This window comes from Hoylesella loescheii DSM 19665 = JCM 12249 = ATCC 15930 (assembly GCF_000378085.1).
GTDB classification, from domain to species: domain Bacteria; phylum Bacteroidota; class Bacteroidia; order Bacteroidales; family Bacteroidaceae; genus Prevotella; species Prevotella loescheii.
Map to the genome: position 1 here is coordinate 225,933 of NZ_KB899214.1, position 52,706 is coordinate 278,638.

38 protein-coding genes, 2 tRNA genes and 1 pseudogene are annotated in these 52,706 nt (G+C 44.6%); 23 read left to right on the forward strand and 18 right to left on the reverse strand.

Annotated elements, in window-relative coordinates; translation table 11 throughout:
• The first annotated feature begins 190 nt into the window (after positions 1-190).
• From ubiE to lpxA, 9 genes are all read left to right on the forward strand, one after another.
• A complete protein-coding gene (gene ubiE / locus F453_RS0107340; RefSeq protein WP_018967441.1) occupies positions 191-925 on the forward strand; it encodes a bifunctional demethylmenaquinone methyltransferase/2-methoxy-6-polyprenyl-1,4-benzoquinol methylase UbiE in 735 nt (244 codons plus the stop codon).
• 83 nt (positions 926-1,008) lie between these two features.
• Positions 1,009-1,758 (forward strand): shikimate dehydrogenase family protein, encoded by a 750-nt coding sequence (locus tag F453_RS0107345; protein WP_018967442.1) that lies wholly within the window; start codon positions 1,009-1,011, stop codon positions 1,756-1,758.
• Between the two features lie 104 nt (positions 1,759-1,862).
• Entirely contained in the window at positions 1,863-3,029 is a 1,167-nt protein-coding gene (locus F453_RS0107350) for an AIR synthase-related protein (protein WP_018967443.1), read from the forward strand.
• Between the two features lie 25 nt (positions 3,030-3,054).
• The gene (prfA, locus tag F453_RS0107355) at positions 3,055-4,167 is read left to right on the forward strand and encodes a peptide chain release factor 1 (RefSeq protein ID WP_018967444.1); all 1,113 of its coding nucleotides are present in this window, start codon (positions 3,055-3,057) and stop codon (positions 4,165-4,167) included.
• A 22-nt stretch (positions 4,168-4,189) separates the two neighbouring features.
• A complete protein-coding gene (pyrF, locus tag F453_RS0107360) occupies positions 4,190-5,023 on the forward strand; it encodes an orotidine-5'-phosphate decarboxylase (protein ID WP_018967445.1) in 834 nt (277 codons plus the stop codon).
• Between the two features lie 27 nt (positions 5,024-5,050).
• On the forward strand, positions 5,051-6,271 hold the full coding sequence (locus F453_RS0107365) for an HD domain-containing protein (RefSeq protein WP_025790064.1): 1,221 nt from the start codon (positions 5,051-5,053) through the stop codon (positions 6,269-6,271).
• A gap of 46 nt (positions 6,272-6,317) precedes the next feature.
• On the forward strand, positions 6,318-7,358 hold the full coding sequence (gene lpxD / locus F453_RS0107370) for a UDP-3-O-(3-hydroxymyristoyl)glucosamine N-acyltransferase (protein ID WP_018967447.1): 1,041 nt from the start codon (positions 6,318-6,320) through the stop codon (positions 7,356-7,358).
• Between the two features lie 4 nt (positions 7,359-7,362).
• The gene (locus F453_RS0107375; protein ID WP_018967448.1) at positions 7,363-8,748 is read left to right on the forward strand and encodes a bifunctional UDP-3-O-[3-hydroxymyristoyl] N-acetylglucosamine deacetylase/3-hydroxyacyl-ACP dehydratase; all 1,386 of its coding nucleotides are present in this window, start codon (positions 7,363-7,365) and stop codon (positions 8,746-8,748) included.
• Between the two features lie 17 nt (positions 8,749-8,765).
• Positions 8,766-9,536 carry an acyl-ACP--UDP-N-acetylglucosamine O-acyltransferase gene (gene lpxA / locus F453_RS0107380; protein WP_018967449.1) on the forward strand — a complete coding sequence of 257 codons (771 nt, stop codon included), beginning with the start codon at positions 8,766-8,768 and terminating at the stop codon, positions 9,534-9,536.
• A gap of 316 nt (positions 9,537-9,852) precedes the next feature.
• Here lpxA and susR read toward each other — a convergent pair whose 3' ends face one another.
• From susR to F453_RS0107410, 6 genes are all read right to left on the reverse strand, one after another.
• Positions 9,853-11,517 (reverse strand): SusR family glycan utilization regulator, encoded by a 1,665-nt coding sequence (susR, locus tag F453_RS0107385; RefSeq protein WP_018967450.1) that lies wholly within the window; start codon positions 11,515-11,517, stop codon positions 9,853-9,855.
• Between the two features lie 156 nt (positions 11,518-11,673).
• Positions 11,674-13,932: a beta-glucosidase BglX gene (bglX, locus tag F453_RS0107390; RefSeq protein WP_026292503.1), complete on the reverse strand. Its 2,259-nt coding sequence runs from the start codon at positions 13,930-13,932 to the stop codon at positions 11,674-11,676.
• A gap of 13 nt (positions 13,933-13,945) precedes the next feature.
• Positions 13,946-15,055: a family 16 glycosylhydrolase gene (locus F453_RS0107395; RefSeq protein WP_234398529.1), complete on the reverse strand. Its 1,110-nt coding sequence runs from the start codon at positions 15,053-15,055 to the stop codon at positions 13,946-13,948.
• Between the two features lie 317 nt (positions 15,056-15,372).
• Positions 15,373-16,770: a hypothetical protein gene (locus F453_RS0107400; RefSeq protein WP_018967453.1), complete on the reverse strand. Its 1,398-nt coding sequence runs from the start codon at positions 16,768-16,770 to the stop codon at positions 15,373-15,375.
• 23 nt (positions 16,771-16,793) lie between these two features.
• Positions 16,794-18,323, reverse strand: coding sequence for a RagB/SusD family nutrient uptake outer membrane protein (locus F453_RS0107405; protein WP_018967454.1), 1,530 nt, complete (start codon positions 18,321-18,323; stop codon positions 16,794-16,796).
• A 44-nt stretch (positions 18,324-18,367) separates the two neighbouring features.
• Positions 18,368-21,559, reverse strand: coding sequence for a SusC/RagA family TonB-linked outer membrane protein (locus tag F453_RS0107410; protein ID WP_026292504.1), 3,192 nt, complete (start codon positions 21,557-21,559; stop codon positions 18,368-18,370).
• 900 nt (positions 21,560-22,459) lie between these two features.
• Between F453_RS0107410 and F453_RS0107415 the strand changes: the two genes are divergently transcribed.
• Complete coding sequence (locus tag F453_RS0107415; protein WP_018967456.1) at positions 22,460-27,082, forward strand: translocation/assembly module TamB domain-containing protein; 4,623 nt, start codon at positions 22,460-22,462, stop codon at positions 27,080-27,082.
• Entirely contained in the window at positions 27,072-29,378 is a 2,307-nt protein-coding gene (tamL, locus tag F453_RS0107420) for a translocation and assembly module lipoprotein TamL (protein ID WP_018967457.1), read from the forward strand. The genes F453_RS0107415 and tamL overlap by 11 nt, the downstream gene beginning before the upstream one ends.
• 1,522 nt (positions 29,379-30,900) lie before the next feature.
• On the opposite strand, the gene F453_RS15665 is transcribed toward tamL, so the two are convergent.
• Both F453_RS15665 and F453_RS0107435 read right to left on the reverse strand, forming a co-directional pair.
• Positions 30,901-30,971: transfer RNA gene (locus F453_RS15665), tRNA-Cys, on the reverse strand.
• Positions 30,972-31,027: 56 nt separating this feature from the next.
• The gene (locus tag F453_RS0107435) at positions 31,028-31,219 is read right to left on the reverse strand and encodes a FeoB-associated Cys-rich membrane protein (protein ID WP_009235676.1); all 192 of its coding nucleotides are present in this window, start codon (positions 31,217-31,219) and stop codon (positions 31,028-31,030) included.
• A 352-nt stretch (positions 31,220-31,571) separates the two neighbouring features.
• On the opposite strand from F453_RS0107435, the gene yihA reads away from it, so the two are divergent.
• From yihA to F453_RS0107450, 3 genes are read left to right on the forward strand one after another with little or no spacing between them, the layout of a single operon-like run.
• Entirely contained in the window at positions 31,572-32,177 is a 606-nt protein-coding gene (gene yihA, locus F453_RS0107440; RefSeq protein ID WP_009235675.1) for a ribosome biogenesis GTP-binding protein YihA/YsxC, read from the forward strand.
• Positions 32,178-32,183: 6 nt separating this feature from the next.
• On the forward strand, positions 32,184-33,959 hold the full coding sequence (locus F453_RS0107445) for an ABC-F family ATP-binding cassette domain-containing protein (protein WP_018967460.1): 1,776 nt from the start codon (positions 32,184-32,186) through the stop codon (positions 33,957-33,959).
• 46 nt (positions 33,960-34,005) lie between these two features.
• Positions 34,006-34,515, forward strand: coding sequence for a PH domain-containing protein (locus F453_RS0107450; protein ID WP_018967461.1), 510 nt, complete (start codon positions 34,006-34,008; stop codon positions 34,513-34,515).
• Between the two features lie 357 nt (positions 34,516-34,872).
• Here F453_RS0107450 and F453_RS0107455 read toward each other — a convergent pair whose 3' ends face one another.
• A complete protein-coding gene (locus F453_RS0107455) occupies positions 34,873-35,895 on the reverse strand; it encodes a helix-turn-helix domain-containing protein (RefSeq protein WP_018967462.1) in 1,023 nt (340 codons plus the stop codon).
• 607 nt (positions 35,896-36,502) lie between these two features.
• On the opposite strand from F453_RS0107455, the gene F453_RS0107460 reads away from it, so the two are divergent.
• Positions 36,503-39,700: a hypothetical protein gene (locus F453_RS0107460; RefSeq protein WP_018967463.1), complete on the forward strand. Its 3,198-nt coding sequence runs from the start codon at positions 36,503-36,505 to the stop codon at positions 39,698-39,700.
• A gap of 15 nt (positions 39,701-39,715) precedes the next feature.
• On the forward strand, positions 39,716-39,886 hold the full coding sequence (locus F453_RS15855; protein ID WP_169333983.1) for a hypothetical protein: 171 nt from the start codon (positions 39,716-39,718) through the stop codon (positions 39,884-39,886).
• A 481-nt stretch (positions 39,887-40,367) separates the two neighbouring features.
• On the opposite strand, the gene F453_RS0107470 is transcribed toward F453_RS15855, so the two are convergent.
• Positions 40,368-41,834 (reverse strand): Do family serine endopeptidase, encoded by a 1,467-nt coding sequence (locus F453_RS0107470; protein ID WP_018967465.1) that lies wholly within the window; start codon positions 41,832-41,834, stop codon positions 40,368-40,370.
• A gap of 401 nt (positions 41,835-42,235) precedes the next feature.
• On the opposite strand from F453_RS0107470, the gene F453_RS0107475 reads away from it, so the two are divergent.
• From F453_RS0107475 to F453_RS0107495, 5 genes and pseudogenes are all read left to right on the forward strand, one after another.
• Positions 42,236-42,323: transfer RNA gene (locus tag F453_RS0107475), tRNA-Ser, on the forward strand.
• Between the two features lie 311 nt (positions 42,324-42,634).
• Positions 42,635-43,868 (forward strand): annotated as a pseudogene (locus tag F453_RS14575) (site-specific integrase).
• A gap of 25 nt (positions 43,869-43,893) precedes the next feature.
• Entirely contained in the window at positions 43,894-44,361 is a 468-nt protein-coding gene (locus tag F453_RS0107485) for a DUF1896 domain-containing protein (RefSeq protein ID WP_018919998.1), read from the forward strand.
• A gap of 165 nt (positions 44,362-44,526) precedes the next feature.
• Entirely contained in the window at positions 44,527-44,874 is a 348-nt protein-coding gene (locus F453_RS0107490) for a hypothetical protein (protein ID WP_018967466.1), read from the forward strand.
• Between the two features lie 380 nt (positions 44,875-45,254).
• Complete coding sequence (locus tag F453_RS0107495) at positions 45,255-45,647, forward strand: hypothetical protein (protein ID WP_026292505.1); 393 nt, start codon at positions 45,255-45,257, stop codon at positions 45,645-45,647.
• Positions 45,648-45,662: 15 nt separating this feature from the next.
• On the opposite strand, the gene F453_RS0107500 is transcribed toward F453_RS0107495, so the two are convergent.
• Entirely contained in the window at positions 45,663-46,217 is a 555-nt protein-coding gene (locus tag F453_RS0107500) for a DUF4468 domain-containing protein (RefSeq protein WP_018967468.1), read from the reverse strand.
• Positions 46,218-46,220: 3 nt separating this feature from the next.
• A complete protein-coding gene (locus F453_RS0107505; protein WP_018967469.1) occupies positions 46,221-47,168 on the reverse strand; it encodes a bacteriophage abortive infection AbiH family protein in 948 nt (315 codons plus the stop codon).
• A gap of 182 nt (positions 47,169-47,350) precedes the next feature.
• Between F453_RS0107505 and F453_RS0107510 the strand changes: the two genes are divergently transcribed.
• Positions 47,351-48,268, forward strand: coding sequence for an IS982 family transposase (locus F453_RS0107510; protein ID WP_018967470.1), 918 nt, complete (start codon positions 47,351-47,353; stop codon positions 48,266-48,268).
• A gap of 458 nt (positions 48,269-48,726) precedes the next feature.
• Positions 48,727-49,188, forward strand: a complete 462-nt coding sequence (locus F453_RS0107515; protein WP_004384181.1) for an HU family DNA-binding protein — start codon at positions 48,727-48,729, stop codon at positions 49,186-49,188.
• Between the two features lie 88 nt (positions 49,189-49,276).
• Here the strand turns inward: F453_RS0107515 and F453_RS0107520 are convergent, their stop codons facing one another.
• The 6 genes from F453_RS0107520 to traM all read right to left on the reverse strand — a co-directional run.
• Positions 49,277-49,879 carry a type 1 glutamine amidotransferase family protein gene (locus tag F453_RS0107520; RefSeq protein ID WP_006045095.1) on the reverse strand — a complete coding sequence of 201 codons (603 nt, stop codon included), beginning with the start codon at positions 49,877-49,879 and terminating at the stop codon, positions 49,277-49,279.
• Between the two features lie 88 nt (positions 49,880-49,967).
• Positions 49,968-50,474, reverse strand: coding sequence for a glycoside hydrolase family protein (locus F453_RS0107525; protein ID WP_026292506.1), 507 nt, complete (start codon positions 50,472-50,474; stop codon positions 49,968-49,970).
• Positions 50,475-50,485: 11 nt separating this feature from the next.
• Positions 50,486-50,944, reverse strand: coding sequence for a DUF3872 domain-containing protein (locus tag F453_RS0107530; protein WP_018967472.1), 459 nt, complete (start codon positions 50,942-50,944; stop codon positions 50,486-50,488).
• A 12-nt stretch (positions 50,945-50,956) separates the two neighbouring features.
• Positions 50,957-51,550, reverse strand: a complete 594-nt coding sequence (locus F453_RS0107535) for a conjugal transfer protein TraO (protein WP_018967473.1) — start codon at positions 51,548-51,550, stop codon at positions 50,957-50,959.
• Positions 51,544-52,494, reverse strand: coding sequence for a conjugative transposon protein TraN (gene traN / locus F453_RS0107540; protein ID WP_026292507.1), 951 nt, complete (start codon positions 52,492-52,494; stop codon positions 51,544-51,546). Before traN ends, F453_RS0107535 begins: the two co-directional genes overlap by 7 nt.
• A gap of 49 nt (positions 52,495-52,543) precedes the next feature.
• Positions 52,544-52,706, reverse strand: a 163-nt coding sequence (traM, locus tag F453_RS15215) for a conjugative transposon protein TraM (RefSeq protein ID WP_154650694.1), incomplete at its 5' end; no start/stop codon positions are given.

Here is a 52,706-nt window from a genome sequence, read left to right on the forward strand (position 1 = left end):
CAGCATGACGCATCCTTACGGAGTGGAACGAGCTGGCGTGAAAGAACTGTTTCGTTTTATTCGTTCAGACCTTTCGAATTAATTAACGTTACAATTCAGGATAACAGTGTGGGTGACAGTGTGAGCGAACGCCTAACAAAGCCATCCTTTGTGTTATCTATAACCCCCTATTTAATGGCACATATCCTCCATGTATAAACAAGAAGAGATAAAACCCTATGGTGAACAAGGCGATAAGGGCGAGTTGGTAGAAAAGATGTTCGACAACATTGCTCCTACCTACGACGTGCTGAACCATCGCCTTTCTTGGGACATTGACAAGCGTTGGCGACGTAAGGCCATCGGGCAGCTTGTGCAGTTTAGACCACAACAGATGCTCGACATTGCCACAGGAACGGGCGATTTCGCAATCTTGGCTGCCCAGATGCTTAATCCCAGCCACCTTATAGGGGCTGATATCTCCGAAGGAATGATGGATATTGGGCGCAAGAAGGTGGAGAAGGCTGGATTGGGAAGTGTGGTCTCGTTTATGAAAGAAGACTGTATGAACCTCTCTTTCCCTGCGGAAAGTTTCGATGCGGTAACCGCTGCGTTTGGCATTCGCAACTTCAAGGACCTTGACAACTGCTTGCGCGAACTGCATCGCGTGTTGCGCACGGGGGGACATTTAAGCATAGTGGAGCTTTCTGCCCCTAAACGCTTCCCCATGTCGTGGCTCTTTAAAATATATTCGCACACCATACTTCCACTTTATGCACGCCTAGTATCGAAGGATAAGGGTGCCTATCGCTATCTCATCAGTACTGTCGAAGCCTTTCCGCAAGGCGAAACGATGGTCGGAATTCTCAAAAAAGCAGGTTTCGAAGAGGTTAAATTCAAACGTCTCACGTTCGGAATCTGCACCATGTACCTAGCAACCAAGTAGTAAACATCTTTGTTAAAACTCCAATTGCCGGTACTGCGTTGTATTTAGAAAAGGCAAGTTGAATACGAACATTCAGGAACATTATGGACAAATACGGACTTATAGGATTTCCCTTAGGGCATAGTTTCTCGATAAGTTACTTCAATGAGAAGTTCCACAACGAGGGTATCGACGCCGAATATGAGAATTATGAAATTGCAAGCATCGACAGTTTGGCCGAGATACTCGACACGACGCCCAACTTGCGTGGATTGAATGTAACCATTCCTTATAAGGAAGAGGTGATAAAATACCTTGACGCACTATCGCCCGAGGCTCGTTCAATAGGGGCGGTGAACGCTATTAGGGTGAGTTATAAAGGCTCGAAACCCTATCTGAAAGGCTTTAATAGCGACGTTATTGGCTTTACGCGTAGCATAGAGTCGATGCTCGAACCAGGCCATCACAAGGCTTTGATACTAGGAACGGGCGGTGCAGCCAAGGCCATAGACTACGGATTGAAAAGTCTTGGTCTGGAAACGCGCTTCGTAAGTAGGTCGGCACGTAAGGGCAATGTTATCACTTACGATGAGGTTACGCCCCAAATGATTGCTGAGTACAATGTAATCGTTAATTGCACACCACTGGGTATGTATCCACGAACCGAAGAATGCCCAAAGCTTCCCTACGAAGCGATGGACCAGCACACCCTGCTCTACGACCTGATATACAATCCCGACGAAACCCTGTTTATGAAAAAGGGTAGGGAACGGGGTGCGATTACCAAGAACGGACTCGAGATGCTGCTGCTTCAAGCTTTTGCCAGCTGGGAGTTTTGGCATGGAAGAGAATAGCGTAGACGGCCTTGATGGCGCATCCTTGCACGAGAAAAGAAGTCATATTGCAGATAATCCAACCAAATTTTACAATATATTATCACCCAAATAAACTCAAATAGATGAACAACCGTTACATGATGCGTGGCGTTAGTGCTGCAAAAGAAGACGTGCACAATGCCATTAAGAATATCGATAAGGGCGTTTTTCCGCAGGCTTTCTGTAAGATCATACCCGATATTTTAGGTGGCGACGATGCATATTGTAACATCATGCATGCCGATGGGGCAGGAACGAAGTCGTCGTTGGCCTATGCTTATTGGAAAGAAACAGGCGACCTGAACGTTTGGCGAGGTATTGCCCAAGATGCGGTGGTGATGAACACCGACGATTTGCTCTGTGTGGGAGCGGTTGATAATATTCTTGTGTCGAGTACCATTGGACGTAATAAGATGCTCGTTCCTGGTGAAGTGATTTCGGCCATTATCAATGGCACCGACGAATTGTTGGCCGAGCTGAGGCAAATGGGTGTTGGAATTTATGCCACGGGTGGTGAAACGGCCGACGTGGGTGACCTTGTTCGTACCATCATCGTAGACTCTACCGTTACCTGTCGTATGAAACGGAGCGACGTTATTGATAATGCGAATATCCGACCAGGTGATGTTATCGTGGGATTATCTTCGTGCGGACAGGCTACATACGAGAAGACGTACAATGGTGGAATGGGTAGTAACGGACTGACAAGTGCTCGTCATGATGTGTTTGACAAGTATCTGGCTGAGAAATATCCCGAAACATTCGACCACGCTGTACCAAACGAACTAGTGTATAGTGGTACAAAGCGATTAACGGATGTTATCGAAGGCTTGGGCGTTGATGTTGGTCAGCTGGTATTGTCACCCACCCGAACCTATGCCCCCGTAATTCGCAAGGTGCTAGATGAAATGCGTAGCCATGTTCATGGCATGGTGCATTGCACGGGTGGTGCACAAACAAAGGTGCTACATTTTGTTAGCGATGATTGCCGAGTGATAAAAGATAACATGTTTGATGTGCCACCGCTGTTTAAACTCATTCAAGCGGAAAGCGGAACAGATTGGAAAGAGATGTATAAGGTGTTCAATATGGGACACCGCATGGAGATATATGTGTGCCCCGAACATGCTGAACGCATAATCGCCATCAGTAAGAGTTTCAATATCGAGGCGCAAGTTGTGGGACGTATAGAGGAAGGTAAGAAGTCGCTAACCATTCGTTCGGAGTTTGGCGAATTCCTCTACGATTAACATTCCTATATATAATAAAGAGATTATGTCAGAACAAAATAGCATATTAGCAAAACTAGACGGGTTGGAAAGCCGTTACGAGGAGGTGTCAACGCTGATAACCGACCCTGCCGTTATTGCCGACCAAGAACGTTATGTCAAGTTGACAAGGGAGTATAAAGACCTTGGCGACATTATGAATGCACGCAAGCGCTATGTGGCTTGCCTTAATTCCATTGCCGAAGCCAAAGATATCCTGGCCAACGAAACGGATGCCGAGATGAAGGAAATGGCGCGCGAGGAACTGTCTGCCAACGAAGCTGAACGTCCGAAATTGGAAGAAGAGATAAAGTTGCTGCTTGTACCCAAAGATCCAGAAGACGCCAAGAACGTCCAAATGGAAATTAGGGCGGGCACAGGTGGTGACGAAGCTGCACTTTTTGCTGGCGACCTTTTTGGCATGTACAAGCGTTATTGCGATTCTAAAGGCTGGAATCTCTCCGTTACCGCTTCAAGCGAAGGCGCTGTTGGTGGTTTCAAGGAGATTGATTTTGCTGTGAGTGGCGACAACGTTTATGGCATCTTAAAATATGAGTCGGGTGTACATCGTGTGCAACGTGTACCCGCCACCGAAACGCAAGGTCGTATGCATACCTCAGCTGCAACGGTAGCCGTGCTTCCCGAAGCCGATAAGTTTGAAGTGAACATTAATGAAGGTGACATTAAATGGGATACATTCAGAAGCTCGGGTGCAGGTGGACAGAACGTTAATAAGGTGGAGTCAGGTGTGCGTTTGCGTTATCCGTGGAAAAATCCCAATACAGGCGAGACCGAAGAAATTCTCATCGAGTGTACCGAAACGCGTGATCAGCCTAAGAATAAGGAACGTGCCTTATCGCGACTCCGTACCTTTATATATGACCGCGAGCACCAAAAATATGTGGACGATATTGCTAATCGCCGCAAAAGCTTGGTGTCTACGGGCGACCGTTCTGCAAAAATCAGGACCTATAATTATCCCCAAGGACGCGTAACGGATCATCGTATAGGTTATACCACACACGACCTTCAAGGTTTTATCGGTGGTGATATTCAGGCAATGATAGATGCCTTGTCGGTTGCCGAGAACACCGAACGAATGAGAGAAGCCGAATTGTAATCCTTATTCACATCGTTTCCTTATGACAAGAGAAGAATTAATAAAGCAGATACGTACCAAACAATCGTTTCTTTGTGTGGGTCTAGACACCGACATTAAGAAGATACCCCAACAATTGTTGCAGGCCGATGATCCCATTTTCGAGTTTAACAAGGCCATCATCGATGCCACCGCGCCATATAGCGTGGCCTATAAACCCAACCTTGCTTTCTACGAATCGTTGGGCGTAAAGGGTTTGTTGGCATTCGAACGCACTGTGGCTTATCTCAATGAGAATTATCCAGAGCAGTTTATTATTGCCGATGCCAAGCGTGGAGACATTGGTAATACCTCGCAGATGTATGCACGTACCTTCTTCGAAACCTACAATCTCGATGCGCTTACTGTTGCGCCCTATATGGGCGAAGACAGTGTGAAGCCTTTCTTAGCCTACGAAGGAAAGTGGGTGATATTGCTGGCGCTCACCAGCAACAAGGGGTCGCACGACTTCCAGCTTATGGGAGACGCTCAAGGCACGCGTCTTTTCGAACACGTGCTTACCAAGTCGCAAACGTGGGGCAATGCAGATAACATGATGTACGTGGTAGGTGCCACGCAAGGCGAGGCCTTTAAGGATATTCGTCGCCATGCACCCAACCATTTCTTACTCGTTCCTGGCATTGGCGCTCAAGGTGGAAGCCTTCACGATGTGTGCCAATATGGCATGAATAAGGATTGTGGCCTGTTGGTAAATAGCTCACGAGGCATAATCTACGCAAGCAACGGAGTCGACTTTGCACAAGTGGCAGCCGAGAAAGCACGTGAGATCCAGGAAGAGATGGCTCGCGAGCTGAAAGCCATCTTGCCCGCGTTCTAGTCTTCATCGTCCACCGAACAGTAATCAATGAGTGAAATAAAGATCATCAATGACCCCGTTTTTGGGTTCATTAAGATACCACGCGGGTTAATTCTCGATGTTATTTGCCATCCCTTGATGCAACGCCTCACGCGTATTCGCCAATTGGGAATGGCCTCTGTGGTTTATCCAGGTGCGCAGCACACGCGTTTCTTGCATTCCATTGGAGCTTTCCATTTGGTAAGCGAGGCCGTATTGTCGCTTCAACAAAAGGGCGTTTTCATCTTCGATAGTGAGGTTGAGGCCGTGCAGATAGCCATACTGCTTCACGATATTGGGCATGGCCCGTTCTCGCATGTTCTCGAAAACTCCCTTATATCCGGCATTTCGCACGAAGATATTTCGTTGCAGATGATGGAAAAGATGAACTGCGAGATGGGGGGAGCACTCACGCTGGCTATCAAAATCTTCAAGAACGAATACCCCAAGCGCTTTCTACATCAGCTCATCAGCAGTCAGCTAGATATGGATAGGCTCGACTATCTTCGTCGCGACAGCTTTTTTACGGGTGTTACTGAAGGAAATATCGGTTCGGCGCGTATCATCAAGATGCTTGATGTAGAGAACGATGCTCTCGTGGTAGATCAAAAAGGCATCTATTCTATCGAAAACTACCTTATCTCGCGTAGATTGATGTATTGGCAGGTGTATCTGCACAAAACCGCTGTGGCATGTGAAACTATTTTGGTTAACCTCCTTAAGCGAGCTAAGTTTCTCGTACGCAGTGGACACTCGCTATTTGCTACGCCAGCCTTGGCATACTTTTTAGCCAATGATGTAGACCGTGTATTTTTCGATACACATGAAGAGGCTCTGCAAAACTACTGTTCGTTGGATGATAATGACATTTGGAGCACTGTAAAGATGTGGATGAACGATGCCGACCCCGTATTGGCTATGTTGGCCACCGACCTTGTAAACCGAAAGCTCTTTAAAGTGGAAGTTTACGACGAGCCTATTCCCGAGAGTGTTATCGAAGAACGACTGGCCACCTTATGCCAGCAAACGGGCCTTTCGGCTGACGATGCTGCCTACCTGATGAGTGCCAACACTGTGAACAAAAACATGTATAACATGGAAGACGACCATATCACCATCAAGTGTAAAGACGGGACCTGCAAAGACATTTCACAGGCCTCTGAACTCTTCGATGTAACCCGCCTTTCCATGAAAAACAGCAAATATTACCTATGTTATCAAAGAATCTGAATAATAATTGCTATATTTGCAGAATTATTCAACAGCACTGAAACCAATGGAATTTACAGCAAAGCAAATTGCACAAGTCGTCAATGGTGAAATTGTTGGAGATGAGAACGCTGCCGTACGCTCCTTTGCGAAGATAGAAGAGGGGCAGGCAGGTGCTATTTCGTTTCTTTCAAACCCGAAATATACACATTATATATATGATACAAAGGCTAGCGTGGTGCTCATTAACAAAGACACCAAGCTCGAAAAGCCAGTCAAGGCCACGCTCATCAAGGTAGACAATGCCTATGAATGTGTGGCCAAGCTATTGCAGATGTACGAGGCAGCCAAGCCGAAGAAGAAGGGTATCGACCCCTTGGCATTCGTTTCGCCCGACGCTACCGTTGGCGAAGACTGCTATATAGGTGCCTTTGCCTATGTTGGTAGTGGCGTTGTGATCGGCAATGGCACGCAAGTTTATCCCCATGCAACGCTTTGCGACAATGTGCGGATTGGCTCTAATTGCATCGTTTACCCCCAAGTGTGTGTGTATCACGATGTGGTGGTGGGCGATAGGGTTATCCTACACTCGGGTAGTGTTATCGGATCAGATGGATTCGGTTTTGCTCCATCGGCCAATGGGTACGATAAGATACCCCAAATTGGTAACGTTACAATCGAAGACGATGTTGAGATTGGGGCTAACACCTGCGTTGACCGTTCAACGATGGGTAGTACCTACGTGCGTAAAGGTGTGAAACTAGATAATCTTGTGCAGATTGCGCACAACACCGATATTGGCGAAAACACCGTGATGTCTGCCCAAGTAGGCGTGGCTGGTTCCACAAAGGTGGGACAGTGGTGCATGTTCGGCGGGCAGGTAGGCGTGTCGGGGCATATCACCATTGGTAACAAGGTGTTCTTAGGAGCGCAATCGGGCGTGCCTGGAAATATTAAGGATGGTCAGCAACTTATCGGAACGCCCCCTATGGAGTTAAAACCGTACTTCAAGTCGCATGCCATATTGAAGCGTTTGCCCGAGATGTACAAGCATCTGAGTGAACTGCAAAAGGAAATAGACGAATTAAAAAAGCAAATAAAACCATAACGCAATGTTAAAACAGACAACATTGAAAGGCAGCTTTTCCTTGTGTGGCAAAGGCTTGCATACAGGATTGAGCCTTACGGTTACCTTCAATCCCGCACCCGAAAACACTGGCTATAAGATACAACGAATTGATTTGGAAGGCCAGCCCATCATCGATGCGTTGGCCGAAAGAGTGGTCGACACGCAACGAGGTACTGTGCTTGCCAATGGCGACGTGCGTGTTTCTACTGTAGAACACGGTCTTTCGGCCCTCTATGCTATGGGTATCGATAACTGCCTTATACAGGTTAACGGTCCTGAGTTTCCCATTCTCGATGGCTCGGCCATCATGTATGTGGAGCAAATAAAGCGTGTAGGTATTGAAGAGCAGAGTGTACCTAAAGATTATTATATCATTCGCCACAAGATTGAGGTAAAGGACGAGAAAACAGGTTCGTGCATTACCATCCTTCCCGACGACCAATTTAGCGTTACGGCGATGTGTTCTTTCGACTCGAAGTTTATCAATAGCCAGTTTGCTACGCTCGACACGCTTGATAATTTTGAAAAGGAGATCGCCCCCGCGCGTACCTTCGTGTTTGTGCGCGATATCGAACCACTGCTTAAAGCCAATCTCATCAAGGGTGGCGACATGGACAATGCCATCGTCATCTACGAGAAAATGATAGACCAACAGCAGCTAGATCAGTTGGCCGACTTGTTGAAAGTTCCCCGTTTGGATGCATCTAAGCCTGGATATATACAGCACAAACCCTTGGTTTGGGAGAACGAGTGCACCCGCCACAAACTGCTGGATGTGATTGGCGATATGGCGCTCTTGGGTAAACCCATTAAGGGACGCATTATCGCTACTCGTCCTGGCCACACCATCAACAACATGTTTGCCCGCCATTTGCGCAAAGACATTCGTAAACACGAGGTTCAGGCTCCCATTTACGACCCCAACGAAGAGCCAGTGATGGATAATAAGCGCATACGAGAATTGCTTCCGCATCGCTATCCCATGCAGTTGATTGACAAAATCATATCGCTAGGCCCAACCAGCATTGTGGGTGTAAAGAATGTAACCAGCAACGAACCTTTCTTTGTGGGTCACTTCCCACAAGAACCCGTTATGCCAGGCGTGTTGCAAGTGGAAGCTATGGCACAGTGTGGCGGCCTGTTGGTGCTTAACCAGCTAGAAGAACCCGAACGTTGGTCTACCTATTTCATGAAAATCGACGAGGTGAAATTCCGTCAGAAGGTTGTCCCTGGCGACACGCTGCTCTTCCGTGTCGAACTGCTTCATCCTGTTAGGCATGGTGTAAGCTCGATGAAGGGCTATATGTTTGTTGGCGACCAAATAGTGTCGGAAGCCACTTTCACCGCACAAATCGTAAAAAACAAGTAAAAGACACGCACTGAGTTATGAACCAAATAAGCCCTTTGGCCTTTGTACATCCCGAGGCGAAGCTAGGAAAAGACAACATTATTGGTCCATTTTGTTACATAGACCGTAACACAGTTATCGGCGATGGAAACAATTTGCAGAACAGTGTGACCATCAATTATGGTGCTCGCATTGGTAATGGAAACGAAATACTGGCAGGAGCGAGTATCTCTACTAAACCACAAGACTTGAAGTTTGTGGGCGAAGACACCTTATGTGAGATTGGCGACAACAATAGCATTCGCGAAAACGTTACCATCTCGCGTGGTACGGCGTCTAAGGGAGTTACGAAAGTGGGAAGCAACAACCTACTGATGGAGAACATGCACATTGCTCACGATTGTGTTATTGGCTCACACACCATTATCGGTAACTCAACCAAGTTTGCCGGTGAGGTGACTGTAGACGACTACGCCATCGTTAGTGCGGCCGTTTTATGTCATCAGTTCTGCCACATTGGCGGCTACGTAATGGTGCAAGGAGGTAGTCGTTTCAGTCAAGATATCCCCCCTTACGTCATCGTGGGCAAAGAGCCAGTTCGCTTTGCTGGCGTGAACCTTGTGGGTTTGCGTAGGCGTGGTTTCTCAAACGAGTTGATAGACCTTATTCACAATGCCTATCGCCTGCTCTATTCAAAGGGCTTAATGGCCGAAGGTATACAGGAGATAAAGAACAACCTGCAAGTAACGAAGGAGATTCAATATATCATCGACTTTGTTGAAAGCTCCAACCGCGGTATTGTTCGATAGACAATCAGTGGTGAAACATATACAAAAAGACTCGCAAGTGCAATTGGCCTTGCGAGTCTTTTGCGTTTTGGCCCTTACTTTCCATCAGCGTATAATGCTTAGTTGGGTATCAGGGCCTATCAACTTGTGAAGTACAAAGGCCTCTGTACGGCGGCTACAAACGAGTTGTAGCCACCCTACAAGTGCTTTGTAGTGCCGCTACAACTGCTTTGTAGTGACACTACAGACCTTTTGTAGCCACACTACAAGCTAGCTTGTAGCACAACGACCAACCGTAAAACGCACCGCAGGATGATTGTAGCCTTCACTTCGATGCTCAAGTATTCTTGTTTTGAGCGCCGAGTTTCTTCACCGTTCGCTCAAAATTATCGCGGTCGGCAATGACGCCATTCTTCACGCGTGCCCTGTAATTGTAGATTGTGTTCACAGAATAGTGTAGGAATTCGGCTATCTTTGAGCTGTCTTCTATGCCAATTCGAATTAAAGCGAAGATGCGTAAAGAGACTGGCATGTGACCATCTTCTGTCAATTCGATACGTTCGGCAGGTTGGAGTAGGGCATTAAATTCTTCGACAAAGGTAGGAAAGAGATGCAGGAAGGCATCGTCGAAGTTGTTATAAAGTTCGTCTAGTTCGCGTTCTTTCAGTGAAGTAGACCGCGTTTCCCTGAAAAGTTCCTCGTATTGTCTGTTCTTTACCTTCTTGTTCACTTGTTTTCTGAACGACTCAATTTTGTCTACATAGAGCGAACAAAGGCTCAGGAACCTACCAATATACTCTTCTTTAACGCGGTTTGACTCGCCGAGTTTCATATTGCTAGAACTTAACTGGCGATTCAATTCAGACAGTTGGGCATTGATTTGTGAGAGTTGTCTGTTATAATGTTTTTGTTTCTTACTCGCTAATGCCAGTCGCTTGCGCTGTCGATTTACGAAAATAACCGAGGCTAAAAGCAGCAATGCCAGTACACCGCACGACAGGGCTGCAATTTGGATGAGCTCTGTTTTGTGTTCATTCTCCATTTTATATTGTTTGGCAATTACTGCCAAGAGAGGCGAAATTTGCCAACTGCGCTGGCGCGAACCAAAGCGATTGGCACAATCACTGGTAAAAGAGATATAGCGATAGCTTCGGTCTACATCACCTTGCAACATCAGTTGGTTTGCCATTTCCCACAGCGAACCTTGGTCCATAATACCATTTCGCACGTCGGCCAGCGCAGATTCTGCCAGCCAATACATCATTCGGGTAGTGTCGTTGACAGCTTTATACTCCAAATAACGGTAGAGCGCCACGAGTGCATAACGATGGCTGCCTTTCTTAACTATGCGTAACCATTCTGTGTTTAGCTTCATTGATGCCTCGAGTTGTTTACTGTTCAGCAATCGAAGCTCACGTATCTGATAGCTTAAATCGCAGTTTCGGGGAATGAAGCGCTGCATCAGCTGCTCATACTCATCGGCTTTTTGCTGATAGCCGGCTTTCAAGTCGGTCACCGAAGTATAATAAGCTAACTCGCTGTTGCGCTTATAACAGGCGTGATAATAGTCTCCCAGATTTTTTGGTGAAAGCTGTTTGACATCGACAAGGGCAAGGTATTTCTCGGCTTCATCATATAAACCTGTTTTTGAACAGCAAATAGAAAGCAGAATATGGCAACGGTCTGCACGAACAGGATCGCCCAACTGGTGAGCTAAACGCACGCAAGCCCGCAGATAGTTCATGGCGGTGTGGTTCTCAAAAGCACGATATTCCTCATAAAGTTGAAAGCAAAATGCATACTTCAATTCAGGCTCTTGTGCATTTCTCAACTGCCGTTTCAGGAGGTTGATGCCAGCTTCTTTCTTCGCCACATAGGTTGCGTAACGCTCGATTTCCATATCAAGGCAATGATAGATTGAGTCGAGATCGTGCAGAGGTTCAGCAGCCTTTACAAATAGGGCTGCCCACAGCATGAGGAAAGAAAGCATGAGTCGGTTCATGATTGTAGTTTCAACAGGTTTAATACATATACAAAGGTAGAATTTTTCTCGACAACGGCAAAGCAATGTAACAACAATTCTCCATGCCAAAAAGGGTTTTGACATGGAGAATTGTTTACTTACACCATAAGGGGAAGCCTTACGGCTGGCCAAATATTACTTAACTATGAAAGATGTTGTTTTTACTTCTCGGCTATTTGGGCCAATCATCAAGTCGAATTCACCTGGTTCGAGCACTTCTTCCAGGTTGTAATCGTAGAACTTGAGCATATCGGGTGTGATGTCGAACGTCACTTTCTTGCTTTCTCCTGCTGCCAAATGAACGCGTTGGAAGCCTTTCAGTTCTTTTACGGGACGTGAAAGCGATGCCACTTTGTCGTGGATATAGAGTTGAACAACCTCATCTCCTTCACGCTTTCCGGTGTTTGTCACCATGACGGTGGCTGTAAGTCTGCCGTCTTTAGTCATCTCTTTACCGCTCAACATAATGTCACCATAGGCATAGGTTGTGTAACTAAAGCCATAACCAAAGGGATAGAGAGGTTCGTTACGCACATCAATATAATTGCTGGAATACTTAACAAAGTGATTGGTTCCCTCAGCTACGGGTCTACCCGTAGGCAGGTGGTTATAGTAAATGGGCACTTGTCCGAGCGCCTTGGGCATCGTTACTGTGAGTTTTCCGGTAGGAACTTTGTCGCCAAAAACCACATCTGGAATGGCATCTGCAAGCTCAGAACCACCAAACCACACATTCATAATGGCAGGAATATGCTCACTTTCCCACTTCATTATTGTGGGACGACCAGAGAAATTCAATAATACTAGTGGCTTGTTTAATGCCACCAATGCCTGTAACAGTTCCATTTGGGCATCTGGAAGACAGAGGTTAGCACGCGAAGCGCACTCGCCGCTCATCTCAGCAAGTTCGCCCATGGCACACACAATGACATCGGCTTCGCGGGCAATGCGTAAAGCTTCGTCGCAAGCCTGCTGTTTGTCAACGCGCGTTATGGCCCGGTTGAAGGTACCAGCAGCCTGAATATCGGCGTCGTCATAGATGTTACAACCTTGAGCATAGAGGATTTCTGCCTTACCATTTACGGCACGTTGCATCCCTTCTTTCAGTGTTGCGTACTTCTCAGGCGCATCTGCTGTGGACCAACAGCCAACGACGTTGTTGCGCGTATCGGCTAAGGGACCGATCAAAGCTATTTTTCCTTGTTTGGCCAAAGGTAGCAATTCACCCTCGTTTTTTAGTAATACGAAAGTCTCGGTAGCCATATTGCGAGCCGCCAAACGGTGTTCGGGCGTGTAAAGTTCGCGCTTTGCCCGCTTTGTATCACAGAAACGATAAGGGTTAGCAAAAAGTCCCAGCTTGTATTTTGCTTCAAGTACGCGCCGACAAGCTCGGTCGATGTCGGCCATGGTTACATGTCCTTGCTTTAAAGCTTCAGCCAAATGCTCTGAGAAGAGTGAGGAACACATATCCATATCTGTGCCAGCCTGCAGCGCTTTTATGGTCACCGTCTGTGCGTCTCCCACACCATGAGCCATCATTTCCCTGATTGCTCCGTAGTCGGTTACAAGGAAACCGTCGAACTGCCAACGCTTGCGGAGTACGTCGTTTAGCAACCATCGGTTGGCCGTAGCAGGCACTCCATCAACAACATTAAATGAAGACATCACCGAACCAGCACCGGCATCGATCGCAGCTTTATAACCAGAGAAGTACTGGTTGAACATACGTTGACGGCTCATATCAACCGTATTGTAGTCGCGTCCGGCTTCGGATGCACCGTAAAGTGCAAAATGTTTCACGCAAGCCATGACGTTCTCTCGACCGTAGTTGCCTTGCAATCCGCGCACCATTGCAGCAGCTATGCAACCGTTGAGATAGGGGTCTTCGCCGTTTCCTTCGGCTATCCTGCCCCAACGTGGATCAAGAGCAATGTCAACCATCGGACTATAAGCCCAGTTGATGCCCTGTGATGTGGCTTCTTTAGCGGCAATTTGGGCTCCTTCCTCAATGGCTTTTAAATTCCAACTGCACGATTGTGCAAGTGGAATAGGGAACACGGTTTGATAACCATGTATCACATCCTGACCGAAGAGCAATGGAATTCCTAGCCGACTTCGCTTGACTGCGGCCTCTTGGAGAGGACGAATCTTGTCGAGTCCCACCACATTGAGCACGGCACCCAACCTTCCTTCGGTGGCAAGTTTGGCCAAAGGACTGTTCATAACGGCCCCTGTTGTGATGTCACCTCCTGGCAATAAGTTCAGCTGTCCTATCTTTTCCTCAGTCGTCATCTTGCTCATGAGGTTGTCGATAAAGCTTTTCATGTCTTGTGATTGCGCTAAGCCGAATAGCCAACATCCTGTGAATGAGATTGTTAATAATAGTCGTTTCATCTCTTCTTGCATTTTATTTTTGATAGATGCGTAGGTATTCGATTGCCATTGTCGCAGGCAAAACACTTTCGTCTACGCCTTGCTGACCGCCCCAATCACCACCCCAAGCGAGGTTTAAGATGGGATAAAATGCCTTATCGAACGGCCATGCAGCGATGCCAGAGCCATCGTTCTTGTATGTGAGCAGCTTTACCCCGTCTACATAGAAGTTCATTTCCTTGGCTGTCCACTCCAAACCGTAGATGTGGAAGCCTGTTGTGGCTCCGCTGACAAAGCGATTTGCTGATTCTATATTGGTGCCAGTGTTGTTATACTTAGTGCAGTGGATAGTGCTATGGATATAATCTTGATGATAACCCACATGCTCCATAATGTCTATTTCGCCATCGGCAGGCCAGTTCTTAAAGTCTACAGGCAACATCCAAAAGGCTGGCCAAGTGCCTTTACCCTTTGGAAGTTTAATCTTAGCCTCAATATAGCCATAGCGGAATCCTGAATTTTTCTTGGCATAAACACGGCCCGAATAGATGCCCCCATTGTGTTTGAAGCAATGAATAAACAACTTTCCGTTGCGTATTTCCGTTACCCGATGACCGTCAATGTGTCCGTTAACGTAGGCTTGCAACTCGTTGTTTACTGTTCGAGGATTCCACACTTCGTGCGTCCAATTGGTTGCATCAAGTTCACCGTTTCGTTCAAACTCATCATGAAATACCAATTTATAGCCACCTCCGATTGGGCATTTCAGCGAATCAACTAGGGCACCTGCCGTTTGTTTTACTTGGATAATGGCCTTCCCCTTACCCGAAAGTATGGTCACGGTGGCGTTGCGTTCCTTATCAATAGGGTTCGCTCCTGCCGTAATGGTTAAAGTCTCATTGTGCTTGATGCTGTTGGCTGGGCTAACCTTCAACCAAGATTGCGAAGAGTTCGCAGCCCACTCGTGGTTGGTGGTAAGGGTGATTGTGGCTTTTCCTCCCTCCTTTGGAAGTGTTATCTCAGTCTGCGACAGCTTGATGTTTTCACTATTCAGCCCCCCAGAACCATTTTCTTCTCCATTATTACTGCTACATGCAGCTGTGAAACCAAGCATCAAAGCAAACAGAAAATTAAATAATATCATACGTTTCATATTCTATTCTTTTACTTATTCTTGAAATTGATTCTTCTTTGTTCCTTCTTTCTCTGGCCCAAAGCGTGAAATCCAGTTGCTCCAATATAGCTTATTTGCGGAACACTCATGAATGTTCCGCAAAAAGCTATATTGGGCTTGTGTGAGATTGATTCGAATTTCTTACAGGCTACATAGGAACTTATTCTGAAGGTTGTATCGTAATTTCGAATAAGTCAACGATCTTTCTCAGACAGTTGGTTAGCTTTTCCTAGAAAGCCCTTTATGTTGTGCATCAATCTCTATATAATTATTGTTTGAAGTTCTTATTAAGGGTGACCAGCACCGTCTTTGCAGTCATGTTCCTTGAACACCACATCACTCACCTTGACGGTTGTTCCAGCTGGAGCTCCGCCGAAATCGAGCACAAGGTCTACGTTGTTCATGTCGATTCCTTCCATGTTGTCCTTATAGAATACGATGTTTTCACCCGCGCTGAGATTAACCCGTTCTGTGAAGAAGAAGGTTCCATCTTCGCCATGCTTCACAAGTTTCACCGTTGCACCCTTGATGTCCTGTGATGCTTCTAGTTTCAAAGAGAAGTCATACTTGGTTGTGGCGTTTGCGGTCATATCGGTAAAAAACTTCACCTGTGCTTGCCATTGTTGCGAAGAAGCATTGGGAAGCGATATGGTGTAGCTTCCATTTCCGTTATTCTTAAAACCGATTGGGTCTGGGTTTGCAGTCCAACCATCGCCATTAGCATAGTAGAAAGCGTTGGTGAAGGTTGCCTTCTTCCACATATTGCAGTTGCTGTCGTACTTATATCCACCGAAACCAGGTTGTGATGGCACGTCGTCTGTACTGGTAAGGATAAAGTGCCAGGCAATAGAACCATTGTCATAGACGAGGACCAACTTTTTGGAAGTGATATCTTCGATGCGGAAACGTGGGTTATTATATTGGTCGGCAGAAGAGAGATAAGGGAAGAGCGTGTGCTTGGGAAGCACAAGATATTTCTTGTCACCATCCACTTCGAGCTTATAAGTAGTGGTCTGCGCTTTTACTTTGGCCATGTAATCCACACCGTCGTTGGTGTTGAATTCATTGAAAAGGCCACTTTTGGTGTTGACATAAACAGTTCCTCCTTCACCTGGATCATAGGTGTAGCCACCTTCGGCAGTGAAGCTTAGGCGATCGTCATAAACACCTTTACCCGCTTTATCTTCGGGAGCAGCACTCCACCAGCTTGTTCCGTCTGTTCCAGAAGGACCACATGCCATGTGGCCACTTGCTGCATGGTCTATACGCCATCGTTTTCCAGAGAGGCGACTGATAATAGCTGGATCGAGTAGGTCGTTATCAATGTGGAACGTTTTACGCACACCTGCACGACTTACTCCGTTGCGATTGGCCAAATGAAGCTCTACGAAATAATCACCATGAGTACCATAAACCTTGGTAAGTTGATTAAGTGTGGAATAAAAATCGGGTTCACCATCGGTGTTGGTGTCGATGAACCACACGGGGTAAGTTCCCTGTGGCAACTGAGATATCGACATGGTTACCTGGTTGGTAGACTGGTCTACGTTGAGTTGATAGTCTGTTCCATCCATCGTTGACAGTGCACTCTCATCGACACCTGCATAATTTTCGGGCGAACAAGCCACGAAAGACAGGGTTGCCATGATGGCCAATGCCATGTGTTTGAAATTATATCTTTTCATGTTATTCGTATTTTAGTGAGTGATTAATAGCCAGGATTCTGTTTCAATTCCGAATCTTTAGAAAGCTCGGTATAAGGAATCGGCTGATATTTTCTGTTTGGCGTCCACGCATTGGTGCGGTATTCTTGCTGCGATCCCAGTACGGTAGCGGCTTTGTCTGTTCGTACCAAATCCCAATAACGTTTACCTTCGCCAACAAATTCCAAGTGTCGCTCATTGATGATATCGTCCAAGGTGAGAGCCGAAAGTTTTGTTATTCCGGCGCGAGAGCGTAATTTATTCACGTAGGTAAGGGCCGTTGCGCTGCTTCCATTCGTGCGTAACAACAGCTCGGCAGCGTTCAGTAATGTTTCGGCATATCGGTAAACACGGAGGTTGTTGTTATAGTTGAGCTGCTTGTCGCCCGTAGCTCGCTCCACATTCTTTGAGTAAGCTGCAAATTTTCCACACCAAAAGCCTGTGTTTTGATAACGAGCTTTGAAATTGGGATTGGCATTGTTATAACTCCTTACGTCTAATATTGACGCGTTGCGACGTGCATCCCGCGTATCAAACATCTTATATGCACTTTCGCGTATCGGGCAGAATCCCCAGCCATCATCAATACCCAACTCTGGAATACCACCTGGAACAGAAGCCAAACGTGGCAAAACTGTGCCGCCAGCAATAATGGCATCACCCGTACTCCAACCACGGTTGGTCTTCAAGTCAGAATAGTTAACTTCGAAAATGCTTTCATCGCCCCATTCACCAGCAGCAGTAAACAAGTCGGCATAGTTTGGATTGAGGTTGAATTTGCCACTGTTGATAATATCCTGCATATACTCTAAGGCCTTTGGATAACGGCTTTGATCTTTCTGATACATAACCATCTCCGCATAAAGCATATAGGCTGTGGGCTGAGTGACACGTCCTAAGTTGGCATCATCCCAACGCGTAGGCAACACCTTCATGCTGATGACGTCCTCAAGGTCTGCAATCACCTTGTTATATACCTCGTCTGCACTCAGCTGAGGAGCTCTGAACGGTGCGGAAAGATTCTCAAAATAGAACGGAATATTGCCCCAGAACTTCCACAACATATTGTAATAATAGGCACGAAGTGTACGAGCTTCGGCAGTCCACAACTTGTACGAAGCTGCAGGGAGGTTCTGTTGATGTTCATTGGCATACTTCAACAAGTCATTGGATCGTTTCACGCCACAGTACATGTTGCTCCACATTCCTGTCATGCAGTTGTTGGGTTGCGCCTCATAATTTGCCATTAAGTGCCAGAATTGATTATCGGTTACACTTTGACCTCCTACGAGCATGTCGTCTCCCATAATGTCGCTCATTGCGTTCTGTGGGTTATATTGATTTCCATTCCAATCGTTCCATTGTAGTGGGCTATATGCAGCAATGAGCGATTGACTGATATGTAGGGAATCTGTATAATAAGTTTCAACAAAGTCCTGCGTATGGGAAGTAACATCAAGGAAGCTATCCCCGCAACTGGTCGATACCGTCAGGCTTGCTAACAAACCGATTTTAATTATATGATTGGTTTTCATCTTGTTTCCAATTTTAAGTGTTTACAATGATTCTATCAGATAAGTTAGAAGCCAAGGTTACAGCCTATCGTCCACGTGCGTGCCTGAGGATAGACGCCATAATCCACTCCCAAAGAAGTGCCATTGTTCCCGTTAGGAATTTCGGGATCGAAACCGGCATACTTTGTAAAGGTAATCAAGTTGTCGGCTGCCACAAATAGACGAAGCCTTTGAATGCGAATCCGCTGTGTAATTGCTCTTGGAAGCGTGTAGCCTAACTGGATGTTCTTTAAGCGGAGATAGCTTCCATCTGTCAGATAGAGGTCGGACGACCGCCAGTTGTTCGTAGTATCGCCGATACGGAAGATAGGATACTTATTTGAAGTGCCTTCTCCCGTCCAACGACCAAGCATCCACGAAGGGAGGTTTGTAAAGTCTATATCAGTTCGGCGTGTAGCATCAAAGATTTTGTTTCCTATAACTCCTTGCAACATCATACTGAAATCAAAGCCCTTCCAATCGGCTGCAAAGTTAAATCCAAAAGTCCAATCGGGCATTCCTTTTCCTATCATAGTCTGATCCTCGTCAGTAATCTGACCATCACCATTGACATCTACGAAGCGAACATCACCTGGCTTAGCATTCGGCATGATCGGTTTTCCTTCTTTATTAACGTATGAAGTAACTTCTGATTCGTTCTGGAAAATGCCGTTAGTTTTGAAACCATAGAAAAAGGGGAAAGGTCGCCCGTTCTCTGCCCTCGTGATGGTTCCAATGCCTTGGAAGGTATCTAAGTTGGCCATACCAGTCTCATTACCATAGGCAACGAGCTTGTTGTGTAGGTAAGAAAGATTGCCGTTTACACGGAAATGGGCGTCTGCGATGTGCCATTTGTAGCCTAGTTCTAGTTCAAAGCCTGAGTTTTCCATGATACCAACGTTACCTATAGGCTTAGTCTCGCCAACATAGTCAGGGATATTCATTGCCATCAGCATACCATTCGTCTTCTTATAATAGTAATCAGCAGTCAGTGTTAGAGCATTTTTAAAGAAACCAAGGTCGATACCTAAGTCGGTTTGCACACTTTCTTCCCACTTTAAGTCGGGATTGGGAAGCCCAGAAGCTTTGCTTCCAGTCTGTGAATGATCGTCGCGTCCAAGGATATAGTTGTTGTTATTTCCTGTTGAAGCAAGTACGGTATAGCGAAAATTACCAATGTTCTCATTACCGTTCTTTCCCCAACTGAAGCGTAGCTTACCATTAGACAACCAATCACGACTCTTTTCCATGAAATTTTCATTGATGAAGTTCCATCCTAGCGAGAAGGAAGGGAAGGTGGCATAATGATTATTCCTTCCAAAACGAGAGCTGCCATCTCGGCGCATAGTAAACTCTGCCATATATCGCTCTGCGTAGTTGTAGCTTACACGTCCGAAGACAGAAGCTAGCTTAGCTTCATCATTCGGAGCACCACTTACATATTGCTTTCCGTCAGCACTTTGTCCCGTAGCTGCGTCAATATAAGGTCGGGCAAGGTTAATGATGTCATCACGGCTACCACTTAAATAGGCACCATAGCTAGCCTTAGCACTCTGTCCTAACACAACATTAACGTGATGTTCACCAAACTGGCGGTCGAAACTCAACGTATTGTCTAACTGCCATACCGTACCGCGGTTCGTACTTGAATTGGCGTTGGTCTTATCCGAACTGAAGCCATTGCGGATATAAAATATAGGTGTGTAGCCATCCGAGCCCCAGAAACTTTGGTCGGCTCCATAGCTAAAACGATAAACGAGTCCTTCCCACAATTGCAGTGAGGCTGCAAAATTGGCAACAATCTTATGGCTCCATCCTTTAGAAGGTGGCAAAGAGAGGATCGCAAGCGGGTTTCCCATCTCATTATATGCAGAACCAGGGTTCGTATACACCTCACGATGCCCCTCGGCATCAGTACGTCCCGTATAGAAGGGTACATAAAGACGATATTGGTTTTGGTTAGCTTTTACGTGCTCATCGGCAGCTGCACCATTGATGGTGGGTGTAAGAATCGGGGAGAGTGTCAGTGCTGAGCCCAGTACGGAACCCCAACCAGAGTTCGTATCAATGGACGTAGAATGGATACGTGCATAGGAAATGTTGGCGCTCAGGTCGAGTTTATTGAGCCAACTACGTTCCTTCGTGTCATCAAAGAGATTATACTTGGTATTGCTGCGTAGGGTAAGACGATCATAATTTGAACGTCCGTAGTTACCACCCACAATACCTTCTTGTGTATAATAACCCATTGAGAGGTAATAATTGAGTTTTTCACCAGCTCCGCTCACATTCAGTTCGTGGTTCATCATGGGTGCGTTGTTGTTGAAGACCTCCTTTTGCCAGTCGGTACCCTTCGTAATCCGGTTGCCATAAACATCCTTCAGATTATAGGGATCGGCAAATTTCGGAGCACGACCAGCGTTGAGTAGTCCCTCATTCATCATCACGGCATAGTTGGTAGCATCAAGAACATCACGGTGCTTCCAAGGGTTTTGCCAACCGTATGAGAAGTTGTAGTTCACTTGGACGCGCCCTTTCTTACCGCTTTTTGTCGTAACCAACACAACACCATTAGCTGCGCGAGCACCATAGATAGCTCCTGAAGCAGCGTCTTTCAGCACTTCCAAACTCTCAATATCACTTGGATTCAGATAGTCGATACCACCTTCAAGTGGCATTCCGTCTACAATATAAATAGGATCTGAATTATTTATGGTTCCAATACCACGCACACGGATTTGCGCACCTGCACCTGGTTGGCCCGAGTTTGTTGTTACCGTAACACCCGAAGCCAGACCTTTCAAGGCGTTGTCCATACGTAATGGAGCCGTCTTAGCTAAGTCTTCACTATTTACTTTTGCAATAGAAGCGGTCACAACGCTCTTTTTCTGAACGCCATATCCTACAACTACTACCTCATCTAATGCCTTAGCGTCTTCTTTGAGCACCACATGCAGGTTGTCTGCAGCCTTTACACGCTGCGTATTATACCCAACGTAAGAGATGATGAGTGTTGATCCTGGTGCCACACTGACTGTAAATCTACCGTCAACATCGGTAACAGAACCTTGGGAAGTACCTTCTTGAATAACAGAAGCTCCCATAATCGGCTCTCCCTGTGCATCAACAACCGTGCCCGAATAGGTTATGTTTTGGGCTAAAGCCATTGTTGAAACCAGTAAGGCCATGAACAAAAGGATTGATCTAAAATGTTTCATGTTTAAGCCTTTATTTTTAAATTATTAGTTATGCGATTTTAAATCATTAGTTATATGATGCAAAGTTAAAGCAAAAAGGGGCAATTGATATCGAACAAAGGGTTAAAAGTGGATTTCTTACCATTGATTATTCTATTAAGATGTTAATAATCAATGCTTTATTCATAATTTTGATACATAAAAAAGTGGATGCAATATAGAGTGATAATTGTTACTTTCTGTCGTTTTTTACCAATTTCATTGGTGCAAATACAAACGCGATGTGCTTTTATTTTTCTAACAAGCCAATTTAGAACAAACTTTTTCAGTGCGGTTCAGTATTGCCTCATGCAAATAGAGCCTCTTTTTCCTAACCTGGTCTTTCCTATTTGAACAACTGTTATATGGTTGTTAATGCAACGTTCTAACTTCGCAAGTCTACTGCGACAAGGCTCTGTTTGTCCAAATACACGTAGTTTGTGCAGTACAAAAGCATCTGTAGTGTCACTACAAATGCGTCTGTACTGCCACTACAAACCTTTTGTAGTCACACTACAATTAAGTTGTAGTGGCACTACAAGCCTCTTGTAGTCACACTACAAAAGGCTTGTAGCGCAACATCGGCAATATTCGGGCGTTGTTATCTGATTTTGCTCGGCACTTATTTTCTATGTATACCAATTTGTTAGGAAAATCTTTTGAAGTTATACTGAAGATATTGGTGCCGATGAAAAGTATGGTGTAAGTATTCTTATATCCATTTGACTGTAATTGTTATTTTTTCACCCTAAATTTGAATAAATTGTTGTTCGTTATCATTTCTTTGTCGGCTAGGTGGCTAATTATCAAAAAAAAATGCTTACTTTGCAAGTTGAATAGCTGCCTTTGAGGCGAAATAGATAGACGAGTGTGCGTTTTTATATGAAGAAATATATTCGATGGGCTGTCATAGCCATTGCCATCCCGATAGTGCTTTTTCTAATCTTAGTGGTTCTGCTTTACTGTCCACCTGTGCAAAACTGGGCTGTTAAGCGGGTTGCGAGCTATGCTTCGCAGAAGATGGGCATGAATATAACGGTGGATAGGGTGAAACTGGTGTTTCCTTTAGATCTTGGCATAGAAGGCGTAAGAGTGTTACAACCCAACGATTCAATATCAGGACAAACCGATACCATTGCTAATGTGGGCAAGATAGTGGCCAATGTGCAACTGCTTCCCTTGCTAAGTAATCAGGTAGAGGTAAACGAACTATCGTTGCATAATGTGCGGATGAACACGGCCAACATTGTGCACGAGGCGCGAATAAAAGGTAACGTGGGCTTGTTGCTGGTACAGAGTAGGGGAGTAGACCTCAATTCGAAGACTATTAGAGTGAACCAAGCTCAACTAAAAGATGCCAATCTTAGTGTGGAGTTGAGCGACACCGTTCCGCCCGACACCACCAAGACACCTGTTTTTTGGAAGATAAAAGTTGATAAGTTGTTGGTAGAACGCTCCAAAGCCCTGCTGCGAACAGCAGGAGACACTATGGCCGTATTGGTAGACCTGCCCAAACTGGACGCCAAGAATGGTTATTTCGACTTGTATAAGAATCTCTATCGGATTGAAATGCTCAATTGGCAGAACGGTAGCCTAAACTACGACCTCACCTACAAACCACGAACAGATGGCTTAGACCCTAATCACATACGTCTTACTGAACTGAATTTGGGTATCGATTCTTTTTATTTCTGTCAGCCCGAATTAAAAATGAACCTACGTGTATGCGCCTTTAAGGAGAAAAGTGGTGTGCGCGTAAATCATCTTAGTGGGCATGTTGCCCTCGATTCCACACGTATTGTGCTGCCAAACCTTGAATTGCGTACCCCCGAATCGTCGCTTACGGCCAACTTTAACATGGATATGAACGCCTTCGACGATGTTAATCCTGGCAAATTCTATGTTTCCCTGCACGCCTCTTTGGGCAAGGTCGACTTGCTGCGAGCCATGGGAGGCATGCCAGAAGGATTCAGAAAAGCTTTCCCCAATTATCCCTTGCGGATCGACGGTGTAGCGAAGGGCAACAAAGAGCGTATCGCTTTCTCAGGCCTTAATGTGGTTTTACCCACCGCCTTTAAACTGCAAACCACGGGTTATGTGGAAAAGCCAATGGATGCACGTAAACGCAAGGGCGAGATATTTTTGAAAGCCAACACCTACAACCTGAATTTCGCCAAGGTTTTGTTAGACAAGAAGCTGCAAAAACAAATCAATATCCCCTCGGGTATTGCCCTCAACGCTCGTGCCAAGATGCAGGGCGAAGTGTATCAAGCCGATGCTACGATGCGAGAAGGTGGCGGAAGTGTGCAGTTGAAGGGACGTTTCGATGCACGCAAGATGGCCTACGAGGCTAATGTCAAGCTGAAAAGTTTGGCCTTACAGCACTTCTTGCCCAACCAAGGCTTACACCCCTTTACGGGAGAACTGGAAGCACGAGGCGCGGGAACCGATTTTATGTCGCCCAAGACCCAACTGTTTGCTAAGGTACGCATAGGTCGTTTCCACTTCGGAGGCTACGATTTCGACAAGATTGCCGGTAAGGCACAGATGCATAACGGGGTTATCACTGCCTCGTTACAGAGCAACAACCCCTTGTTGAAAGGCTCAATAAACGTCAACGGACGAAATAGTGGTAAGCTGATAAAGGCGCATATCAACACCGACCTTGCCAAGCTAGACCTTTATAACCTGCATTTGTTGGATCAAAAAGTGGTGGCCTCTTTCCGCAGCGACCTCAATCTAGAAACTAACGGCAAGGATTATTATAAGCTTGAAGGTAATGTTGCCGACATCATGGTTAACGATACGGCCAAGGATTATCGCCTGGGTGCAATGAACGTAAACCTTTTTACCAATCGCGATACAACCCATGCCAACCTCGTTTGCGGTGACTTTGCCTTGCGGGTGAGCAGCAAAGGAGGCTATGCCTACATCTTAAATCGTGGTATGGGCTTTTGGACAGAACTGCGCAACCAGCTTGCCACCAAGCACATTAACGAGATGCGCCTGCGCGAACGTCTGCCGTTGGCCAATGTCTACTTGCAATGTGGCAAGGAAAACATCTTTATGCGCGTGTTGCGAAAGTATGGCTATTCGGTGGGTGAAGTGTCTGCCGACCTCAATTCGTCACCCGTAAATGGGCTAAACGGTTATTTCAATATCAATCAGCTGATGGCCGACAGCATACTTATCGACACCGTGCGACTGGGCTTGAAGTCTGATGCAGACCGTATTGCCTATTCGGTGCAGGTGTGCAATAATAAGAAGAATCCCCAATACGTGTTTAATGCCCTCTTAAACGGGGCTTTGGAAGAACGCGGAACATACATTAAGGCCAACATTTACGACGAAGCCAATAAATTGGGCATCGGTGTGGGTGTACGCGCAACGATGGAAGACAAGGGCATACAGCTTAGTTTGATGGACCGCGAGGCTGTTTTGGGCTATAAACGGTTCACCGTGAACGATGGTAACTATGTGTTCTTGGGCGACGATCGTCGTGTGCGCGCTGATGTGCGCTTGAGAGCCACCGACGGAACGGGCATCCTTCTTACCACCAATAACGATAACGAGGAGGCCTTACAAGACATTACGCTCTCGCTAAACCACTTTAATCTCGAGAAGCTATTTTCCGTTTTGCCCTACATGCCCGAAGTGTCGGGTACGCTTAACGGCGACTTCCACGCGATACAAACAAAAGAATCGCTGTCAATCTCTTCGGCTGTGTCGGTCACCGACTTAGTTTATCAGCAAAGTCCGATGGGCAATCTCAGCTCCGAGTTTGTTTATATGCCGAAGTCTGATGGTGGTCACTACATCGATGGTACATTAAGTCAGAACGATATACAGGTTGGTCATCTGTCGGGTACATACAATTCGGGACATGGTGGAAAACTCGACGCCACCTTATTGCTAGAACGTCTGCCCCTTTCCATCGTCAACGGATTTATACCCCAGCGTCTTTTTGGCCTTAACGGATATGCAGAAGGCGAATTCGTCATCAAAGGACCTGTGTCGAAACCCCTGATTAATGGTGAGGTTTATCTTGACTCAGCCCATGTTTTCAGTGATCCTTACGGTGTAACGCTACGCTTTGCCAACGACCCCGTTCGTATTGTGAACAGCCATTTGCTGTTCGAGAACTTCGAAGTGTTTGCTCACAACGACAGCCCACTGAACATATCGGGCGAGTTCGACTTCTCAAATCCCGACCGTATGCGAATGGACATGCGCATGCGTGCCACCAAATACGAGATTATCAACTCTAAGGAGAACTATCGTTCGGAAGTGTTTGGCAAGGTGTTTGTCAATTTTAATGGGCGTATGTCTGGTGAATTGAGCAACCTAAACATGCGTGGTAAGCTCGATGTGCTTGATGCCACCGACATGACTTACGTTCTGCGCGACTCGCCACTCTCTACCGATAACCAAATGGAAGAGTTGGTGTCGTTCACTAACTTTGCCGAGAACAAGGCCGAAACCATCAATCGTCCTGCGTTAACGGGTTTTAATATGGATTTGAGCATGAGCATCGACCCCAATGCGCATATACTTTGTGCCCTTAATGCCGATAAGTCTAACTACATAGACTTGATGGGCGGTGGCAATTTGCGCATGCGTTACACCCCTGTAAATGGTCTTCGACTAACGGGACGTTATACGCTTAACAACGGCGAGATGAAATATTCGCTCCCCGTGATACCGCTCAAAACCTTTACCATTAAGGATGGCAGCTACATCGAGTTTACTGGCGACCCAATGAATCCACGCCTAAACATTACTGCAACAGAGATAACGAAGGCCTCTGTCACCACAAATGGTAGTGATGGACGTATCGTTGAGTTTGAGTGTGGCGTGGTTGTGACTAAGACTTTGAAGAATATGGGATTGGAGTTTACCATCGACGCTCCGCAAGACATGACGGTGAGCAATCAGCTTAACACCATGGGTAGTGACGAACGCGGAAAGCTTGCCGTTACGATGCTTACCACGGGCATGTATCTGGCTGATGGCAACACCAGCAGTTTCTCTATGAACAATGCCTTAAGTGCATTCTTGCAAAGTCAGATAAACAACATCACGGGCAACGCCTTGCGAACACTCGACCTAAGTTTTGGTCTCGACAATGTAACGGACGCTAGTGGTAACATGCACACCGACTATTCATTTAAGTTTGCCAAACGTTTGTGGAGTAACCGCCTTCGTATCATTGTGGGTGGTAAAGTGTCGTCTGGTTCCGACGCGGGACGAAGGGATAACTCCTTCTTTGATAACGTTTCGTTGGAATATCGCTTAAATCAAGGCTCTACACGCTACATGCAATTGTTCTACAATCGCGATAGTTACGACTGGCTGGAAGGTGATATTGGTAAGTATGGCTTTGGTTTTATCTGGCGAAGAAAACTGCGACACTTCCGTGATATATTCCGTTTAAAAGTTCCCGAAGAGGTTGTGCTGCCCGCAACCCCCGACTCATTAAGTAAAGAAAAGAAAAATGGCGAATAACCCCAAACACGTTTTCTTGGCATTGCTGGCCTGTGCCACAACGCTTGTCGTTACTTCCTGTTCTACCACTAAGGGTGTTCCGGAAGGCGACCAACTATACACGGGACTCAAGAAAATAAAGTACGAGAATTATGAAGATAACTCGCACTTCACCTCAACGCAAGAAGAATTAGAGGCGGCTTTGGCTTGTGAACCCAACGGTGCATTCTTGGGTAGCAGCTATTATCGCACTCCTTTCCCCATAAGTCTTTGGATATGGAACGCCTTTTCGGGGTCGACATCGGGTGCAGGTAAGTGGATAAGCAAAACGTTTGGTAAGCCTCCTGTGTTGATGAGTTGGGTAAATCCAGCCTTGCGCGCATCGGTGGGCCAAAATACATTGAAAAATCATGGCTACTTTCAAGGTCGTGTGAAGTACGAAGTGTTCACACAGAAGAACCCCAAGAAAGCGAAAATCGGTTATTCGGTCAACGTTGGACCACTTTATACGCTCGACTCGGTGGCTTATCTCAATTTTCCCCCCGAGATTACAGAACTCATTGCCTCGCGCGCCTCTATCTCGAAGCTGCAGAAGGGTAGTGCGTTCTCTGTTTCGTCACTGGATACCGAACGCAATCGCATCAGTAATTTGTTGCGCGATAATGGTTATTATTATTATCAACCTGGCTACTCTTCTTTCCTTGCCGACACCATTCAAGTGCCCCAAAAGGTGCAATTGAAGATGCTGCCTACAGCCACCATGCCCGAAACGGCTAAGCGTCGATGGTATGTAGGTAAGATAGACTTCTACCTTCGTAAGCAAATGGGTGAGACACTCACCGATTCCGTAAAGCGCAAACGTCTTACGGTGTATTACAATGGCAAGCGTTCGCCCATACGTTCGCGCATCTTGTTGCGCAACATTCAGGTTCATCCGGGACGCATGTATCGCTATCGCGATGAGAATCTTACGTCGACTAAGCTGATGGATATGGGGCTATTCAGCATGACCGACTTTAAGTTTACCCCGCGCGACACCACTTCACAGGCCGACACGCTTGACCTTTCTATAACGGGTTTACTTGAAAAGCCCTACGACTTCTATGTTGAAACCAATTACACGGGCAAGACTAACGGTCGCATGGGACCAGCTCTCATCGTGGGTTTTACCAAACGCAACGCCTTCCGAGGTGCCGAGAAGCTGGATCTTAACGTGTTCGGTTCGTACGAATGGCAAACAGGACATAGTGCAACAGGGTCTGCTGCGCAGACGCAATCTTATGAATATGGTGCTTCTGCCTCGCTGGAGTTCCCACGTCTTTTTACACCTTTCTGGCAGTCTCGTCGTTTTTACAATACGCCTTCTTCACTTATCAAGGTCTCTTCGAGTGTCATCAGTAGAGGTAGTTATTTTAAACGTCACATAGTTTCGGGTGAACTCACTTATAATGTGCAAACCTCCGAACGCTCGATGCATCAGTTCTCGCCCATCTCGTTGCAATACAACTATATGACGAGCCATACTGCCACCTTTGATTCCATCCTTAACGCCAACCCATATTTGAAGGTAACGATGAAGGATGTGTTCATTCCTAAGATGCGTTACAGCTACATTTACAACAGTCCGTCGCGCTATCGACATCCCATTTGGTGGCAAACCACGTTAAGCGAAGCCTCCAATATCTTGTCGTTGGCTTATATGGCGGCTGGTAAGAAATGGAACGAGAAGGATAAGACGATGTTTAAGAACCCCTTTGCACATTTCTTTAAGCTAGAGACCGAGTGGCGTAAGATATGGAAATTAAACCCTCATTCGCAGCTTGTTGCCCATGTATCGGCAGGCGCGATATGGAGTTATGGAAATGCAACTGAAGCTCCTTATAGCGAGCAGTTCTATGTTGGCGGTGCAAATAGCATAAGGGCGTTCACCGCTCGCAGTATTGGTCCAGGTGGCTATTATCCCACGGCAAGCACAAACTCTTATCTTGACCAAACGGGCGACATCAAACTCTTGTTCAATTTAGAATATCGTCCGCGCCTTATTGGTAGCCTTTATGGGGCTATTTATCTTGATGCGGGCAACGTTTGGGCGATGCACTCTTCTACCGAGCGCCCAAATTCAACGTTTAAAGCAAAGAGTCTAGTGCAAGATATGGCCCTAGGAACAGGTATCGGCCTACGTTACGATCTCGATTTCTTTGTTATTCGTGTAGATTGGGGTATTGGTATCCATGTCCCTTACAAGAGTGGTTTCTACAATATGGGCAGCTTTAAGAATAGTCAAAGTCTGCATTTGGCCATTGGGTATCCGTTCTAAGGCATAGGGCAAATACCCCAATGGTTAGTGATTTATATTGGATTGAACTAACTGGCATAATGCCTAATCGTTCATGAGAACACATAGCTCTGTTATGTTTTATGGTAAATGCGTATCAATTCTGTTTGTTGTTTATTGAAAAAAGGAGTGGTCATGCAGATACAAAGATTTAATGAACAGGGAGGCTCGCATGAAAAGTAGTGCAACAAGCAATTGTGAAAGTAAATGCCGTTAATGTTGTCGAAACCGAGATATGCTTAAAAAATGAGTATTATGAAATTAACGCCTTTTAGAAAACTATGCCTGATAATACTCGGGTCAGTATTTGCTCTGCTCATTATGTTGTCATCACTAGCAGGTTTACTTTTGTTATTTAACTTATTAAACTATCTTTGTGTTGATGTTCCGACGTCAATCAAGGATGTGGTGTGCAACTACGGAGCGCTGCTTTTTACTTTTTGGCTTATTTCCCATTTTACATTGGTACTTCTGATGGACGATGATTTAGCGCTGAGTAACGTAAGAAAATTAATTGTTCAACATCGAGTGATTACGCTATTTCTTATTTATAGCACCGTGGGAATGTTTACAACACATTTATTCATTTTATTTTTAGGGAACGATATTTATAGCAACGAAACAGACAAATACCATGGAAATGCTATCTCGTTTTGGGCTCGTTTCCCGCTGTTAAATGTATTTGTTTATGTATGGGTCTTAATAAAATTACGCCGTAACAATTATATGTTAGGCTGTTCAGATATTATACAACTGTATGTTACAGGGAGATTAGCATATTTTCTTTTACGAGAAAGGGAGAATAGAACTATAACCAAAATTTAGAGTACTAGTAGTTAAGAGAATAAATAAGGTTGTAACCACAAGGTACGAGAGAAAACCCAAACTTGAATAAATGAAGTTCTGTTGCCTAGTGTTATTGTTGAGCCTTATCAATATAAAAGGTCCAAAGGAGAAAAGAGTTGAAAACTTCCATGTTGTAAGCTACGAAAAGGTCTCACCCAACTATCGCTATTCAGGTGATATTATAAAATGGAACGGACACCATTTCATGCCTTACTTATATGAAGTGTATAGAAACGGACACCTTTTAAAAGTGGGAGTGTATAAAAGTGAGGGTATTTTATTCTTCTCACTTGCTGAATTGGAAGCAGATAGTTTATTAAGAGAAAGTTTGTCTATAAGTATCAGGAGGACAATAGGCATTGGAAGAGGAGTGATTATAGATAAGGGGAGAAGGTATAAAGCTGTTAGTTATAAGCATAAATGGTATTTGCACTCTGGTAAAGCACTTAAAGTGTATATCCCAGACAAAGGACGCATTTCTCACTAGATGTATACCACTTTAATAAGAAGTGTGTTGACCAATGCGAAAACCCATATTCTGCTTGTAACTAAGACATGCCCGAGTTTAGCTATTCCTAACCCCAAAACTTCCTTATACTTTAAAGCCGTACATAAAGAAAACGGGAAAGTTCAATAAAGAACTATCCCGTTTTCGTAGAGGTACCTGGCAGAGTCGAACTGCCCTACACGGTTTTGCAGACCGTTACCTAACCGATCGGCCAAGGTACCCTTTTGTTAAATGCGATGCAAAGGTATAGATAATTATTCGGAAAACCAAATGTTTTCTACATTTTATGGTCGCACGTAGGCTTTTTCTTGTCCGATGGCTCATTGTCGGCTTGCTGCTGATTCATAGAACAGCCCTTACAACCCCCGCAAGGGTGGTTTGAATGGCTAACGGTTTCGTATATCTTATAGGCCACATAGCTAATGGCAATGGCTATAATAATAGTGATGATGATGTATTGAATGGTCATGTCTACCTTTTTATCTTGCTCAAAGTTAGTCTTTTATTCTTAGTATTCAATGTTTTTCGTATTATTTTTATCTATCATCGCAATGGCTTTTGTCTATCTCGTTATGCAAACCGATGGTCGATCGCTACCTCCTTGCACGATGTTTTCTCGTTGGAAAGCAAGAAAACCAATTGTTTTCACTAACTTTGCATATAAATATGGTGGTTGTAGAAGCCAGTATCGCATGCCGATAAAGTGCAGCTCACAATACCATTTGTGAATATATGGAGCATAGCCTCTTGCTACTTGCAGAGAATAAGTGCCCATAAACTTTTATCACCCTTATATATTAAGGTAAAAAATCATTGAACTTATGGACATTAAGAAGTCGGCTTTCACCCTTTCAGCCCCGTCGATTGGGCTTTGCCCCAAAGACAACAAGATAGAATATGCCTTTATCGGCCGTTCAAATGTGGGCAAGTCGAGCCTCATAAACATGCTTTGCAACCATAAGGGCTTGGCCAAAACGTCGGCCACGCCTGGCAAAACACTACTTATCAATCATTTTATTATCAACGATTCGTGGTATTTGGTAGACCTTCCTGGCTATGGATTTGCCAAGAGGTCTAAAACCGTGCAGCAGAAATTGCAACAAATGATTTCTAGCTACATCCTTCAACGCGAACAGTTGGTTAACCTCTTTGTGTTAATCGACATCAGGCACGAACAGCAAAAGATTGATCGCGAATTCATTGATTGGCTTGGCGAGAGTGGCGTTCCCTTTACCATCGTATTTACCAAGGCCGACAAACTGGGCTTGGTAAAGGCCAAACAGAATGCCGAGAAGTGGATGAAACAGTTGGAAGACTCGTGGGAAGAGCAGCCACCTTATTTCATCACCAGCTCCGAAAAGCGCATCGGTCGTGAAGAACTGCTTAATTATATCGACGAAATAAATAAGGAAATAGAGGCTCAATAAAGGCTTATGGCAAACCCAAAACCTGTGTTAGACGTGCAGAACCTCACCAAGAGATTTGGTGCGAAGGTGCTGTTTGAAAACATTTCGTTCTCTGTTGCCGAGGGGCAGCGAGTAGGACTGATTGCCCAAAATGGAACGGGGAAATCTACGCTCTTGTCTATATTGATGGGCGAAGAGGGTAAAGACGGCGGCGAGGTTATCTATCGCAATGGCTTGCGTGTGGCTTGCTTGGTGCAATCGCCCACGTTCGACCCCAAGGAAACAGTGCTCGACGCCTGTTTTAACCATCATGGTGACGAGGAAAAGGTGCTTAAAGCCAAGCAGATACTTACGCAGCTGAAGATAGCCGACTTGAACCAGCCCATGGGCGAACTAAGCGGAGGTCAGCAAAAGCGTGTGGCGTTGGCCAACACACTTATAACCGAGCCCGACTTCCTGATATTAGACGAACCCACCAACCACCTTGATTTGGAGATGATAGAATGGTTGGAAGGATTTCTTTCGCGTGGTAACAAAACCTTGCTTATGGTTACGCACGACCGATATTTTCTCGATCGTGTGTGCAATTTGATAATCGAGTTAGACAATAACACCATCTACACCTATCAAGGTAACTACGCCTATTACTTGGAAAAACGGCAAGCGCGACTCGATAATGCACGTGCCGAGGTGCAACATGCCAACAACCTGTATCGGCGCGAACTAGATTGGATGCGCCGACAGCCACAGGCGCGCGGACATAAGGCTAAGTATCGCGAAGAGGCATTTTACGAACTGGAGGCCAAGGCCAAACAGCGCATAGAAGAAAGGCAAGTGCGCCTTAAAAGCAGCAACGTTTATATTGGCTCTAAAATATTCGAATGCCAGTATGTTTCCAAAGCGTGGTCGCCCGAAAAAGTTATCCTTCACGACTTTTATTACAACTTTGCACGTTTCGAGAAGATGGGTATCGTGGGCAATAACGGTACGGGTAAATCTACGTTCATCAAAATGTTGCTTGGCGAGGTACAGCCCGACGGCGGGCGTTTCGACATAGGCGAAACCGTTCGCTTTGGCTATTTCTCGCAAGAAGGATTGAAATTTGACGAGCAAAAGAAGGTAATAGACATCGTAACCGACATTGCCGAGTATGTAGATTTGGGTGGCGGTCGCCATCTTTCGGCGTCCCAATTCTTGCAGCATTTTATGTTTTCGCCCGAAGAACAATACAATTATGTATATAAGTTGAGTGGTGGCGAGAAGCGAAAACTTTACCTTTGCACGGTGCTGATGCGTAATCCCAACTTCCTTGTACTAGACGAACCCACCAACGACTTGGACATAAAGACGCTGCAAGTGCTTGAAGAATATCTGCAAGATTTTCCTGGTTGCGTTATCATTGTTAGCCACGACCGTTACTTTATGGATAAGGTGGTAGACCATCTCTTGGTGTTCAAGGGTGGGGGAGAGGTGCAAGACTTCCCTGGCAACTATACCCAATATCGCCAATGGAGTCAACTGTCGTCGCAGACAGAGGTCAAGGCCGCACCTGCCGAGAAGAAAGAGAAACCTGCCTATCGCAATGAGACCAAGCGCAAGCTAAGCTATAAGGAGAAAATCGAGTTCGAACAGCTGGGAAAAGACATTGCCGCGCTTGAAGCCGAACAAGCAGAAATAGAGGCGCAGCTTTCTAGTGGCGCATTGTCGGTTGATGAAATAACGGAGAAAAGCAAGCGATTGCCCATACTAAAAGACGAACTCGACGAGAAGAGTATGCGCTGGCTAGAACTAAGCGAGATTTAAACCAACCATCCTATACATCCAACTTCCCCAAATACAAAATATAAAAATGGATACATACACATTTCGTTCGCCCTACTCAAAGTTTGTGCTTGCTACCACCGTTATCATTATGGTGCTTATGCATGGTGCTTTTATGGCCTGCATGGGCGGAATGGTTCGTAGCGATTTTGGGTCAGGAGCTTTCTTCACCAACCTGCTTATATTCGCAGCCTGCGTTTTTGTGGTGCTCTATGCCTTTTGTATACAGATACGCAAGGTAACGTTAAACGATACCACACTTATTATTCACCGACAGATAGGCAAGGTTCGCATACCGCTGAACACCATCACCAAGGTGGAAACCAAAGACGAAATAGGCTTAGACTTGCGCCTTTGGGGCATCTCTTTCTTCTTTGGTCATTATGGCTTGTTCTATAATCGCACCTTGGGTAAGTATCGGGCGTATGTGAAAAACAGCGACCAAATGTTGGTGGTACATACCTCAAACCGCATACATGTGTTTAGTTGTGAGAGGCGCGACGAACTTTTGACACTCTTACAGCAGCGTGTGTCGTGAATGGTTTGTGTACTATTTCACTGTTTGGTGTTTATCCAAAGAGAACGATAGGCAAGTGTTTGCAATCCATTTAGAAAGCTCAATAACATAGCTTTCAGAACTCTCGTCTTGTTCCAGCTAAGATGGAATCTTGTTCCATGTCATGTGGAACAGTATTCCATTTAATGTGGAACAGCATTCCAACTTAGTTGGAACAGAAGTACCACACGTATGGAAACATCTCATTTTTGAAAAGCTACTTGGCAAGATCTGATTGAACGCGATTTGCAAGTTAGTAAATAGCAATGGTTAAGCCGTGATGTGATATCCCGTTTGTAGGTATATCTCTGCTTATTTTCCTAACGCTTATTCCCTTTCCTAAAAGCTAATTGCGGCCATCTTTGCCATAGGCATGGCCAATTCTTTTAGTTTTTCTTCAAGGTTTTCGTTAGGTAGCAGGTTCAATTTCTTTCTAATGTTCCCGCGCACTGTGCTGATGTTGGTGGTAGACTTACCCATGATTACTGCAATTTCGCTTAACGTTTTGCCCTCAACCACTAAGCGCCCCACTTCAAGTTCGGTATGCGAGAGGCTTGGAAAGCTTTTGCTTAGGACAAGCTGTTGGGCCTCGCGCTTTTTCTTTAAGGCCATGGCGGCGTGTATAAGGTTATGTTTCGATTGCTCGTCGAGTTGGTTTAAAAGTAAGTCTATGTTCTTGCTGCCGGGTTCTTTGGTGCGACATAGTTGCAGATAGGCTATCAATTCGCTTTGACGCATATTGAAAGCCTTGAGTATCGAGTTATGGGTGGCTTGATAATTTTTGTTCTCTTGTTGTATGCCCTGCATGCCCCGTTGGCTGATATGTGCCAAAGCGCAGGTAAAAAGACTGAGCAATGTGAAGAGAATGGTTATTTGAATGTCTATGGCTGCGTGGTAATAAAATGTGGTAAAGGCTAGCGTGGCAATGCTTAATGCCGTTGAGATGAAGGGCGTTTTGGGCACGAAGCCCAGCGTGAGGTAGAGCAGAATGGTGTAAGAGCCTATTTGGTAATATATAATCATGGCTTCGTAGCCCTGCGGTTTAGCGAGGGCAAGAAAGCCGATGCGTGCCATTTCGAGCAGTTGGGCACAGATGGCGAAGACAGAAAAGGCTTGGATGAGCGTGAGTGTACGCCGAAGATAGAGCACAACCATCGATATACAAAGGGCTAGAAGGGCAAAAGCCACAGCTTGTAAGAAGTGATGTCTGATGCCGATTGCACCTACAATGTTTAGCAACGTGAAGATGGTGAGTTGTAAAGCGCCTGTGAAAAACACGATAAAGCGTATCCGTTCTTCCCTGTCGGCACTATGCGAACTGATAAACCGTTCGCATCGAGCGGTTAAAACATTTGTTTTCATCTTGTGGTTAATATTTCTAATTCGGCAGTCGTTTGTTGTTTGTTTGTTTATGCTTGAAGAGTTATCCCGTAGTGGAACATTGTTCTGTGCGCATTTTACTTGCTTCTATTACTGGCGCACCATATATATAAGTCTCTTTGATTGTGGCTTTGTAGTTTAGGTAGTACACAATCTCGAGGTTTGAAACATCGCTATATCTATCGCAAAGATATAAAAATTTATTTAAAAGGGATGGCGTTTAGTGTTTAAACTTTGCTGTTTCAACTGCGTTTTCACTAAAGTTTAGTGTTTTTATTCGTGCTTTTGCGTTGTTTTGCGTTGTGTTTTAGGTGCTTTTGCGCAATTTTGTGCTGCCGATAGTTTTAGTAAACCAGTGATTAGGTCTATTTTTGTGATTGAATAGGTGTGGTTTATGTAGTATTGATAAAGGTCTGCGCCCCACCATTGCAAAGGCTACGTGTTCAGCGATAACTTTTTCAAGATGACCGATGCAAACCTAATGATGTGCAAGTAGCTTAAAAATATCTATTGAAAGCTTTGTTACCACAGCGTTTAAAACGCTAAAAGTATTATATTTATCAACATTAATGTAATAAAAACGAGTGTTATGAGAAAAATGTTTTTACACGTAAAAGGGGGTGGCAAATTTATTGCTGCGCTCTTGCTGGGTGTCTTTATCAATTGTATATCAGGAAAGGCACAGAACGTAACGGTAAGTGAAAAGACAGGAAGCATGATTTGTTCGCAAACATCTTATGAAGGTGGGTCTACCGAAACAGGCTTCGGCGCAGGCGGATTTGCCACTTGGAAGCATTTCCAACTACCGCTCACGATGACCGTTTCAGACCTAACCGACCTCTCGCCTAATGGTCAGTTGGCGGTGCATGCCAACAACTTGTATAACGCGGGCGTAGATAAAGGTATTCAGTTGTTTGGTGGCACAATTAGAGATGGCTACATGACGCTTGCCTTACCCAAAGGTTATAGGTTTACGGGCTATAAGATTATTGTGCAAAACAATGTAAGTACGTTTGGACATGGAAGTAAAGCGCTTAATATTCAGCATACCCATAACTTTTATTTCGGGGAGACTACTTCTGCATTCGACTTCAAAGCGGGGTTTTATTGCGACTTGCAAAAGAACGTAAGTAATACAGAATATACGGTTGAACGCACTAGCATGACCCCTGGCGACATGGGTAATATCCTATACTTTAAGATTGCCAACCATCCCACTACGCATATTCGGGGACACTATGTGGGCGTAACCTTGAAGTATGTAGAGCTTACTTTCACCCCCGAAGCGCCTTTTAAAATTTCTGTTGCTCCACAAAAAGAAGACCAAACGGGAACGAGTGTAGTTCAATGTGCCTTTGCGACGGGAAAGGTAGACCTTGGAAGGATTAGCCAAAACACATACACAGGCGTAACCCGTCAAAGCTATGTGTATAGGGAAGTGAAAGATTTGTTGGCTCAGGCTTTGTTTTATGAGAAGGCGAGCGTAGACCAGAACTTGCCGTTGGATAATCGGAGTGCAGGCAGCGCTATGGGAAACCGCAGCATCAAAAGTGTAAAGAGCGGGCAGAACTATTATTTCGAAATTCAACCGGGGCAAACTTACTTTGCCGAAACGCCTATAGGGACGGTGGACCAACAACAAAACGAGGTGCCCTTGCATTATCGTATCACTGCTGCAAAGGTAAACTACGCGCCAAACACAGCAATGCCCGTAAGGCCTTACACGCTAAAAGTTTATGATAAGACAGGTAAAAACGCCACAGAAATTAATGTAACAGAAGCTGGCAGCTTCAATTTGACTGGCTTGAATAATGATGCCGTTAAGTTGGAGGTTGTGGGTGGGGCTGGTTTAGTGAACCTCGAGCTGACGTTAGAGGCACTAGACCCATACATTAATCACATGGAGCTGATGTGTAATCATGGTGACGTGAGGATTTCTCGCGAATTTGTCTCGAGCGATTTCAGTGTGGGCGGTGGTGTGTTTTACTTCTACATCCCTCGTGATTGGCTGAATACGGCTTGCAATTTCACCTTCGAAAATCTGAAAAGTAAGTATGCCGACAACACTTATCACGATGGAACGACGCACGGAAATGCACGTTACAGCTTTGTGAAATCCGAATATTATAACCTGTTTGGCAACTCGAACAACAATATTTACAGTCATCCCGACTATGCAGCAGATTACGATTATACGAAGAAAGTGTATGTGGCGACGGCAGGAACAAAGGCATTTAAGTTTAACAATGCCGATGAGGTGAGCAAGATGGCCATTGCAACGTCTCTCAAGGAATATCCGTTTACCTTAGAGGCATATTCTGCTGCGGGTGGAACGTTTGCCAATGTGACGATGACGCCAACAGAAGAGAACAAGGATTATAAGACAAACGCCTTTGTATTCACAACAGACGAGACGCGCTATAATATCGCGCCCACCACAGCAACCCAACATCGCTATTACGCTTACTACGATATGGAGATTCACTTGGTGGCACGAACCTACACGCCGAGCGTAACATTCGAGCGCGTGTACGACAATTCGTTCTATGGCAATGAAGAGAATGGCGCGTTTTATGGTGCTACAATCACATCGCAAGATGCCGACGGCAACTTGGGATACAGCTCTATTGAAGCGGTGAAACAGCAGTTGGAGGTTGCCATTGCTGCTGGAGGAAGCAACGTGCCTGTTGCTATGGATAGGTTGCTTTATGTGGATATGGGTCGTAAGATGCAGGGAACGTATTCAACAAACGCCGACTCTTGGGATGCATTGAAGAACGCGTTGGCGAAGAATGCACTGATTTTCTTGCCCAAGAACACAACCCACGCCGACGATAACTTTGCTTATGCCGAAGAAGGTGGAACCTATAAGGCATCGCGTAACATTATTCTTACCGACAAGCAGCCATTCTATTCGCCCTATAAGATACGTGTAGATGCGGCTAATTATGCACGATACGTACGCGAATTATCGGGTAAAAACGGTCAGGCAAAGAAGGCTACGTTGATGTTGCCGTTTACTTTGGCCTTGACGGATGGTAAACATGTTAACCGAGGTGATGATTGTTCGTTCGAGGTTTACACTATGCAGCCCGATAATTGTCTATCTGTTAGTCCTGAACAAAAAGAGGGCTACGACTATATGAAGTTTGATGGCGAGGCCCATTTCGTTAAAGTTACGGGGCCAACCACCGAAGCCAATAAGCCTTATATGGTATTGGTTAGCGACGAGTATGTGCCGAAAGACGGTCAGTCGTTTGTTGCTTTGCAATATGGAGCAGACATTTTGCCCACCACTGAACATAAGAATAAGGTCTATCTAGCAGGCGAAAAGGCAAAGGGAACTGGCAACGGAACAAACTATGTGTTTGAAAATCGTGGTACTTACTGTGGCGCGCAAGTGCAACAAGTGTTCTATTTCGCTAATAATAAGTATTATTCGTCTTTGAATTTGCCTTCCGACCCGAAACAGGTGAACATTAGACCGTTCCGTTCTTACTATTCGTTTGTTAGCAGTTCAGGCGCAAAGATGGCTACTTTCAATGTCGTGTTTGGCGAGAATGGTGAAACCACCGGCATTAACAGTGTTAAAGCACATGCCGATCTTGCTGTAACGACCGCAAATGGCATGTTAATTATCTGTGCAAAGCGAGCTCAGCGGGTAGAAATATTTGGTGTTAACGGCATGAGTGTGGCGAAGTTGAACTTGAAAGCTAATGAAACGAAGCGAGTTGCTGTGGCTTCAGGAGTGTATGTAATTAATGGTGTAAAGGTATCAGTACAATAAAGAAAGGGATAAGCTATGAAGACGAATTATGTTAAGCCGATGTCTGAAATTGCAACGACAATGTATGAATCGATGCTGATGTTGCAAAATTCGGGACATCAATCTAATGATGGAGATGCAAAGGGTGGTGTTTTTGACGAAGAAGACGAAGACCTGATGGACGATTCTTGGGAAATTTGGGGCTAATGCGATGAGGCGGAAGCTATTTAGAACACCATACTCAAACATAACCTATTGAATTTTTATTTTGGAAGAAAGCGAGGCTTGCCAGATATGGCAGCTTCGCTTTCAACGTTATTTCTTTGTGGGTGTGTTGGCTTCTTGCAGTTAATTCTGTACGAATTCAACTTGCTAGCTTGTCAGTTGGTTGGTTTGCCAATTCTAGAATGACGTTAATTGACCAGCTTGTCAGCTTCTTTACTCGTTAGCAGGTTAGTTCGTCGGCCAATACTCCTCTTATAAAAAGAGCCATACATCTCTCGAAACAATGAGAGAAATATGGCTCTTTAAGTCTTTAAATTTAGCGACATCAATCTTAGGAAAATCCCTTTGCGCACTCCATATTTAGAAGCAATGCTTCCGTTTTATGTGCAGGATAATGGTGCTATTGCCTTTTACAAAGGTCTGTTTGCACCTTGACGCGTATGGTTAATGTCGCAAATGGGCGTTAGTTGCCAACCATAACGGCGAAGTAAGCTTTCTTGCCTGTGGGGTAAATGCCTTGGATATACAGCACAGGATCTTTGCTTGTTGATGCCTCTTTTACAATTTTCTGCAAGTCGTCGGTAGACTTCACCATTTGGTCGTTAACCTTTTGGATGATAAATCCCTTGGCAACACCAGCGTCTTTTAGAGCACCGTTGTTCACTTTGATAACTTCCAGACCCGAGGTGATGTTCAATTGGCTCTTTTGTTCTGCAGTAATCTCCTTGAAGTTTCCACCAAGAATGTCTAGGTCGGCCGTCTTAACCACCTTCGTATTGCCTTGTGCGTTCTTCAGTGTAGCAGAAGCAGTAGTCTTTTTCTTATTGCGCAGGTAAGTGATAGAAATCTTGTCACCAGGTCGTTTGCTTGCAAGCACTTCTTGCAATTCGGCCATCTTGGTGAGTTTCTTACCGTCAACGGCCACAATAACGTCACCACTCTTCATGCCGATTGCAGCTCCGGCGCCACCGTCTTCTACGCTTTCAACATAGATACCCTCGTTTGTTCCAAGGTCGTGTTCCTTTCCTTTCTCCTTTTCAACATCCAGATAGACGCGCACGTCGCCACCCTTAATACCCATAAAAGCACGTTGCACACTTCCATATTGCTTGATGTCGGCCACCACTTTATTCATAATGGTGGTGGGAATGGCGAACCCGTATCCGCTGTACGAACCCGTTTGCGAATAGAGCATGGCGTTGATGCCCACCAATTCGCCTTGCGTATTGACCAGCGCACCACCCGAATTGCCTTGGTTAATGGCAGCGTCGGTTTGGATAAACGACTCGATTGGGTTGCCGCCCAACGAACGAGCCTTGGCGCTAACGATACCTGCCGTAACGGTGGAGTTAAGGTTGAAGGGGTTGCCAACAGCCAACACCCATTCGCCAACTTTCAGTTTGTCAGAATCGCCAATAGGTAGGGTAGGCAGGTTTTTACCGTCTACCTTAATAAGAGCCAAGTCGGTGTTTTTGTCTGTACCGATGATGCGAGCCGAAAACTCACGGTTGTCGTTCAGCGTAACGGTTAGTTGGTCGGCACCTTCTACCACGTGGTTATTGGTAACGATATATCCGTCTGCCGATATGATGACGCCTGAGCCTGTTGCTTCACGCTTGGGTGTTTGTACTTGTCGCTTTTGTTTTCCACCGTTGCCTTGTCCAGGATTGCCAAAGAAACCGAACGGGTCGCTGAAGAAATCGCTAAATGGGTCGCTTTGAACTTCAACGGTTTGCACCTTAGAGTTTTGAACGAACCGAATATGCACAACAGCGGGCAGTGCTTTTTCAGCGGCAAAAGTAAGGTCTACTGGTTGAGCAGGCACGGCTGCCGATGCAGCTGCTGCATTAACCTTTATAAACGAGCTGGCAGAGAATGCAACAGAAAGCACACATAATCCGCCAATGATGTACTTTGAATACTTTTTCATTGTCTTTCTTTTTTTTGAATTACTATTTTTGTCTTGTCTTAGCTTTCCGCATGCAAATATAGGGGCAAATATTGTAAAACAACAATTTCTATGCATTTCTTTATCCCAATTTAACAAACAGAAATGTCATATTAACGCCTGTTAATGGCTTGATGGTTGCTTTTTGAAATGTTCTATACGCTATGAGCTGTTTAATTATAATTCATTGCTTGTGTGAAATAACAAAACGACATATTTCCCGAATCTTTTCGATTATACTTACTAAGCGGTCGCCGTCATATTTTCCTCTTCTCCTTTTTATGCCAATATATGTGATGTGCCAAGCTTCTGTTCCACAGTTTTTTCGTCAATGTGTTGCACACATCAATAAAATATGTTACTTTTGCAGCCGAAATAGTAAAGGAGAGGTGCTCGAGTGGTTGAAGAGGCACGCCTGGAAAGCTTGTATACGCCTAAAGCGTATCGGGGGTTCGAATCCCCCTCTCTCCGCTAATAGGCTTTAAAAGGTCTTCACAAGGGTTGTCAATTTAGCCTTCAAAATTAGCTAATCGTTGTAAAATCAAGGTTTTACAACGATTTTTCTTTGTATATACCTCCATTGCCTGACGGCATAACCCTATATTTTGACAGTCATCTTTCGGTCAATTTCTGCTACACTTACTGCTACACAAAAATTGCAGTAGCAAAAAATGTAGCAGTGACGGGATTTTGAATACCATATTGACGGCATCAACTCTTTCTTTTTCAATGTATTAAGTATTAACTTTGCAGCCGAGTGCTACACAAAAGAATGATGCATTATGAGAACAAATTTCAAGGTGTCCTTCTACCTACGTTCAAACTATGAGAACAAAGAAGGAAAGTCGCCTGTAATGCTCCGTGTATTCCTTAACGGAGAGATGGCTAATTTTCGGATCTACGAAAATATTCGTGGACAAGTCGCTGTGGAATAACACTACCAGCAGGCTCAAAGGTCGGACGGCAGAAGCCTTATCCGCTAATGCCGCATTGGACTCCATTTCCACAATGCTGAATAACATTTACCACAAATTCGAGGATGATGAATCCTTGTCATTGGATAAAATCCGCTCATTCTTTGTCGGGAAAGACAGGGAGTACACGACCTTTCTCCCTATATTCGACAAGTTCAACGAAGATGTAAGACAGCGTGTCGGACATACCATCAGCAAGGACAGCCTGCAGAAATACAGCGTTTTAAGAAGGCATTTCGCAGAATTCCTTATCTATAAGTATGGGAAGAAAGATATTGGACTGGCAGAGTTCACGCCATCCGTAGTACAGGATTTTGAGTTATATCTGAGTACGGCGGCTGGGTGTGCCTATAACACATCAGTCAAGAAATTGAAGGCACTGAAAACCGTGACCATCTATGCGCAAAAGCGTGGCTATCTTCTTCACGACCCATTCCTCAATCATCGTTTCCACTTGGAGCCGGTAAACCGTGGCTTCCTTACGGACGAGGAAATCATGAAGATTGCCAACAAAGAACTGTATATCCACCGCTTAGAACTAGTAAGGGACGTTTTCATCTTTTCATGTTTCACAGGTCTGGCATATATTGATGTTTCCAATCTCACACCAGACAATATCGTAACACTTGCTGATAAGCAGTGGATTATGACCAAGAGGCAGAAAACAAATGTGGAGACAAATGTTTTATTGCTTGACATTCCCAAGAGTATCATTGCCAAGTACAGTCATAAGACCTATCGGGACGGCAAACTATTTCCCATCCTAACGAATCAGAAAACCAACGCATATTTAAAAGAAATTGCCGACCTTTGCGGTGTCAAGAAGAATCTGACCTTCCATCTTGCCCGGCATACATTTGCGACCATGTCGCTCAGCAAGGGCGTTCCTATGGAAAGCGTGTCGAAGATGCTGGGACATACCAACATTAAAACTACACAAATTTATGCCCGTATAACCAACAAGAAGATAGAACACGATATGGAACAGCTGGCTGGCAAGTTAGACAAGTTCAATGTTGCTATGGGCATCAACTCAAAATAATGTACAACCCTAAACCAAGAAGATTATGACAACAACAAAGAAAGAACTTTCCTACTTCCGTTTGAAGTTGGAAGCGTATCTCGGAGAGCATTTTCCAGAGAGAGTGAATGAAAATACGTTTATAACTGCTCGCGCAGACGAAGCATTGACAACTTACTGCGATGCTATAGCACAAGGTTTTTCTCACCCAGAGGCAGAAACAATGGCAAGCGAAGTATTATACCAAAATTTGCATTTTTCCAAGTATGACACGCTTGTGTCTGTCTTAGAGAATGAGTTCGAGAAAGAACTCCCTTCTCCTCTTCCAGAAAGATTAACACCAATGCTTCTGAAGAATAAGGCTGTGCAAAGCGTTTTCAATAAGTACGAACTGACAGACGACTTTGGCGCAACTCCAGAGTATGAGAAACTCTACACTGAACTGACAGGGACAATCGTTCTGATCATTGAGGTCAATGGTCTGCCAACGATAGGCGGTGAGAACATGACTTGATGCAACACCACACGGAGCTTTTGTAGTGTCAAGAGCCAAGATAACTATTCTTCCCCACACACCAAGAGTTTGGGCAAACACTTGGCTTTTTTCGAGCATAGCTCTCAACAACTCGTGTGAGGCAGAATATCTTGTTATTGCTCTTGAACTATTAAAAGCTCCGATATGAATACAATCATCATGAATCAAGACGTTCACACACCTGCCTTCATCAAGGCAGACGCATCGAACAAAACCGATAAGAACAAGCAGCAACCGACTTCTCCCAAGCAAGTCCGCCGCTTCGGTTGGACACGCTTCATCGAACTCACTATCCTGCTTTCTATCGTTATCGGTGCCATTTGGCTTACCTCGAAGATAGTAACGCCGCAAGTCGTAACTGCCGTCTCTGTCATTGCAGGTTTTCTGATACTACGCTTTATAGTCAGGGTAATTCTAAAAGTAACATTTACGCTGCTGAGTATTCTATTTTGGTTGGCTATTCTCTGTGCCATCCTGCTTTGCGTGCTTTGAGAAGCACGGTTCTGTAATACCTTTCATTTATCGTTCATTAGGTGGTTATCTCACATTTCGAGATAGCCACCTTTTCTATTTTCCACTACGAGCGTTGCACTTTTGCTTCTTTTCCAATGCTCCACAATATGCGAAATGAAGAAGACGGATGCTGTTCCCTTTTTATCCGCAAAGGTAGTACGGGGCTTGTGGCTTTCAAAAGGTCTGTGCCACTTGGTTTGTCTGGAAAATCTCCACACCTACGGGTTGTATTTTCCGCCAAAACCTTGTGTAAGCCCGCCCCGCTACCTCTATTTTGCTACAAAAAGGACGAGTTGTTGAGGGCTTTGCCCGAAAAATCAGCATACTCCGATCTTTGGACGCATAAAAAAAATGTCGCTATGGATAAGCAAAAAGTAAATACAACATCTTCGATGAACAGAAAAGGATATAGCTCCTCCTCTCATTACCGCATTAACCCTACGGCTGAAAAGAGTGAGCAAGTGTTGGCAATTAAGTTTGTACAATGGGACGTTCCCCCTTTGGAGAGCCTTTGTAATAGCAAAGTATATCTCCTACGTGTGAAGCTCAATCGTGGCGAGTGTATGAGCCGTGAGGAAAAGAATTGGCTATGTGAAGCGGTGAACTCAAACACCTATTTTCGCTCAGCCGTTCCACTGCAAGGCTATCGCTTTGACTTCTTTGACGTACTGAAGAAATATCTTGTCAATCAGTACGGACAATGGACAGAGTTTTACGCACCCGACAGAACAAGCCTAAGAGCCTACCTATAATAGATAGATTAGGAATTACCAATCTACCAGTGTAGTATCTATATTAGTTAGAATCTTATTTATGACTTCATTGACAAAAGAGAATTGTTCAATTGCATCATTTGCAAGTACAGCCTTATTATTTCCGCTTAATATAAAATCTCCCAATGGATGTTCTATACCATCGTTATCTCTTATTTGAATTAAAGTTGGTGCATTTACTTTAATTTTACCATCCTTAAACTCAAATTCAATATTATATTTTATATATTCATCAAAATAGATATATTCCTTGGACCAATTTAAATACGCTGAGCGATGTAAAATATAATTAGTATTAACAGACAATATACTATTGTCTGTTTTATTTATCTGGTCATCTTTTTTTGCAAATATTTTTGTGAAAACTGATGCAGCCTTATTAAATAGCTCTTGTTTGGAATGACCTTTATAGTCAAATACATAAAATGACTTATCAGTATCTTTAGAAGTGTATGTACAATTAGGTGTTATCACAAAATTAACCTTACTTTGTCCATAACTAATCAAAGAGATTAACAAAAAAATAATTAAAGTGTAGATTTTTTTCATATTTTATTGATTTAAATTTATTACAGTATTCTCTAAACAGGAGTTATAACGTAGCAAATTACTCCCAATATGTATCTCCGCCATTAATTTTTCTGCACTTTCCTTATCATTTTCTGAATAATAGTATAAAGTCCAAGTTGCTCTATTATTGATAGATTCCGATATTTTCTTGAAATATGGAAAATCTATTTCATTATATGAGTGTCCTATTACGATAACCTCATCTATGTCGGAAAGATTGTGGAATTGATTTGAATATTCTTTTATTATTTCGTCTGTATGCTTTCGCATCTTGTCATAGAAAGCGCAGATGGCACTTTCAGCAAATTGCTCATGTCCGTCCTCCGTTGTTACGACATCTCCCATTTCTTCGTTTATAATCAAATGGGCGTTCTCATCTCCATACAAGGCTTTTTTTACATTAAATTTTTCTACATCATTACCGTGCCCAAATATTAATTCTTCTCCCACTTTTTTATGTATGTGAAAAACATTCTCAGTAGGAATCTCATATATTTTCTCCAACACTTCAGTATAGTTGAAAGTGAAAAAACGGGCGGTTTTGTCTATCTCGTATTTCTTCGTTATGGTATCAAGTTCCAATGAATTTATCCATTCCTCAAATCCAGAGCGAATGTAGTTTAATAGTTTATCGCATTCCTCCTCTATGTATATTTGCGCATCATACCAATCAGCATCCCGGAATTCATCTGAAGCGAAATTAGGGGTGTTTTCATATATTATATCTGCAAGAGAATCATAACAGATACCTTCTTCTAATCCTCGTTCAAAATCTGACCATAATTCCGAGTCGCTATCAACATAGTAATATTGCTCCATTTCTTCTAAAACATCTTCTCTGTTACGTTCAAGATATGTGTAGAAATCTGAATATTTGCATGGAATTCCATGACCTATATCAAAGCCATTGCCAATAATGTATAGTTTCATAGTTTTGTTTTATATGTTTGATCTGTATATATTATCTACATCGTTACAGCAGTCTTATAGAACTCTTTTATTAGTATATTACGCCAGTTCGGGATAAAAAAGTGCCCTAAAAAGTTGGTAATCTCGCTATTATTTTGCAGCTTTATAGTTGGAAGTCAATAACTTACAAAACATATATAACGATGATTACCACAGACAAAGTTACAGATTTTTTTTGTATATTGGATGAGTTCTGCAAGAATTTAGATGCCGAGTTAACTAAAAAACTACACATTGCCCCCATAGACGAGGGATATAAGCGCATGCGAAACCGCAAAGGGCAAATGCCTAAGAGCGAAATAATGACCATTCTGTTGTGCTACCATTTTGGCTCTTTCCGCAACTTCAAGCACTATTACCTCTTCTTCATCAAGGAGCATCTGGCAAGCTACTTCCCTAAGGCCGTGTCCTACACGCGTTTCGTGGAACTCATGCCTCGCGTGTTCTTCGACCTGATGGCCTTCATGCGCATCCAAGGTTTTGGAAAGTGCACGGGCATTAGTTTCGTGGACAGCACGATGATTCCCGTATGCCACAACATGAGAAGGAATTTCAACAAGGTGTTTGATGGACTTGCTAAGAACGGAAAGGGAACAATGGGGTGGTGTCATGGTTTCAAGCTTCATCTGCTGTGCAACGAGATGGGCGATGTACTCACGTTCTGCCTAACTCCAGCAAACGTGGACGACAGGGATCCTAAGGTGTGGCAGGTCTTCACCAAGGTGCTCTACAGCAAAGTATTTGCCGATAAGGGCTACATCAAGCAAGAATTCTTTGAGAACCTCTTCAACCAAGGCATCCACCTCGTTCATGGGCTCAAATCAAACATCAAAAACAAGCTTATGCCCTTGTTGGACGAGATGCTGCGCAAGCGATATATAATAGAATGCATCAACGAACTGCTCAAGAACAAGGCCAACCTTGTACATTCACGCCATCGCTCCGTACATAACTTCCTCATGAATCTCTGTGCGGCATTGGCTGCATACTGTTTCTTCGAGAATAAGCCAGAGGCACTGCCCGTGCGCATTGAAAAGACTAGGCAATTGGAACTTTTCTAAGCAAATCCTTATCCCGAACTGGCGTAGTATATTACTGAATAGAGCAACTAATAAAGCAAGTATTAAATTCGTTGTACTGCCATTCTTTTAATTAATATTACCCAAAAAGAAAATGCTTTCCTTTCATAAATACAATTTTAAATAGAAATTTTAATTAGGCATAATGCTTCTTCCAGAAAGATTTGACGGTTTTTTCAAAAAGGGTCTACCTTTTGGGCGAAAAAGGTAGACCTTTTTAATAGAAAAGGTAGACCCTTTTCTGGTAATAGGTAGATGGTCTTACTAAAATAGGTGAACCATTTTGCGAAAAAGGGTTGATAAGTGTCAAAAGAAATATGTGCTTTTCTTGGAGATAATCAAGAAATTTCTTACCTTTTTGATATAAATCTATTAACAAGTTGAGGAGGATAAAGCCCCAGCCTCCAAAGGCTTAACAATCGGGGGCAACACTAATGACTATGGCGAACAGACCCATTGCTTATACGCTAAAGGAGCGTAAAGGAACAGTTGGAAATTTGAAAGGGAAAATCGTTGTGCAGGCTCATCCTACAGGACGAAAGAGAGTTGATCATCGTAGTTTCTGTGATGAAGTGGCACACGCTACAACGTTCACAGGTGCAGAAGTCGAGGCTGTTCTCAGACTTGCAGCTGAGATAGCAAAGAAGCACGTTGAGAACGGAGACATTGTAGACTTCGGAGACATCGGGACACTTACACCTTCTTTCCAGAGTAAATTGGTTGAGAAGGGAAAAACGGAGTTCAACCCAAAGGTTCATATTACGAAACCTGTGGTACATCTCACCCCTTCAAAGAAGTATTTTACACTTACTGGCGTGAGCTACGAACGTGTTTCAGCACCTGACAAGAAGTCTGGTGAGGAACATCCCAATCCAGGACCTCAGCCAGAACCGCATCCATAAAATAAGATGTATGTGTGATTGCTAACTATAAAATTGATGCGTGGAGACGATGTACTCCACGCATCAATTTTATTTAGTAGTATGACTACTATTTTACAAATCCATTCTTATAAAAGTCATACCAAGCTGCAATCTTTTCCGAGGTATTGGCTTTCAGAAGTAAGAGCATTTCACGAGTGAACTCCAAGTGACCAGTAATATTTGCTGTAACGATGTTTTTATCACTTACAGCCTGTGCGTTCACATATCCTGTTTCGTTCGTGTATCTTTCACCACCCCATTGTTTAAGTTGGTCGAGACCATTACCCGTATGTTTTACGTTGTTCAAGAAGCCATGAGCACACAGAAACGATGCTCCGTTGCATATCGCTCCTACTATTTTACCCTTATCCAATGCTTCTTGTACCAATGGCGCAACAAGTTCTGCTTCAGGTGAATCCCATCGATTGCCACCGATAAGGACTAAGGCTGCATAGTCTTTGGGCATATTCTCAAAAGAATAATCAGGTAACGTTTTGAATCCACCAATGGAACAGACTGCATCTAATGTCGGAGCAACTGTATGCACTCTGTACTTGATTTCACTACCTGGTATTACGCCAACATGAAGGGCTGTAGAGAGAAAAGCACCTTCCCAATCTGTGTACTCATTCAATAAGACGAAAAGTACCTTTTTTGTTTCTTTATTCATTGCTTATCCTATTTAATCGTAATACAAAGTTACAATTTTTCAGCAAAATAGAAACAACATCATAGGAATAATTCTTGGTTTAATATAGTCAGATGATAAAGAACAACGCAAACTCAACCTTTCGGCGTTTGACTAACCCATTCAAAACTTTACCCTTATATCGGCAAAACGAAACATACTCCCAATAGAAGTTTCTATCTCCAGCCTCTATCTTTCGCAGTAGCTTACTCTTTGGGTGCTTACCATATCCAAGCAATCGCCCTACACCCACATTGTAGGCAAGCAAGGTCAGCAGCAGGGCATCCTTACCATACCCTTTGAAGTGTTCAAAGCATTTCCAAAGGTCGGCACGGAGCAGGGAGTCTGCCTGCCGTTCCGTCATATCCGCTGTGAAACGCTCTCCTGGTTGCAGCTGATGCCCATATCCAACATACGGATAATTCTTCCAGCCGTGCATACCCTCAAAGTATTTCACTACGACAACTGCACGCTCAAAAGGTGGCAAGTCTGCCAGCCGCACCCTGCGCTGGGCAAGGGTCGGCTGACAGAACAGGCAGAATACACAAAGCAAAATGAAAGAATTTATCGTTCGCATCAATTATGGTCTTAGCGACGAGAAGATGTAGGCTTGTCCTTGCCCTCTTCTCGCTCGTTGTTGAAACTAAAGGTCAGCTGCTGCACCTTACCGAAACTATCCTCCACATATACATCAATCGTCTGGCGGTCAGATGACAGAGAAGTGTAATATAAGCGGAACACATCCTTAGTCAGCGGATAGCGGTCGTTAGGCTTGAAAACCGTACCGTTATCATTTCTTAGCAATCCTTTGCCGTCAGACTGAAAATAACGTATCGTATAGCGAGTATCGGCAAACTCACCGCCTCGCTTCAGCGTACAGCGTATCTCAGCCGTCTGCCCCCTTATGATGTCCTTCTGAACCGGCATTGTCTCCACCGAAAACGGATAAGACTGCTGAACATCCAAATCCCTATCACAAGCAGATAGGCAAAACACGGCAAGGGTCAGCACACCCATTACCCAAATAGTATTCAATATCTTTTTCATTTTTTCTTCTACTTAAAAGTTAAACCTTAGTCCTGCTGAAACTGCCGGACGGAAACAATGCACGTCTGTTCCAAAGAGGAAACGTCCCTGCGCCTTTACAAGAAAGAGAACCCTGTCCGTTAGAAATACGTCCACCGAGCCATGCACGGCACCACCATAGACAAAGTGGGAGCGGTCGAGCAGTGTCGCCCCATCGGGCAGCAGCTTCTTGTCCTTGTTCAGCTGCTCATAGCCACCCAAGGCGGATATACCACCATAGAGAAACACGTTCTTACCTCTGTCGGAGAGAACAGGGTGCATATAGCCCACCTGCAAGAGAGCATCCTTGAGTTTTACGTTATAATCTCGGTACGACATATTCTGCTGTTCATACTCTGCCATAACAAAAGTATAGTTCTCACGCCCCAGATATCGGGCGAGTGATGCTCCCATGCCGAAATTGTCAGCAGCAAGGAACTTTTCACCCTTAATAAGTGGAACACTTCCTACGACCTCTACGCCCCTTTGCTTGGGTATCAGTCGCTGTGCCTGCGATGGCAAGCTAAAAGCCATTGCCACCGCTGCACAAACCGATAAAATGATTTTCTTCTTCATAATGTCTACCATTTCAGTTTGAGGTTATCAATCTTCTTTGCCAGTTGCAGGTCCTCTGCCGTTACATAGAAGGTCAGCGTACGACCGCCATTTCTCTCATAGAGCGTCACTTCAAGCTGCTTGTCTTCCGCCAGAGAAAACTGCTCGAGCGCAAACACAGTGTGTTCACTGCCCATGCCACGCACCTGCATTACCTGATGATAGGCACGAAGTGGCTGAAGCACCTGTTCCTGTATAGCGGTGCGCTTTGCCATCTTCTTATCAACCACCTTAAAGGTGATAAAATCCACCGAGTATGGCATATTCGTGCCGTTTTCCATACGAATGTGGAAATACAGCAAGCCATTATGGGCATACAAGCCACGAAGCAGGAACTTCATGCCAAACTGCTGTGCACCAATGTGCTTGATGCAGCGTCTGTCATTCTGATAGATAGTCTGCATCATCAGCTTTACTAATACGGGCGACTCGTTGCCAAGTTCCTTAAAGTAAATGTCAGAGCGATTGCTTGGCAGGCGTCCGTCCGTTGGTGATAAGAAGTCCTTCATCTCTATGCTAAGCTTCTCCGGTTCATCAGCATACTTGACGTTGAAAGTATAGAAAGAGCCGTCGTCGCAGATAACACTCATATTGGTTTCCGTTTCAAAGTCCTTCACCGACGCCTTTACACGTAATACGTTCTCAGCATCCTCCGCTTTCCCTGCGATGATGTTCTGTGAACCTAAGTCTACATAGCGGATAGTAGAAGGGAAGATAAGATGCACGGTCTTGTCAAAGGTAACGTCTAAACCATACGGCAGTACGACACGCCCCGTAGGTATGGCACGGCTCATACCTTGAAAAAGTTCTCCCGAAGTAAGCGGACGGCTCGGTGTCAGATCATCATTGTTTTCCTGTGCTGTGGCTGTTGCTCCCACCATGGCAAGCATAGCCATTGATAAAATAATTTTCTTCATTGTTCCTTTTTTATTTGATGTTATTTTTTACTTATCATTTTCGATTGTTTTATTTGGACTGAACCAAGAAAAGGCGGTAGCCACCTTTGAGCGTTACCTTGATGGTGCGCAGCTTCTTTTGAAGCAGCTGACTTGCGCCCTGCATCACCCCACGGGCAGCCTCTGAGATAATCTGGTCTTTGGCAGAGGAAGCGAAGGTAAAGGATGTTCCC

Excerpts from the sequence above, each read along its gene's own strand:
- ubiE (WP_018967441.1), top strand. The coding sequence starts at position 191 with ATGTATAAACAAGAAGAGATAAAACCCTATGGTGAACAAGGCGATAAG.
- F453_RS0107345 (WP_018967442.1), top strand. The coding sequence starts at position 1,009 with ATGGACAAATACGGACTTATAGGATTTCCCTTAGGGCATAGTTTCTCG.
- F453_RS0107350 (WP_018967443.1), top strand. The coding sequence starts at position 1,863 with ATGAACAACCGTTACATGATGCGTGGCGTTAGTGCTGCAAAAGAAGAC.
- prfA (WP_018967444.1), top strand. The coding sequence starts at position 3,055 with ATGTCAGAACAAAATAGCATATTAGCAAAACTAGACGGGTTGGAAAGC.
- pyrF (WP_018967445.1), top strand. The coding sequence starts at position 4,190 with ATGACAAGAGAAGAATTAATAAAGCAGATACGTACCAAACAATCGTTT.
- F453_RS0107365 (WP_025790064.1), top strand. The coding sequence starts at position 5,051 with ATGAGTGAAATAAAGATCATCAATGACCCCGTTTTTGGGTTCATTAAG.
- lpxD (WP_018967447.1), top strand. The coding sequence starts at position 6,318 with ATGGAATTTACAGCAAAGCAAATTGCACAAGTCGTCAATGGTGAAATT.
- F453_RS0107375 (WP_018967448.1), top strand. The coding sequence starts at position 7,363 with ATGTTAAAACAGACAACATTGAAAGGCAGCTTTTCCTTGTGTGGCAAA.
- lpxA (WP_018967449.1), top strand. The coding sequence starts at position 8,766 with ATGAACCAAATAAGCCCTTTGGCCTTTGTACATCCCGAGGCGAAGCTA.
- susR (WP_018967450.1), bottom strand. The coding sequence starts at position 11,517 with ATGAACCGACTCATGCTTTCTTTCCTCATGCTGTGGGCAGCCCTATTT.
- bglX (WP_026292503.1), bottom strand. The coding sequence starts at position 13,932 with ATGAAACGACTATTATTAACAATCTCATTCACAGGATGTTGGCTATTC.
- F453_RS0107395 (WP_234398529.1), bottom strand. The coding sequence starts at position 15,055 with ATGATATTATTTAATTTTCTGTTTGCTTTGATGCTTGGTTTCACAGCT.
- F453_RS0107400 (WP_018967453.1), bottom strand. The coding sequence starts at position 16,770 with ATGAAAAGATATAATTTCAAACACATGGCATTGGCCATCATGGCAACC.
- F453_RS0107405 (WP_018967454.1), bottom strand. The coding sequence starts at position 18,323 with ATGAAAACCAATCATATAATTAAAATCGGTTTGTTAGCAAGCCTGACG.
- F453_RS0107410 (WP_026292504.1), bottom strand. The coding sequence starts at position 21,559 with ATGAAACATTTTAGATCAATCCTTTTGTTCATGGCCTTACTGGTTTCA.
- F453_RS0107415 (WP_018967456.1), top strand. The coding sequence starts at position 22,460 with ATGAAGAAATATATTCGATGGGCTGTCATAGCCATTGCCATCCCGATA.
- tamL (WP_018967457.1), top strand. The coding sequence starts at position 27,072 with ATGGCGAATAACCCCAAACACGTTTTCTTGGCATTGCTGGCCTGTGCC.
- F453_RS0107435 (WP_009235676.1), bottom strand. The coding sequence starts at position 31,219 with ATGACCATTCAATACATCATCATCACTATTATTATAGCCATTGCCATT.
- yihA (WP_009235675.1), top strand. The coding sequence starts at position 31,572 with ATGGACATTAAGAAGTCGGCTTTCACCCTTTCAGCCCCGTCGATTGGG.
- F453_RS0107445 (WP_018967460.1), top strand. The coding sequence starts at position 32,184 with ATGGCAAACCCAAAACCTGTGTTAGACGTGCAGAACCTCACCAAGAGA.
- F453_RS0107450 (WP_018967461.1), top strand. The coding sequence starts at position 34,006 with ATGGATACATACACATTTCGTTCGCCCTACTCAAAGTTTGTGCTTGCT.
- F453_RS0107455 (WP_018967462.1), bottom strand. The coding sequence starts at position 35,895 with ATGAAAACAAATGTTTTAACCGCTCGATGCGAACGGTTTATCAGTTCG.
- F453_RS0107460 (WP_018967463.1), top strand. The coding sequence starts at position 36,503 with ATGAGAAAAATGTTTTTACACGTAAAAGGGGGTGGCAAATTTATTGCT.
- F453_RS15855 (WP_169333983.1), top strand. The coding sequence starts at position 39,716 with ATGAAGACGAATTATGTTAAGCCGATGTCTGAAATTGCAACGACAATG.
- F453_RS0107470 (WP_018967465.1), bottom strand. The coding sequence starts at position 41,834 with ATGAAAAAGTATTCAAAGTACATCATTGGCGGATTATGTGTGCTTTCT.
- F453_RS0107485 (WP_018919998.1), top strand. The coding sequence starts at position 43,894 with ATGACAACAACAAAGAAAGAACTTTCCTACTTCCGTTTGAAGTTGGAA.
- F453_RS0107490 (WP_018967466.1), top strand. The coding sequence starts at position 44,527 with ATGAATACAATCATCATGAATCAAGACGTTCACACACCTGCCTTCATC.
- F453_RS0107495 (WP_026292505.1), top strand. The coding sequence starts at position 45,255 with ATGGATAAGCAAAAAGTAAATACAACATCTTCGATGAACAGAAAAGGA.
- F453_RS0107500 (WP_018967468.1), bottom strand. The coding sequence starts at position 46,217 with ATGAAAAAAATCTACACTTTAATTATTTTTTTGTTAATCTCTTTGATT.
- F453_RS0107505 (WP_018967469.1), bottom strand. The coding sequence starts at position 47,168 with ATGAAACTATACATTATTGGCAATGGCTTTGATATAGGTCATGGAATT.
- F453_RS0107510 (WP_018967470.1), top strand. The coding sequence starts at position 47,351 with ATGATTACCACAGACAAAGTTACAGATTTTTTTTGTATATTGGATGAG.
- F453_RS0107515 (WP_004384181.1), top strand. The coding sequence starts at position 48,727 with ATGGCGAACAGACCCATTGCTTATACGCTAAAGGAGCGTAAAGGAACA.
- F453_RS0107520 (WP_006045095.1), bottom strand. The coding sequence starts at position 49,879 with ATGAATAAAGAAACAAAAAAGGTACTTTTCGTCTTATTGAATGAGTAC.
- F453_RS0107525 (WP_026292506.1), bottom strand. The coding sequence starts at position 50,474 with ATGCGAACGATAAATTCTTTCATTTTGCTTTGTGTATTCTGCCTGTTC.
- F453_RS0107530 (WP_018967472.1), bottom strand. The coding sequence starts at position 50,944 with ATGAAAAAGATATTGAATACTATTTGGGTAATGGGTGTGCTGACCCTT.
- F453_RS0107535 (WP_018967473.1), bottom strand. The coding sequence starts at position 51,550 with ATGGTAGACATTATGAAGAAGAAAATCATTTTATCGGTTTGTGCAGCG.
- traN (WP_026292507.1), bottom strand. The coding sequence starts at position 52,494 with ATGAAGAAAATTATTTTATCAATGGCTATGCTTGCCATGGTGGGAGCA.